Annotated in this window: 59 protein-coding genes, 1 tRNA gene, 1 pseudogene, 1 CRISPR repeat array and 1 riboswitch; of the genes and pseudogenes, 25 read left to right on the top strand and 36 right to left on the bottom strand. The window is 34.7% G+C overall.

Features of this window, described 5'->3' with window-relative positions; genetic code table 11:
• The 4 genes and pseudogenes from MVE07_RS01255 to MVE07_RS01240 all read left to right on the top strand — a co-directional run.
• Positions 1 to 245 (top strand): annotated as a pseudogene (locus MVE07_RS01255) (hydrogenase); the annotation flags it as partial.
• Positions 246 to 248: 3 nt separating this feature from the next.
• Positions 249 to 416 carry a hypothetical protein gene (locus MVE07_RS01250; protein ID WP_297452986.1) on the top strand — a complete coding sequence of 56 codons (168 nt, stop codon included), beginning with the start codon at positions 249 to 251 and terminating at the stop codon, positions 414 to 416.
• Entirely contained in the window at positions 413 to 1855 is a 1443-nt protein-coding gene (locus MVE07_RS01245; RefSeq protein WP_297452984.1) for a hydrogenase 4 subunit F, read from the top strand. Before MVE07_RS01250 ends, MVE07_RS01245 begins: the two co-directional genes overlap by 4 nt.
• 3 nt (positions 1856 to 1858) lie before the next feature.
• A complete protein-coding gene (locus MVE07_RS01240) occupies positions 1859 to 3436 on the top strand; it encodes an NADH-quinone oxidoreductase subunit C (RefSeq protein WP_297452982.1) in 1578 nt (525 codons plus the stop codon).
• 91 nt (positions 3437 to 3527) lie between these two features.
• On the opposite strand, the gene MVE07_RS01235 is transcribed toward MVE07_RS01240, so the two are convergent.
• Positions 3528 to 3911, bottom strand: coding sequence for a type II toxin-antitoxin system death-on-curing family toxin (locus tag MVE07_RS01235; protein ID WP_297452980.1), 384 nt, complete (start codon positions 3909 to 3911; stop codon positions 3528 to 3530).
• A complete protein-coding gene (locus tag MVE07_RS01230; RefSeq protein ID WP_297452979.1) occupies positions 3912 to 4103 on the bottom strand; it encodes a hypothetical protein in 192 nt (63 codons plus the stop codon).
• Between the two features lie 94 nt (positions 4104 to 4197).
• On the opposite strand from MVE07_RS01230, the gene MVE07_RS01225 reads away from it, so the two are divergent.
• Entirely contained in the window at positions 4198 to 4722 is a 525-nt protein-coding gene (locus MVE07_RS01225; protein ID WP_297452977.1) for an NADH-quinone oxidoreductase subunit B family protein, read from the top strand.
• A 20-nt stretch (positions 4723 to 4742) separates the two neighbouring features.
• Here MVE07_RS01225 and aroE read toward each other — a convergent pair whose 3' ends face one another.
• From aroE to MVE07_RS01190, 7 genes are read right to left on the bottom strand one after another with little or no spacing between them, the layout of a single operon-like run.
• Positions 4743 to 5591, bottom strand: a complete 849-nt coding sequence (aroE, locus tag MVE07_RS01220; RefSeq protein WP_297452975.1) for a shikimate dehydrogenase — start codon at positions 5589 to 5591, stop codon at positions 4743 to 4745.
• The gene (locus tag MVE07_RS01215; RefSeq protein WP_297452973.1) at positions 5588 to 5842 is read right to left on the bottom strand and encodes a NifU family protein; all 255 of its coding nucleotides are present in this window, start codon (positions 5840 to 5842) and stop codon (positions 5588 to 5590) included. The genes aroE and MVE07_RS01215 overlap by 4 nt, the downstream gene beginning before the upstream one ends.
• The gene (locus MVE07_RS01210; protein WP_297452971.1) at positions 5842 to 6096 is read right to left on the bottom strand and encodes a hypothetical protein; all 255 of its coding nucleotides are present in this window, start codon (positions 6094 to 6096) and stop codon (positions 5842 to 5844) included. Before MVE07_RS01210 ends, MVE07_RS01215 begins: the two co-directional genes overlap by 1 nt.
• Complete coding sequence (locus tag MVE07_RS01205) at positions 6096 to 6344, bottom strand: sulfurtransferase TusA family protein (protein ID WP_029522141.1); 249 nt, start codon at positions 6342 to 6344, stop codon at positions 6096 to 6098. The genes MVE07_RS01210 and MVE07_RS01205 overlap by 1 nt, the downstream gene beginning before the upstream one ends.
• Positions 6344 to 7402: a hypothetical protein gene (locus MVE07_RS01200; protein WP_297452968.1), complete on the bottom strand. Its 1059-nt coding sequence runs from the start codon at positions 7400 to 7402 to the stop codon at positions 6344 to 6346. Before MVE07_RS01200 ends, MVE07_RS01205 begins: the two co-directional genes overlap by 1 nt.
• The gene (locus MVE07_RS01195; RefSeq protein WP_297452966.1) at positions 7390 to 7638 is read right to left on the bottom strand and encodes a (2Fe-2S)-binding protein; all 249 of its coding nucleotides are present in this window, start codon (positions 7636 to 7638) and stop codon (positions 7390 to 7392) included. Before MVE07_RS01195 ends, MVE07_RS01200 begins: the two co-directional genes overlap by 13 nt.
• Positions 7639 to 7643: 5 nt before the next feature.
• Entirely contained in the window at positions 7644 to 8102 is a 459-nt protein-coding gene (locus MVE07_RS01190) for an iron-sulfur cluster assembly scaffold protein (RefSeq protein WP_029522138.1), read from the bottom strand.
• Between the two features lie 123 nt (positions 8103 to 8225).
• On the opposite strand from MVE07_RS01190, the gene MVE07_RS01185 reads away from it, so the two are divergent.
• Both MVE07_RS01185 and MVE07_RS01180 read left to right on the top strand, forming a co-directional pair.
• Positions 8226 to 8405 carry an HTH domain-containing protein gene (locus MVE07_RS01185; RefSeq protein WP_345781535.1) on the top strand — a complete coding sequence of 60 codons (180 nt, stop codon included), beginning with the start codon at positions 8226 to 8228 and terminating at the stop codon, positions 8403 to 8405.
• 115 nt (positions 8406 to 8520) lie between these two features.
• Complete coding sequence (locus tag MVE07_RS01180) at positions 8521 to 10227, top strand: chloride channel protein (protein WP_297452960.1); 1707 nt, start codon at positions 8521 to 8523, stop codon at positions 10225 to 10227.
• Positions 10228 to 10254: 27 nt separating this feature from the next.
• On the opposite strand, the gene MVE07_RS01175 is transcribed toward MVE07_RS01180, so the two are convergent.
• The 3 genes from MVE07_RS01175 to cas6 form a co-directional block, all read right to left on the bottom strand.
• On the bottom strand, positions 10255 to 11490 hold the full coding sequence (locus tag MVE07_RS01175; RefSeq protein WP_297452958.1) for a cysteine desulfurase family protein: 1236 nt from the start codon (positions 11488 to 11490) through the stop codon (positions 10255 to 10257).
• 19 nt (positions 11491 to 11509) lie between these two features.
• Positions 11510 to 12577 (bottom strand): Mrp/NBP35 family ATP-binding protein, encoded by a 1068-nt coding sequence (locus tag MVE07_RS01170; RefSeq protein ID WP_297452956.1) that lies wholly within the window; start codon positions 12575 to 12577, stop codon positions 11510 to 11512.
• Positions 12578 to 13293: 716 nt separating this feature from the next.
• Positions 13294 to 14160, bottom strand: a complete 867-nt coding sequence (gene cas6 / locus MVE07_RS01165) for a CRISPR system precrRNA processing endoribonuclease RAMP protein Cas6 (RefSeq protein WP_297452955.1) — start codon at positions 14158 to 14160, stop codon at positions 13294 to 13296.
• A gap of 66 nt (positions 14161 to 14226) precedes the next feature.
• On the opposite strand from cas6, the gene MVE07_RS01160 reads away from it, so the two are divergent.
• Together MVE07_RS01160 and MVE07_RS01155 are read left to right on the top strand one after the other, a co-directional pair.
• Positions 14227 to 14592, top strand: coding sequence for a gamma-glutamylcyclotransferase (locus tag MVE07_RS01160; RefSeq protein ID WP_297452953.1), 366 nt, complete (start codon positions 14227 to 14229; stop codon positions 14590 to 14592).
• 15 nt (positions 14593 to 14607) lie between these two features.
• The gene (locus MVE07_RS01155) at positions 14608 to 14988 is read left to right on the top strand and encodes an HIT family protein (protein ID WP_297452951.1); all 381 of its coding nucleotides are present in this window, start codon (positions 14608 to 14610) and stop codon (positions 14986 to 14988) included.
• Positions 14989 to 14991: 3 nt separating this feature from the next.
• Here MVE07_RS01155 and MVE07_RS01150 read toward each other — a convergent pair whose 3' ends face one another.
• The 14 genes from MVE07_RS01150 to MVE07_RS01085 all read right to left on the bottom strand — a co-directional run bounded on the left by MVE07_RS01150 (position 14992) and on the right by MVE07_RS01085 (position 25138).
• Positions 14992 to 15114 (bottom strand): hypothetical protein, encoded by a 123-nt coding sequence (locus MVE07_RS01150; protein WP_297452949.1) that lies wholly within the window; start codon positions 15112 to 15114, stop codon positions 14992 to 14994.
• On the bottom strand, positions 15107 to 15307 hold the full coding sequence (locus MVE07_RS01145; protein ID WP_297452947.1) for a hypothetical protein: 201 nt from the start codon (positions 15305 to 15307) through the stop codon (positions 15107 to 15109). The genes MVE07_RS01150 and MVE07_RS01145 overlap by 8 nt, the downstream gene beginning before the upstream one ends.
• Before the next feature lie 127 nt (positions 15308 to 15434).
• Positions 15435 to 15509: transfer RNA gene (locus MVE07_RS01140), tRNA-Cys, on the bottom strand.
• Positions 15510 to 15557: 48 nt separating this feature from the next.
• Positions 15558 to 15947: a hotdog domain-containing protein gene (locus MVE07_RS01135; protein WP_297452945.1), complete on the bottom strand. Its 390-nt coding sequence runs from the start codon at positions 15945 to 15947 to the stop codon at positions 15558 to 15560.
• Entirely contained in the window at positions 15919 to 17637 is a 1719-nt protein-coding gene (locus tag MVE07_RS01130; protein ID WP_297452943.1) for a penicillin-binding protein 2, read from the bottom strand. The genes MVE07_RS01135 and MVE07_RS01130 overlap by 29 nt, the downstream gene beginning before the upstream one ends.
• 8 nt (positions 17638 to 17645) lie before the next feature.
• Positions 17646 to 17948 carry a septum formation initiator family protein gene (locus MVE07_RS01125; RefSeq protein ID WP_297452941.1) on the bottom strand — a complete coding sequence of 101 codons (303 nt, stop codon included), beginning with the start codon at positions 17946 to 17948 and terminating at the stop codon, positions 17646 to 17648.
• A 2-nt stretch (positions 17949 to 17950) separates the two neighbouring features.
• Positions 17951 to 18832 carry a 16S rRNA (cytosine(1402)-N(4))-methyltransferase RsmH gene (gene rsmH / locus MVE07_RS01120; RefSeq protein ID WP_297452939.1) on the bottom strand — a complete coding sequence of 294 codons (882 nt, stop codon included), beginning with the start codon at positions 18830 to 18832 and terminating at the stop codon, positions 17951 to 17953.
• A 2-nt stretch (positions 18833 to 18834) separates the two neighbouring features.
• Complete coding sequence (locus tag MVE07_RS01115) at positions 18835 to 19611, bottom strand: MBL fold metallo-hydrolase (RefSeq protein WP_297452936.1); 777 nt, start codon at positions 19609 to 19611, stop codon at positions 18835 to 18837.
• Positions 19612 to 19623: 12 nt separating this feature from the next.
• The gene (locus MVE07_RS01110) at positions 19624 to 20100 is read right to left on the bottom strand and encodes a hypothetical protein (RefSeq protein ID WP_297452934.1); all 477 of its coding nucleotides are present in this window, start codon (positions 20098 to 20100) and stop codon (positions 19624 to 19626) included.
• A complete protein-coding gene (locus MVE07_RS01105) occupies positions 20101 to 21480 on the bottom strand; it encodes a SurA N-terminal domain-containing protein (RefSeq protein WP_297452932.1) in 1380 nt (459 codons plus the stop codon).
• A 22-nt stretch (positions 21481 to 21502) separates the two neighbouring features.
• Positions 21503 to 22174, bottom strand: a complete 672-nt coding sequence (locus MVE07_RS01100) for an ABC transporter ATP-binding protein (RefSeq protein ID WP_297452930.1) — start codon at positions 22172 to 22174, stop codon at positions 21503 to 21505.
• The gene (locus MVE07_RS01095; protein WP_297452928.1) at positions 22171 to 23403 is read right to left on the bottom strand and encodes an efflux RND transporter periplasmic adaptor subunit; all 1233 of its coding nucleotides are present in this window, start codon (positions 23401 to 23403) and stop codon (positions 22171 to 22173) included. The genes MVE07_RS01100 and MVE07_RS01095 overlap by 4 nt, the downstream gene beginning before the upstream one ends.
• Positions 23400 to 24662 (bottom strand): TolC family protein, encoded by a 1263-nt coding sequence (locus MVE07_RS01090; protein ID WP_297452927.1) that lies wholly within the window; start codon positions 24660 to 24662, stop codon positions 23400 to 23402. The genes MVE07_RS01095 and MVE07_RS01090 overlap by 4 nt, the downstream gene beginning before the upstream one ends.
• A gap of 2 nt (positions 24663 to 24664) precedes the next feature.
• On the bottom strand, positions 24665 to 25138 hold the full coding sequence (locus MVE07_RS01085) for a hypothetical protein (RefSeq protein ID WP_297452925.1): 474 nt from the start codon (positions 25136 to 25138) through the stop codon (positions 24665 to 24667).
• Between the two features lie 122 nt (positions 25139 to 25260).
• On the opposite strand from MVE07_RS01085, the gene ileS reads away from it, so the two are divergent.
• Together ileS and MVE07_RS01075 are read left to right on the top strand one after the other, a co-directional pair.
• Positions 25261 to 28104: an isoleucine--tRNA ligase gene (gene ileS, locus MVE07_RS01080; RefSeq protein WP_297452923.1), complete on the top strand. Its 2844-nt coding sequence runs from the start codon at positions 25261 to 25263 to the stop codon at positions 28102 to 28104.
• A complete protein-coding gene (locus MVE07_RS01075) occupies positions 28101 to 28388 on the top strand; it encodes an HU family DNA-binding protein (protein ID WP_297452921.1) in 288 nt (95 codons plus the stop codon). The genes ileS and MVE07_RS01075 overlap by 4 nt, the downstream gene beginning before the upstream one ends.
• On the opposite strand, the gene mnmG is transcribed toward MVE07_RS01075, so the two are convergent.
• Both mnmG and MVE07_RS01065 read right to left on the bottom strand, forming a co-directional pair.
• The gene (gene mnmG / locus MVE07_RS01070; protein ID WP_297452919.1) at positions 28385 to 30241 is read right to left on the bottom strand and encodes a tRNA uridine-5-carboxymethylaminomethyl(34) synthesis enzyme MnmG; all 1857 of its coding nucleotides are present in this window, start codon (positions 30239 to 30241) and stop codon (positions 28385 to 28387) included. The genes MVE07_RS01075 and mnmG overlap by 4 nt on opposite strands.
• Before the next feature lie 56 nt (positions 30242 to 30297).
• The gene (locus tag MVE07_RS01065; RefSeq protein WP_297452917.1) at positions 30298 to 30708 is read right to left on the bottom strand and encodes a DUF501 domain-containing protein; all 411 of its coding nucleotides are present in this window, start codon (positions 30706 to 30708) and stop codon (positions 30298 to 30300) included.
• 49 nt (positions 30709 to 30757) lie between these two features.
• On the opposite strand from MVE07_RS01065, the gene thpR reads away from it, so the two are divergent.
• The 7 genes from thpR to MVE07_RS01030 all read left to right on the top strand — a co-directional run bounded on the left by thpR (position 30758) and on the right by MVE07_RS01030 (position 38289).
• Positions 30758 to 31291 carry an RNA 2',3'-cyclic phosphodiesterase gene (gene thpR, locus MVE07_RS01060; RefSeq protein WP_297452915.1) on the top strand — a complete coding sequence of 178 codons (534 nt, stop codon included), beginning with the start codon at positions 30758 to 30760 and terminating at the stop codon, positions 31289 to 31291.
• A gap of 33 nt (positions 31292 to 31324) precedes the next feature.
• Positions 31325 to 31417, top strand: a riboswitch (TPP riboswitch).
• A 93-nt stretch (positions 31418 to 31510) separates the two neighbouring features.
• On the top strand, positions 31511 to 32869 hold the full coding sequence (gene thiC / locus MVE07_RS01055; protein WP_297452913.1) for a phosphomethylpyrimidine synthase ThiC: 1359 nt from the start codon (positions 31511 to 31513) through the stop codon (positions 32867 to 32869).
• 34 nt (positions 32870 to 32903) lie between these two features.
• Positions 32904 to 33887: an ATP-binding protein gene (locus MVE07_RS01050; protein ID WP_297452911.1), complete on the top strand. Its 984-nt coding sequence runs from the start codon at positions 32904 to 32906 to the stop codon at positions 33885 to 33887.
• Entirely contained in the window at positions 33884 to 35266 is a 1383-nt protein-coding gene (locus tag MVE07_RS01045; protein WP_297452910.1) for a sigma-54 dependent transcriptional regulator, read from the top strand. Before MVE07_RS01050 ends, MVE07_RS01045 begins: the two co-directional genes overlap by 4 nt.
• On the top strand, positions 35263 to 36435 hold the full coding sequence (locus tag MVE07_RS01040) for a tetratricopeptide repeat protein (protein ID WP_297452909.1): 1173 nt from the start codon (positions 35263 to 35265) through the stop codon (positions 36433 to 36435). The genes MVE07_RS01045 and MVE07_RS01040 overlap by 4 nt, the downstream gene beginning before the upstream one ends.
• Positions 36436 to 36443: 8 nt before the next feature.
• Positions 36444 to 37442, top strand: coding sequence for a glycosyltransferase family 2 protein (locus tag MVE07_RS01035; protein ID WP_297452907.1), 999 nt, complete (start codon positions 36444 to 36446; stop codon positions 37440 to 37442).
• A complete protein-coding gene (locus tag MVE07_RS01030) occupies positions 37423 to 38289 on the top strand; it encodes a lysylphosphatidylglycerol synthase transmembrane domain-containing protein (protein ID WP_297452905.1) in 867 nt (288 codons plus the stop codon). Before MVE07_RS01035 ends, MVE07_RS01030 begins: the two co-directional genes overlap by 20 nt.
• 27 nt (positions 38290 to 38316) lie before the next feature.
• Here MVE07_RS01030 and MVE07_RS01025 read toward each other — a convergent pair whose 3' ends face one another.
• From MVE07_RS01025 to MVE07_RS01015, 3 genes are all read right to left on the bottom strand, one after another.
• Entirely contained in the window at positions 38317 to 39363 is a 1047-nt protein-coding gene (locus MVE07_RS01025; RefSeq protein WP_297452903.1) for a hypothetical protein, read from the bottom strand.
• A 61-nt stretch (positions 39364 to 39424) separates the two neighbouring features.
• A complete protein-coding gene (locus tag MVE07_RS01020) occupies positions 39425 to 40585 on the bottom strand; it encodes a HAMP domain-containing sensor histidine kinase (protein ID WP_297452901.1) in 1161 nt (386 codons plus the stop codon).
• Positions 40582 to 41238 carry a response regulator transcription factor gene (locus MVE07_RS01015; RefSeq protein WP_297452899.1) on the bottom strand — a complete coding sequence of 219 codons (657 nt, stop codon included), beginning with the start codon at positions 41236 to 41238 and terminating at the stop codon, positions 40582 to 40584. Before MVE07_RS01015 ends, MVE07_RS01020 begins: the two co-directional genes overlap by 4 nt.
• A 79-nt stretch (positions 41239 to 41317) precedes the next feature.
• Between MVE07_RS01015 and MVE07_RS01010 the strand changes: the two genes are divergently transcribed.
• A complete protein-coding gene (locus tag MVE07_RS01010; protein ID WP_297452898.1) occupies positions 41318 to 42079 on the top strand; it encodes an alpha/beta hydrolase in 762 nt (253 codons plus the stop codon).
• On the opposite strand, the gene MVE07_RS01005 is transcribed toward MVE07_RS01010, so the two are convergent.
• Positions 42071 to 44083 carry an ATP-binding protein gene (locus MVE07_RS01005; RefSeq protein WP_297452896.1) on the bottom strand — a complete coding sequence of 671 codons (2013 nt, stop codon included), beginning with the start codon at positions 44081 to 44083 and terminating at the stop codon, positions 42071 to 42073. The genes MVE07_RS01010 and MVE07_RS01005 overlap by 9 nt on opposite strands.
• Complete coding sequence (locus MVE07_RS01000) at positions 44080 to 44853, bottom strand: citryl-CoA lyase (RefSeq protein WP_297452895.1); 774 nt, start codon at positions 44851 to 44853, stop codon at positions 44080 to 44082. The genes MVE07_RS01005 and MVE07_RS01000 overlap by 4 nt, the downstream gene beginning before the upstream one ends.
• 68 nt (positions 44854 to 44921) lie before the next feature.
• Between MVE07_RS01000 and MVE07_RS00995 the strand changes: the two genes are divergently transcribed.
• The 3 genes from MVE07_RS00995 to MVE07_RS00985 are packed head-to-tail and all read left to right on the top strand — an operon-like array spanning position 44922 to position 47380.
• Complete coding sequence (locus tag MVE07_RS00995) at positions 44922 to 45908, top strand: ABC transporter permease (protein ID WP_297452894.1); 987 nt, start codon at positions 44922 to 44924, stop codon at positions 45906 to 45908.
• Between the two features lie 15 nt (positions 45909 to 45923).
• Positions 45924 to 46325 (top strand): hypothetical protein, encoded by a 402-nt coding sequence (locus tag MVE07_RS00990; protein ID WP_297452892.1) that lies wholly within the window; start codon positions 45924 to 45926, stop codon positions 46323 to 46325.
• Positions 46322 to 47380, top strand: coding sequence for an ABC transporter permease (locus MVE07_RS00985; protein WP_297452890.1), 1059 nt, complete (start codon positions 46322 to 46324; stop codon positions 47378 to 47380). Before MVE07_RS00990 ends, MVE07_RS00985 begins: the two co-directional genes overlap by 4 nt.
• 66 nt (positions 47381 to 47446) lie before the next feature.
• Positions 47447 to 47815: direct repeats of the CRISPR family, unit length 30 nt; unit sequence GTTTCAATTCCTTATAGGCACGCTAAAAAC.
• 266 nt (positions 47816 to 48081) lie between these two features.
• On the opposite strand, the gene MVE07_RS00980 is transcribed toward MVE07_RS00985, so the two are convergent.
• Together MVE07_RS00980 and typA are read right to left on the bottom strand one after the other, a co-directional pair.
• Entirely contained in the window at positions 48082 to 48768 is a 687-nt protein-coding gene (locus MVE07_RS00980; RefSeq protein WP_297452888.1) for a DUF445 family protein, read from the bottom strand.
• Positions 48768 to 50573 carry a translational GTPase TypA gene (gene typA, locus MVE07_RS00975; protein WP_297452886.1) on the bottom strand — a complete coding sequence of 602 codons (1806 nt, stop codon included), beginning with the start codon at positions 50571 to 50573 and terminating at the stop codon, positions 48768 to 48770. The genes MVE07_RS00980 and typA overlap by 1 nt, the downstream gene beginning before the upstream one ends.
• Positions 50574 to 50654: 81 nt before the next feature.
• On the opposite strand from typA, the gene MVE07_RS00970 reads away from it, so the two are divergent.
• The 3 genes from MVE07_RS00970 to MVE07_RS00960 all read left to right on the top strand — a co-directional run bounded on the left by MVE07_RS00970 (position 50655) and on the right by MVE07_RS00960 (position 53398).
• Positions 50655 to 51008 (top strand): hypothetical protein, encoded by a 354-nt coding sequence (locus MVE07_RS00970; protein WP_297452884.1) that lies wholly within the window; start codon positions 50655 to 50657, stop codon positions 51006 to 51008.
• Complete coding sequence (gene uvrC / locus MVE07_RS00965; protein ID WP_297452988.1) at positions 50986 to 52728, top strand: excinuclease ABC subunit UvrC; 1743 nt, start codon at positions 50986 to 50988, stop codon at positions 52726 to 52728. The genes MVE07_RS00970 and uvrC overlap by 23 nt, the downstream gene beginning before the upstream one ends.
• A 67-nt stretch (positions 52729 to 52795) precedes the next feature.
• Positions 52796 to 53398: a Uma2 family endonuclease gene (locus MVE07_RS00960; protein WP_297452883.1), complete on the top strand. Its 603-nt coding sequence runs from the start codon at positions 52796 to 52798 to the stop codon at positions 53396 to 53398.
• 173 nt (positions 53399 to 53571) lie between these two features.
• On the opposite strand, the gene MVE07_RS00955 is transcribed toward MVE07_RS00960, so the two are convergent.
• Positions 53572 to 53994 (bottom strand): hemerythrin family protein, encoded by a 423-nt coding sequence (locus MVE07_RS00955; protein ID WP_297452881.1) that lies wholly within the window; start codon positions 53992 to 53994, stop codon positions 53572 to 53574.
• Positions 53995 to 54201: the final 207 nt, after the last annotated feature.

The raw sequence follows: 54201 nt of genomic DNA, 5'->3' as shown, positions 1-54201 counted from the left end.
TTATAGGAATTTTCATAATGATTTCAAGGAAGAAGGCGATCACTCAGATCTTAGGATTTTTAACCCTTGAAAATGGAATAATGCTTGCAGGAACTTCTATAACAAAAGGTATGCCTTTTATCGTTGAGATAGGAATTTTCTTTGATGTTTTTGTTGGAGCTTTAATGGCAGGAATAATGATTTACCAGATAAGAACAAGTTTTCAGGATATTGATACAGATAAACTAAGCAGTTTAAAGGAGTAGATGATGAGCGAAACAACAGAACTCTGGCTTGCAGTAGTTGTATTTGGTTTGATGTTTGGCCTTATCATTTTTCTTATGATTTACTGGTCTAAGAAGGGAACAATTGTAGATGAAAGAGATAAAAAGTGGTATCAGGATAAACAGAATAAAGAAAAAGGTGAGGCAGAATGAAAATAATTCTGCTACTTCAGCTTATCTGGGCTGTTTTTTCATATTTTTTGCCGCTAAGGTTTACTTATTACCTGCAGATTTTGGTTTCTTTTGTAAATTTAACAATATCATGGTTTTTAATTGGTAAAGTAATTCAAGACAAGCAGATTTTTGAACTTAATAATCTGCTTTTTTTAGATGCTTTAAACGGAGTTTTACTGCTTGTTATAACAGGCCTTTCATTTTTGACTTCTATTTATTCAATTGGCTATATGAAAAAGGAAGTTGAGCATGGTCTTCCTGAGAAAAAGGTTCGGGAATTTTACTTTTGGATGAATGCCTTTATTTTTGCAATGCTTCTGGTTTCATTGTCAAACAACTTTGGTATTTTATGGATTGCCATAGAAGGAACAACCCTTGCAACGGCTCTCCTTATCAGTTTTTACAGAAACAGGGAGGCTGTAGAGGCAGGCTGGAAGTATATCATCCTTTGTTCTGTAGGAATTGCCCTTGCTCTTTTTGGAATAATAATTCTGTATTTTAGCGTTTCAGGTAAGCTTGGATATGAGCTTGATGCTTTAAACTGGACAGAAATTATAAATATTGCATCTTTCATAAATCCATTTCTTTTAAAACTTGCATTTATATTTGTTTTAGTTGGCTTTGGAACAAAAATGGGACTTGCTCCACTTCATTTCTGGCTTCCTGATGCACACTCGCAAGCTCCTACACCTATTAGTGCTTTAATGTCTGGAGTTTTACTAAACTGTGCTTTTTACTCAATAATCAGAGTAGAAGCGATTTTAAACAAAGCAGGAGTTGGGGATTTTGGAGCCCAGCTTTTGGTAATATTTGGAATATTCACCGTTTTTGTGGCTTCCATATTCATAATCAAACAGATTGATTACAAAAGGCTTCTTGCTTATTCAACAATGGAGCATATGGGAATTATTGCCTTTGCCTTCGGAATAAACACAAAGCTTGCAATTTTTGCAGGTATTTTCCACCTTTTAAATCACGCTTTTGTAAAAGGACTTATGTTTTTCTCTGTAGGTTCTGTTTTAACAAATTTCCATACAAAAAACTTTTTTGAGATAAAAGGACTTTTTAAAACATTACCTATTACTGCTGGACTAATGCTTTTAGGTGTGCTGGCAATAACAGGTACTCCACCTTTTAATATCTTTGCCAGCGAGTTTTTAGTCTTTATGTCAGCTTTTAAAGAAGGCTATGTATGGCAGGCTATTATTCTTATAGCCCTATTAATCCTGATATTTGGCGGTTTCGTTTACCACTTTTCACAGATGTTAATGGGAGAGCCAAATAAGGAGAAAAAATCAGAAAACCCATGGATGATTATTCCAATGCTGATACTGGTTATTATCTGCGTTGTTCTTACTTTTTATATTCCAGAGAAGATAAACATTTTATTTAAAAATATTGACCAGATAGTGAGGTAGAAAATGACAAAGGAAGAAGTATGGGAGCTTTTAGAACCTATAAAAGACAAAATTGATGATATATACATGAACAGCGACAACGAAGTTGTAATTTCTTTTAAACCCCATAACCTTGCTCCTATCTCAATTTATATTTTCAGAGATTTAGACTGTGAGCTTGCTACCGTCGTATGCACAGATGAAAGAGAAAAAGATGACACATTCAAGATAAAGTATGTTTATTCATACCACAAAAAAAATATATTTTTCGTTCTCCAAATAGAAGTTAAAGAAAGATTTGTTTCCCTGTCAAACAACATTCCTGCTCTAAACTGGTATGAAAGGGAAATCCACGATATGTTTGGGCTTGTTCCACTTAATCACCCAGATTTAAGACCTTTGATGAAATATCCTGAAAATTTTCCTCAGGATGAGTATCCACTTAGAAAAGATTATCCATGGGACAAAAGGCCAAAGTTTATGAAATACGGAGAGTATGAGTATAAAAAAGTAAAAGGAGAAGGCGTATTTAACATACTTGTAGGGCCAATCCACGCAGGAATTATTGAGCCGGGACATTTTAGATTTCATCTTGCAGGAGAGCCTATACTACAACTTGAAATAAGGCATTTCTGGAAACATAGAGGAATAGAAAAACTTGCAGAAGGGAAAACGCCAGAAGAGGTTCTACAATACACAGATAAAATTTCAGGAGACCACAGTTTTGCCCATACCCTTGCATACGTTCAGGCTATTGAAAAACTATCAAACACCGAAATTCCAGAAAGGGCAAAACATCTCAGAGTTATCTTTGCTGAGCTTGAAAGAATAATGTGTAATCTAAATGATTTTGCATGGCTGTTTCAGGATGTTGGTTATACATTTGGAGCTCAGGGAGTATTCATTTTAAAAGAAGACCTGATGAGGCTCAATAAAGCTTTATCTGGAAGCAGATTTAATAAAGGTGTTCTTACCCTTGGCGGAGTAAATATAGACTTAGACAATGAAAAAATCGCAATGCTAAAACACAAACTAAATGAGATAGAAGAAAAATACAAAGAGTATGCAAATATACTCCACAATAATGCAAGTATCCTTGAAAGACTTGAAACAACAGGAAGGATAAAATATGAAACTGTTAAGGATTTATCCGCTGTTGGATACACTGCAAGAGCTTCAGGATTGTCCTCAGATATTAGAAAAGAACATCCTTATCTTGTATATGACAGGTTAAAGTTTGATAGTATTGTCCTTAAAGAAGGAGATGTTTATGCAAGGCTTAGAGTAAGACTATCTGATTTAGAAAACAGTATTTCAATAGTCCGTCAGTGTTTGGCAAACTTACCGGATGGAGAGATTAAAACAGATTTAGGAGAAATTAAGAAAAATAGCTGGACTCTTGGATATGCAGAGGGACAAAGAGGAGATATTATCCATTATGTTCAGACAGATGAAGAAGGGAAAATCTTTAGATGGAAAGTAAGAGACCCTTCTTTCCACAACTGGCAAACAATCCAGTTTGCAGTTTTAGGAAATATTATTGCAGACTTCCCATTGGTTAACAAAAGCCTTAATTTATCTTACGCAGGAAACGACCTTTAAGAAAAACTTTTAGCATATATATTTTTAACTATAGCAGATATTTTGGTAACTCCTTTTTGTGAGTTTAACAAAAGATTTAAAGCTAAAAATTTTAAGATTGAACTTTACTGGAATGCTTTCTTGTCCATTCAATGATCTGTTTGTAAGAAATTTTATGTGAGGCTATACTCATAATCAGGTTATATTTTTCTTCTTCTGTGGCAGTTAAAACATATCCATTTTCTTCTAAAAATAATCTAAAGAGGACATAGGCAACTCTTTTGTTTCCATCAACAAAGGGATAGTTTTTTATAATGGTTTCCAGTAATTTTGCAGCTTTCTCTATAGGAGTTTTATATAAATCTTCTTTACCAAAGGTTTGAAAAGGAACTTTTAAAGAACTTTCAAGAAGATTTTCATCCCTAATACCAAAGCTTCCACCTGTAGAACGGATTATTTCCTTATGAATTTCTTCTATCAGTTTAGGAGAAAACATTTAAGCAAGTTTCTTTAGTAAATTTTTTTCTTCTTCTATAATCTTTTTAGCTTTTTTCAAAAAAATATCTTCTTCTATAGCCTGTGATAATAACTCTACTGCTACTTCGTCAGGATTTTTTCCTTTTTCTTTACTTAAAATTTCAATTTCCCGATAAAGTTTATCGCTAATTTTCAAATTTAATGTTTTCATCACGCTTACCATTTTCAGTTAACAATTTTTTAAATTATAATAATAAAATAGAAGCAAAACTATATATTTACAATGTAAAAAATCAGGAGGAGAGATGTTTAATATACTAAAAATAAGGCTTAAAGAAGGAATAAAGTCGGAGGATATACAGGTAAGAGATGAAAATGTTGAGATTTTAGGTAAAAAGCTAAAGGAAAAGATTGATAAATATTTTCAAAGGAGTTTTGCGATAAGAGAGGTTGACAGCGGTTCCTGTAATGCCTGTGAGTATGAAATTTCCGCCTTATCAAATCCCTATTATGATGTGGAAAGATTTGGGATAAAATTTGTTGCCTCTCCTAAGCATGCAGATGCAATTATGATAACAGGTTGTATGACAAGAAATATGTATAAAGCAGTCTTAAGAGCTTATGAAAATGTGCCAGAGCCTAAATTTGTTATAGCAGTTGGAGATTGTGTTTTAGATGGCGGAGTTTTTAAAGGAAGTTATGCCACAATGGACGGTATTCAGGATAAACTTCCTGTTGATGTATGGATAAAAGGCTGTCCTCCTGAGCCTATAGATATTATTTCTGGAGTTTTAAAGCTACTGGAAGAAAAATTTCCTGATAAAGACTAAGACAATACACTGTCTTAGGTTTATTTGGATAAAATTTCCCTCATTACTTCGATTGGGGCTCTTTGGCCTGTCCATATCTCAAATGCCTTTGCCCCCTGATAAAGAAGCATAGGAAGTCCATCTTGATAAAGGCAACCTTTCTCTTCTGCTGCCTGAAGCAGTTTTGTTTTTTTGTAAATAATATCTACAATAATATGTCTTTTTTCTATTTTGGAGTAATCAAATAATGGTGGGTCTTCATCTTTTAGACCAATTGAGGTTGTATTTACGATAATATCTACTTCTTTTAGATGATTCTCTATCTGATTAAGAGGAATAACTTCTATGATTTCTTCAATAAATCTATTTAATTTTTTAAAATCAGATACAATTTCTTCTGCTTTTTTAACGGTTCTATTGGCAAGTATTATTTTTTGAACTCCAGATTTTATAAGTCCGTAAACAACAGCTCTTGAAGCTCCTCCTGCGCCAATCACAAGAAATTCTTTATCTGCAAAATCAGGGGTAAGCTCCTTAAGACCTTCTATAAATCCATAGGCATCTGTGTTAAATCCCTGCAAATATCCATCTATATTTTTAATCGTATTGCAGGCACCTATATATTCAACTTCTTCTGATATTTCATCCAGATATTTTATGACTTCTTCTTTGTGTGGAACGGTAACATTGATTCCTTTGATTGATAGGGCTTTTATGCCATTTATTGCTTTTTGAAGGTCTTCAGGTCTAACTTGAAAAGGAAGATAGACCGCATTTATACCGAGGGCTTGGAATGCGGCGGTTTGGAATTGGGGGGACTTTGAATGTCGGACAGGATAACCTATTATCCCGTAAACTTCTGTTTCCCCGTCTACTAAAACATTACTCATGTTTGTATTTCAAATTTATGTTGTCCAATATGAACCTTTTTAACCCATGGTAAGAAGTTCTTAATCGCTACTATAATAACATCCTTCATTGTTATATCAGGCACCGGACATGTAGAGCAGGCTCCAAGAAGTTCAAGATAAACAGTATCATCTTCTACTTTTACAAGTTTAATATCCCCCATATCCAATGCTAAAGCAGGTCTAATCATTTCTAAAACATTTTCTACTTCTTGCTCTCTTGTTTTAACCATCACTCTTTCTCCATACTGATTTTAGGAACTTCAACACCTAATTTTTCTTGAAGTTCCTGAAAAAATTTTTGTCTGTCTTCTTCGGGTATGTTTAAAACATTGAAAGCACCTTTTATGCTCAATCTTTTTAGTGCTATATCTTCTAATTTTTTTTCGTAAAAATACCCGAAATATTTTTTAACTATTTCTTCGCTCTCAGGAAATTCTTCAAGCAGATGGAAAACTTTCATATCTTCTGTTATTTTCATGTTCATCAGTCCTGAGTTTTCTTTACATAAAATACATATACGCCATCTTCTTCTTTATATCCTAAAAACTCATTTCCTGTTGTTTCACACCATGCAGGAACGTCCTGAATAGCTCCTTCATCATCTGCAAGAAGTTCAACAATCTGTCCTTTTTTAGCCTGTTTCATCACTTTTGCAAGTTCTGTTATAGGGATTGGGCAAAAAGTCCCTGTTGCATCATGGGTAATATCAGGTTTTATATTTTCTAAATCCATTATATCCTCCAGCTTTCTAATATTTCTTCTTGTAGTCTTTGACCTTCGGTAATGCCCTCTACCCCTGTAGGGGATGTCCATTTTATATTTATTTTACCATTTTCATCTGTTTTAGAGTATCTTGCTACCAAATTTGCTATATCTTTAATTTCTTCCTGAGTTAAATCCCTATTTTCTATTGTTTTTGCTATGGCAACTGCACCTTTTCCAATTGGCTCAAAGAACCAGTAATTTTTCTTCAATCCTCTTATGAAATTACCTTCTCCTTCATTACGGGAAACTACAACTTTTGTTCCTGTAGGAAGTCTGAAATGTCTTCCAATGGTAAGCAGATACAGGTCTTCTCTTGTTATTTTATTTTCTACTGATAAAGTTTCCATATATTTTCTGGCAAAGTTTTCATCTGTTAAGTAACAGCAACCACCTGCAGGCTGTTCAAATTCATCTATTCCAAGTTCTTTTGCCAGTTGAAACTGCCTTTTTCTGCTTCTTCCTACAATTCCTTCCAGTTTTTCCCTATCAACCCAGCCTTTTATTTCAGGTATTGTAGGAGGTAGAACTTTTGCAGAAAGAGGCTTCAGGACAAGACCTTCTACTCCAGCTTCCCTTTCTATGATTTTCATAGCTTTAAGGTGCTGGCTCATTGGTCTTTGATTTAGAACTTCCCCTGAGATTATAAAATCAGCATCAAACTCATCCATTAATTCCTTTGCTTTTTTATACATAAAGGCTCTACAGTCTATGCAAGGGTTTACATTTGCCCCATATCCGTATTTTGGATTAGTAACAATATCAAAATATTCTTCTGAAATATCAACAATTTCCAGCTTGAAGCCGTATTTTGCAGCATATTTTAAGGCCGGATTCATATAATGTGAGCCGTCTGGCTTTTTCTCGCCTCTTCTTCTTTTTGTTTCCGTGATACAAAAGCCTGTATAGAAATGAACTGCAACTACATCTATCCCTTGATTTTGAATTAGTTTTATAGCTAATGTGCTATCAAGACCTCCTGAATATAAAGCTATTGCTCTTCTTTTTTCCTTCATTATTCTGGACATATACCTTTTTCTTTAGCTTGTTGTAATATCTCTGTTAAATGAACTTCTCTTTCTCCATCTGGGTCATCTTCAGGGGATTTACACAGACCACAGGCAGTGCCTGCATCTGTAGCATCCATAATATCATCAAGGGTGCAGGCTCCATTCTGGATAGCCTGCAGTATTTCCCCTAAAGAGACATCATTGCAGAAGCATATTGTTGTATCTTTATCCATTGAGAAAATGTCTTTCTCCATGGCCATTACCCTATATGTTCTAAGTCAATACCTTCTTCTTCCTCTTCTTCTATACAATCAGGAATTTTGTTAGCTTCTTCAACTCTACCTTGTTTCAGAAGGTAGTCCTTGATAGCAACGTGGAGTGTTTCAAGTCCGAGGTTTGTGCAGTGTATTTTTTGTGAAGGAAGTCCCCCAAGCTCTTCAAAAATTTCTTTGTAAGTCAGGTTAAGTGCATAGTCTATAGGCTTACCTTTTACCATTTCTGTAAGAACAGAAGAAACTGCTATAGCAGAACCACATCCAAATGTTTTGAATTTAACATCTTCTATAACATCATTTTCTTTGTTTACTTTTATTGTAAAAAGCATTGCATCTCCACAAGATGGGTTACCACACTGTCCATATCCATCAGGATTAGGTATTTCTCCCAAGTTCCTTGGATTCATGAAGTGATCCATTACCTTTTCTGTATATTCAAACATCGTTATACCTCCGATTTTTATTCTGCTTTCAATTTATTATTTATAATGTATACCCTCAATGAGTTAAATCATATATCTTCCTTTACGAAAATTAATTATAAAGCTTTTTAGAGGAGGTTTGAAATGTCTATGGAAGAAAAAGTTTTAGAGGCCTTAGAAAAAGCCGGTAAACCATTGAAAAGTGGGGAAATAGCAGAAATTACCGGTTTAGATAAGAAGGAAGTCGACAAAGTTATTAAGAAATTAAAAAAGGAAGGTAAAATTCAATCTCCAAAAAGATGTTATTATGCCCCTGCTGTCTAAAGTTTTTATTTGTAAATGCTTTTCCATAGTTTTATAATTATTTCTGTATAAAGGCAGCGGGGCAGGTGTTTTGTTAAAGACTATTCTGGGATATAGATTCAATTATCTAAACTTAATGATTCCCGTCATTATAGGACTCCTCGCTGGTATTTTTGCAATCTTATTCCTTAAAGCTATCTATTTTTTCACAGATACATTTTTAGTTAAATTTGTAGGTTATATACCTCCTTTACCTCTGGGGGAAGGGGGAGAAGAAAATTACACATTTATAATGAAACATCCTTATTTATTACCTATTTCCACAGCTATTGGTGGTATTATTGTTGGTATTCTGGTTCATTTGTTTTCTCCCGAATCTGCCGGAGTTGGAACAGATGCAGCTATAAGGGCATTTCATAAAAGAATTCCTCTCGGGCTAAAAACGTCTATCTGGAAGCTCATTACTTCTGCAATAACAATTGGTAGTGGTATGGTATCTGGGAAAGAAGGTCCTATTGCTCTTATTGGTGCTGGTATTGGCTCTTTTGTAGGTAGATTGTTCAAACTATCAGACAGGGAAAGAAATATTGCCCTTGCTGTCGGACTTGGTGCCGGAATTGCAGGTGTTTTTAAAGCTCCTTTCGCAGGTGCAATTATTAGTTCTGAAGTATTTTATAAAAAAGATTTTGAGGTTGATGCTTTAATTCCCAGTTTTATCGCTTCATTTGTTGCTTTTATTGTTGTTGGTTCTATTTTTGGATTTTCTCCTTTATTTCTTGTTAGACTGCCGGAGTTTGATGGTTTTAGCATATTTGACTTTTTATCTTATCTGATTTTAGGAATTTCTACTGCAATTATAGCCAGAATAATGATTTTTGCACTGGATGAGGCTAAGCGTTTTTTTGATAGACTTGAGGTTCATCCTGCGTTGAAACCTGGAATAGGCGGATTTATGGTTGGGATTATAGGAATGACAATCCCTGTTGCTATTGGAACAGGATATGGCTGGCTTCAGCTTATTATGCTGGATAGGCTTGAGTATCTTCCGGAATGGAAGATTTTTATAGGAATATTTCTTGTTATTATTGCCTTTGCTTTTACATTAGGTTCAGGTGGTTCCGGAGGTGTGTTTGGTCCCTCCCTTGTTATAGGTGGTTTAACAGGAGCTTCTGTTTATAATATTTTGCATTCATTAGGAGTTCCCGATAGCTCATCTTTTAATATAACAGCTATGACTGTTGTTGGTATGGTTTCTACATTTGCAGCGGCTGCTAAAGCCCCTTTATCTACTATTATCCTGGTTGCCGAGATAACAGGTGGATATCAACTACTTGTTCCTGCAACTGTGGCTGTTGCCATATCTCACTTTTTATCAGGGGAAAAGAGTATTTTCAAAAGTCAGGTTGACACCAAACTGGATTCAGCCGCCCATCAAGATGAGATTAAATATCTAATCTTAAACAGATATCTTGTTAAAGATATTATGAAAAAAGAGGTTATCACTATAAGCCCTGAAAGCACGGTTTTATATGCCAGTAAATTTATGCAGGAATATAGAATTTCTGCTCTTCCTGTTGTGGATAAAGAGGGAAAAGTTATTGGCTTAGTAACAAGTAATGACCTGATTAAAGCCTGTAATATAAAGCAGGAACAAACCCTTATCTATGAAATAATGAATGATAATCCTATATGTATAACAGATGAGTTAACATTATTTGAAACCTTGAGTATATTTGTTGAAAATAATATTAGTGTTGCTCCGGTAGTTAACAACTCAGAAGAAAAGATTTTGATAGGTATTATTTCTGATTATGATATAGGTAAAGTCCTTACAGGTAAATAAAAAAGCTCCCAAAAGGGAGCCAATAATTTATTTTACGTTTTTAAATTTGTCTGCTTTTTTGGCAAATTCATCCCAGTTTTCAGGTCCAAATGGTGATATTTCTCTAAGTCTTTGAACTGCTGCAGGATATTTATCAAGTATGTAATCAATGTCTTCCTCTGTATTTTCCCTACCAAGAGAGAAAACAATTGAACCGTTGGACATCTCTTTATCAACACCTATTGCAGCAAGAACATGTGATTGTTTAAGTGCATAGGAAACACATGCAGAACCGGAAGCTGTATAAATTTTATGGTAATCAAGCATAAGAAGCATAGCTTCACCTTCAATATACATAACAATTAATGAAAGATGGTTAGGAAGTCTTTTTTCCGGATGCCCTGTGAACTGGATGTAAGGTATTTTTTCTTCAATTCCTTTTTTGAGTTTATCTCTTAATGCTTTGAGTCTATTTACCCTGTCATCCATTTCTTTGATGGCCAGTTCTGCTGCTGCACCCATTCCAACAATCAATGGCACCGGTTCTGTTCCTGCTCTTCTTCCACCTTCTTGAATACCGCCTTCAATTAAAGGTTTTAGACGAACTCCTTTTTTAACATAAAGACCACCTACACCTTTTGGTGCGTAGAAATAGTGTCCTGTAAATGAGGCCATATCAAGTCCCCATTCCTCTACATTAACAGGTGTATGACCTACAGCTGCAGCAATATCAGAGTGGAAAACAACTCTTGGGTTTTTCTCTTTTGCTGCTGCAACCAGTGCAGGCATATCTTGGATTGTTCCTATTTCCCTGTTTGCATAACCAATAGAAACAAGAATTGTATCTTCTCTAACTGCTTCAGCAACTTTCTCAGGGGTTATAATACCGTATTCGTCTGGCATTATGTATGTAACTTCGTATCCTTCTTTTTCCAGAGTTTTGCATGAGTGAAGGATAGAGTGGTGTTCTATTGCAGAAACAACAATATGTTTTCCTCTTCTTGTAATACCTGGAGCTTTTGCAAATCCTTTTATAGCAAGGTTATTTGCCTCTATTGCTCCGGATGTATAAACAATTTCTTCAGGATTTCCCACATTTAAAAGTTCTGCAACCTGTTCTCTGGCTCTATTTATAGCCTTTTTAGCTTGAACTCCTAATTTATGCAGAGATGTTGGGTTTCCAAAATGCTCTGTAAAGTAAGGCTTCATAGCCTCTACTATTTCTTCCGGCACAGGTGTTGTTGCCAGATGGTCAGCGTAAACGATGCCTCTTTTTTCTATCATATCTAAATCCTCCTTTTTATTACTCACTTAGTTTTCTTATTACATTTTGTGCTATTTCCATAAATGCTTTTGCTGAGTCGCTGTCTTCCTTTGCTAAAACAATAGGTATTCCAAGGTCTGCAAACTCAGCTACTTTTGGTTCTATAGGAATTTTTCCAAGTAGCTCCGTATTATATTGTTTTGCTATTTCTTCTGTTTTTGATTTTCCAAATATTTCATAAGCTTTTCCACTATCCGGGCAAACAAAATAGCTCATATTTTCAACTATCCCCAGAACCGGTATTTGAACTTCGTTGAACATCTGTATTCCTTTTTTGACGTCTATGAGGGCTACATCTTGAGGGGTTGTTACTATAACTGCTCCATCTATTTCTGCGGTTTGCCCAAGTGTAATTTGAACATCACCGGTTCCTGGAGGTAAATCTATAATGAGGAAATCAAGACCTTCTCCCCAGTTTATATCAAATAGGAATTGGGATAATGCTTTAAAAAGAACAGGGCCTCTCCATATTACAGGAGTGTCTTCTGAAGGTAACAGAAGACCTATTGACATCATTTTTATCCCATGGGCTTCTGGAGGAATAAGTTTGTTATCAGGTGTTGCTGTCACCTGTTTATCTTTAGCTCCAAGCATTGTTGGTCCTGAAGGACCATACATATCAGCATCAAGATATCCTACTTCATAACCCATTTTCTTAAGTGCTGCTGCAAGGTTAACTGCTACAGTAGATTTTCCTACTCCACCTTTACCTGAAGCAACAGCTATAACTTTTTTGACTCCGGGGATTCTTCTCCTATTTTCAAATGGATTTTCCTGTGGAGGTGGTTGTGGCGGTTGTTGCTGCTGTGGTTTTGGTGGTTCTGAAGTAAATTCAACTTCTACTTGCTCTGCTCCTATAGATTTTAATACTGTTTCTGCTTTTTCTCTGAGATACTCGTGATATTTTTCACTTGGTGAAAAAAGTTTTATGTAAACATTATTTCCATCTATTCTTATATCTCTTAAAAGGTCTGCCAGTGAAAAGCTAACGCCAATTTCCTCAAGATTTGCATTTTTGAGGGTGTCCATTACTCCCTGAAGTGCCATTTAGTCCTCCTGATTAACAAAATTTTATTCAAGTATAGAATAAAATCCTTATTATTTTAAGCTATGATAACCATCATAACGGCTTCTTTAGATAAGTTGGGATTTTTTATAGACGATTTCAAGATTAAAGGGAAGAAGATAAGATAGAAATTTGGATTATAAAATTTTCCAATAAATTAGGGCTTAGAAAATAGAATCTGGCGAAGAAAGTTCTAAGGTTGGAAATATTCTGAGGGTTAAATATCTAAATCAATATTCAGTTTTAAAAATACCAAGCCATTTAACTATTTGACTACCACAATACCCTTAAACCGGCAGATCAGTTCCAGGAAATCTTTGAAGCTATTGAAAAGGTTACTAAACCGTCGCAATACCCTCAAATCAGCGGGTCAGTTCCAGAGCTTAGATTTTTGCGATTAAGCTGTTAATTTTATATTTTCAAATGAGTCTAAATTTCCCCTTAAAATTTACTTATTAGCTTTTATTATCAATGTTTTCCCCAAATTGTGAAATTTCTACAGATTTTCAGTTGCATAAAATTTATGCAGTTCGCTAATCATTGAGTTCCAATTATTATCTAAAATTTGAGTCCATCTTGCTAAAATTTACACCCTGATTTTGTAGAGATTTTTATATGATTTAGATCATATTCTCCTGTAATGTAGCCAGATACTTACTTATAACTTACCATGATTATAAATCTATGTGCAACTTTATTACTCTGTTCTAACTACACCAAGACCAAAACTTGTTGATTTTCCCAGATTTATATTTTCCAGCATTAGCAAGTATGGATATATCTCATTAATATCACCTTTTAGCTTGAAACTTCCTTCAAAGGCCGGAACAATCATCTTTTTCTTTTTTCTGTTTGACCATCTTTTCAGGGGAGAAGGCTTCATATTTTGGTCTGAGATTTCAAGTTTGGATTTGTTTATAAATATTTTGTCAGTTTTGCTGCCGTAATTCTGGGCTACATTTGAAACTCGGCTGACAACAGCTTTTATTAAATAATCCTTGCTAAACTCATTGGCTTTTATATATTTGCCACCGAATTTTAGAGAGGTAGGAAAAAGCCTTATATTTATCTCTTCTTTCCCCGTTCTTATATCAAAAAAATCACGGGCGTTAAATCTGGGAACAACAGATTTTAAAGGTTCATAGCTGCCTGCAAACGGATGGTAATAATATACCCCTGTTTGTTTGATAAATCTTTCTTTTCCCAAATTTATTACCGTATTCAAAGACTGGATAATAAATTCCCAATAATTTGAAGCAAATCCAAGAAGTGTTATATCAATGTTTAGCTTATCTCCTTCCTTTAATTGTTTGGAATTATATTCAGGTTGAAGAACATATTTTGATGGCATATTTAGGTAAAACTCTGTTTCAAAAATTACGGTATAAGGGCAGGTTTTGTTAAACTCGCATACTTTGCAATCTTCCCGGGGTTTTATACATACTATTTTCTTTAATCTTTTCCCCAAAACTCCCCTAATTGAAGAACCTAAAAAATAGGGCTGTTTAAAATCTGTAAGGGCAGTATATTCAAGTCTTATCCGTGAAAATTCAAACTCTACCATTAAAATTTCCTAAAAAACAAAATTTTAATAGAATTTAGTTTATTACATTAGTAGAGGCGATGAAAATTGGGTAAAAAATTTTACGTTTTTGTTTATGGCACTTTGAGAAAGGGCTATTGGAATCATAGATTATTGGAAAATAGTAAATTCTTAGGAGAGGCAAGGACAAAAGAAAAATATAGTCTTTACGCAGACGGGATACCTTATGTGGTTAAAATTCCAAGAACACATATAAAAGGGGAGGTTTATGAAGTAGATGAAGAAACTCTAAGATGCTTAGACCAGCTTGAAGAACATCCGGATGTTTATTATCGGGAAGAGATAGAAGTGCTATTAAATGGTAAACCTATCAAAGCATGGATTTATTTTTATCCTTATCCTGAAGGAGAATTTATACCATCTGGGGATTACAAAGATTATGGAAAAATATAAAAGGAGAGATGGAAAATGAATACTAAATGTCCCTTTTGCAATATACCTGAGGAAAATATAATTCTAAAAAATGACTTGTGTTATGCAATATACGACAAATACCCTGTAACAAAAGGGCATATGTTAATTATTCCTTATAGGCATTTTGATAATTATTTTGATGGAACAAAAGAAGAGAAAATTGCTTTTGTTGATTTAATAGACAAAGCAAAGGAGCTTTTAGACCAGAAATTTAGCCCTGATGGATATAATATCGGAGTAAATATAGGTAAAACTGCCGGTCAGACAATTTTTCATGTTCATATTCATCTAATTCCAAGATACAAGGGAGATACTGAAAATCCTGTAGGTGGTGTTAGAGGGGTAATTCCGGATAAGCAAAAGTATCGTTTTTAAGAGTTATCCCTCTTTTTCTTTATGACCAAATGTTTTATTTAAAATGGTTAGGACTATAACATTTATTCCAGCTCCTAAAATAATTCCCAAAAAAATAATTAAATAATAAGTTAATTCTTCATTCATACTTTTGGCCTCCAATGGCAATAAAAATGTTACCAATAACAGAGACAAGTATATAAGCAAATATAAAATACATTGCTATGCTGGTTTTAAATTCCCCTCTAATTATAGGTTGAGGTATAGCAAAAACTATAATCGCAACTCCTATATTTAACAAATGCTTACCATATTCTTTTAGACTTTCCTTTATATCCATTATTAACATCTTAAATTTTGCTTAGCTGTAATAAATATGGCAATGCCTTTTCCTTTTGACAAGTAATATAACAAAAACTGGCAAATAAAGATTTAAAAATTGAGTGATAATAGATGATTGTATAATTTGGAGGCGGAGGCGGGAATCGAACCCGCGCATAAGGGATTTGCAGTCCCCTGCCTTACCACTTGGCTACTCCGCCTTGTGAGGAGAATATATTATAGCACAGTTTGTTTTTTCTGCCAGAGGTCTAATCAAGCACATGTTTTGGGGTTATTACGCAATAAAACTTGCCTGTGAAGATGATTTCGTTTTCTTCGTTTTTTCCTTGAACTTCTACTGTTCTTTTATTTTCATTTTTTTCAACAACTATTCCTTCAAATACGATATGTTCTCCTACAACAGCAGGTTTTAAAAATTTTACCTCTGCCTTTGCAAGAACAACATTTGGATGATTTACAGCAAGCATTGAGCAGTAATCGGCAGCAGAAAAAATAAAACCTCCATGGACAAGACCTTTTTCATCGGCTTTCATCTCTTCGGTAAGTTCTAAAATCACAGAGGCAAACTTGTCAGTCTCAACAGCTAATGGCACTCCTGAATATTTAGGATTAATTTCCCTGTGGGTTCTTATTTCCATGCTCCACCTCTTTATCAGGTTTTTGTTTGTAATAAAACATTATTCTATCAACTAAAAATTTTAAAACAGGAGCTGAAACGCTACCACCGCCTATGAACTCCCATTTTTTTATTTTTTTCGGTTCGTTTGCGAATATAACCACAGTGAATTTTGGGTTTTCTGCAGGGAAATAACCTGCAAACCATGTATAAAATTTTTTATTTGAAAGGGCTTTTATTGCAGGGTCGTATTTCTGAGCTGTTCCGGTTTTTCCTGCAATTGTAAAATATTTGGATTTTCCCCTTTTAGCTGTTCCCCTTTCTACTACTTGAACAAGTATTTTTTGGAGTTTCTGGACTGTCTCATCTGATAAAACTTTTCCCATTTTTTCAGGGTTAATTTTTTCAGATTTACCGGAGGAAGAATCAATTATTTCTTTAACAAAATGTGGTTTTACAAGATATCCTCCGTTTGCTATTGCTGAGTAAGCTACTGCTATCTGAACGAGAGTAGCTGTCCAGTTCTGGCCTATCGACGCATAAGCCACATCTACTTTCCTTTTAAAAGGTCTGATTAAACCGGATGCTTCCCCGGGAAATGTTTTTGTTGATTTTCCAAAACCAAGTTTTCTAAACCGTTCGTAAAGTTTATCAGGGTCAAGACGGAGTGCGATATTTATAATACCTCCGTTTGATGAATGGACTATTATATCTTCAGGAGTAAGATTTTTATAGGACTTGTGGTCTCTAATTCTAACCCCGTCAACAATAACTTTTCCTTCTCCACAATAATATTTTTTTGAAAAATCTATCTTGTTTTCATCTATAGCTTCTGCGAGGACAAATGGCTTTGCCAATGAACCGACCTCATAGGCATTTTGGAATGATATATTTTTATGGTTTTTATATTTCCAGTATTTATTCGGATTGTAATTTGGATACGTTGCATTGGCTATAATCTCACCAGTGTTAGAGTCCATAATTAGTATTGCTGCTTCTTTAGGTTTTCTTTCCTTTACAAGTTTTTTTAAAGCTTCTTCTGCGATATACTGAATATTACTGTCTATAGTTAGTTTTATATCTTTTATATTTTTATCATTCTTTTCCTTTTCTATAGTTATTGGATTTCCAAGGGCATCTTTCATAAGAACTATACTTGCAAAACCTCCTCCCAGTATGCTGTCGTATTTAAGCTCAAGTCCGGCTGTCCCTTGACCAGTGTATCTGTTTACGAACCCTATACTTGAACCTGCTATGCTACCTAAGGGATAGTATCTTTTTGAACTTTCAACAACTCCAAGATTCCATTCTTGTAGAGATTTTCTTAAAGCAAGAATTCTGTCCTTATATAAACTGTCTATATTTCTGGCTAAAACCACATAATTTTTTTTGCCGTTTAATTTTCTCAGGATTTGTTGATAAGGAATTCTCAGGATTTTAGAAAGTTCTTTTGCAACCTTTTCTTTGTTTTTTATGTATTTTTTTATTGCGAATACATCAATGGTTGGAACACTAATACCAAGAATTCTTCCATTCTGGTCGTAAATTGTTCCCCTTGGAAGAATAATTTTCTCTTCGGCATAGTATTGCTTTTTGATATATTCCAGAAATTCCTGTTGTTTTAGAACCTGAAAGTAGAATAACCTTCCGATGACTGCAAAAAAACCTAAGGTTATAAGAAAGGCAGCTATATAAACCTTATTTTTGTTCATTCATATCTCTATTTTGTATCTATAAAATGCACTTTTGAATAATCTACAGTATCCATTTTGAGTTTTTGTTTTGCAATTTTGCTGATTCTTTCAGGTGAAGAAAGTTTACTTATTGTTTTTTGAAGCATTAACTTATCTGCTGCAAGCTGGTTTTTCATTTTTGTAAGTTCAACAATTTGTTTATCAATACTGAAGTAATACTGGTTATAAAGAACCATAGCACCGGCTATTAGCAATATAAATCCCCAGAAATATGTATATTTTTTTACATAACTTAAATCTTTTTTTAGCTCTATTACTAACTCCCTCATAATTAGACCCTTTTTGCAACCCTTAGTTTTGCACTACGTGAGGGAGGATTTTCTTTGAGTTCCTCCTCTCCCGGTGTAATAGGTTTTTTCGTCAGTATTTCTACTTTCTTTAACTTTTTGGCTTCTCTAAAAATATTTTTTACAATTCTATCCTCAAGAGAATGAAATGATATTACTGCAATTATTCCGCCTTTTTGAGTTCTGTCTATTGCTTTTGTAACTCCTTCTTTGATTTCGTTTAGCTCGTTGTTTACTTCTATCCTGATTGCCTGAAATGTTTTTGTGGCAGGATGTATTCTTTTTCTACGAAGGGGAGGAGGATATGTTTTGTATATGATATCTGCCAGTTCTTTTGTGGTTTCTATTGGTTTTTTCTTTCTGTATTCAACTATATTTTTTGCAATTTTTCTGGCAAATTTTTCCTCTCCATACTCAAAAATTATCTTTTCAAGTAAATCCTTTGGGTATTGATTAATAACCTGATAAGCTGTGAGATGCTGGGATGTATCCATTCTCATATCAAGGGGTTCTTCTCTCTGAAAAGAAAAACCTCTTTCAGTTTTTAATTGGAACATAGAGACTCCAAGGTCAAATAAAAAACCACTGACTTCAGGAATACCAAGCTGGTCAAGGACTTTGTCCAAATCTTTAAATGAACTTTTAATAAGGGTGTATCTACCTTTGAATTGGGATAATTTTTCATCTGCTTTTTTTAAGGCATACTCATCTTTGTCCAGACCGATTATATGAATATCCGGAAGAGATTTTAGGAGTAAAAAGGAATGACCCCCTCCTCCTACTGTTGCGTCAACTATATATTTTCCTTTTATATCTTTAAAAAAATTTAATATTTCTCTATGTAAAACCGGATAATGTTCAACCAATTTTATCCTTCAAAATGTTCCTGTGGAATTTGGTAAACATCTTCCATAATATCTATACCGCATTCAAGATTTTCAAGCCAGTCAAAAAACTTATTTACCATATCTTTGCCTTTCATTATTGCACCATGCTGGGGTGCTATTATCTCAATATCAAGCTGTCTTGCCATTTTTACCCATGTTTTAAGAACTTTTGATGTTGGAATATACCTTTTATGGAAGCCTTCCATATATTTAACATGTTCCTCAAAACTTGGTGCATAAATATAATCCTGTCCAAGTGATGCTCCAAGGTCTCCGGAATATAAGATTTTAGAAGTTGGATCATATATCTGAAGGTTTCCAGGTGCATGCATAAAGTGGGCAGGGAGTATATAAAGTTCTGAATTTCCAAGTTTTATTATGGTTCCTCTGTCCCCAATACCTTTTATTCTGTGAATGACAAGCCTGTCTACTCCAAAGTGTGGAATAAATCTTGTCCAGAGGTTTGGGCAAAGTGCAGTTGCTTTGGTTGTCATAAGCCATCCATTTATAGCTGCAACTATGTCAGGGTCTTGATGTGAAAGAAATATATATTTAAGGTTATCAACACCTATAAGACCTCCTATTTCTGATAAAAGATGTTTGAAAACTTTGTGTCCACCGGGGTCTAAAACAATGCCCTGACCACTATCAACTATAAAATGAACATTTGCCTGAACCATTTCACCATGACCATAGTCTTCAAGAAGAATATTCTGGTGTGAACCGTTATCAAACAACTTCCTCTCTTCTGGAACCATAACCTCACCTCGCTACTTTTTTTCCCCGCCAGTCCGCTCCCGCTGTGCCATCAGTTTTAGGATTATTTTATTATCAAGCTTATGGATACCATCAAAAATAGTCAGTTCCACGGAAGGCTTTCGTCTGCTTTTCTTAAAAATAAATGGAACTATTTCCGGATATGATTTTAATTTCTCAAAACATTCCCTTTTAGTAAAAGCCTTACACAACAATGATAATATTATACCAGTTAATATAAGGTCTATATTAATTTCAGGGTAGTTATCATACATACATAAAGATAGAGATAAAACAGAAGCAGTTTTTTCAAGGAGACCTCCCTGATATTTTCTTCCTGTCTTGTCAGGGAGTTTTTCTACTTTTTTGCGGATTTCAGAGTCAAATAAAAACTGCTCCACAAGCTTGCGATAAGCAGGCTTCCTTATCTCACGGAAGCCTAGTTCTATTTGATTCCATAAAAAATCGTAAGCATACGGAGTTTGCTGCATTTATTGAATTATCCTTTTATTGATTTTTATTATTGACTCTTCTTGCAGCTTGTCTATGAACATTCTGACAATTGTTTGATATTTGGTATTGGTTAAGATTGGTTTCATCAGTTTAAGCATATCTTCTTTTGCTTTATCTTCAGGCTGAGAAATCTTTTCAACTTTTATTACAACAATTCCCTTAGAGGTTTTAAATGGTTCTAAAATCTGGCCGGGTTTGGCTTTTGTTAAAAGAGAAATCTTATTTAATGGAATTCCGTATTCCATTGCTATGCTCTGGGCAGGCTGGTTTTTGATTTCTTTAATTTCTGCTTGATATTTTTTTGTTAGTGTTTTCAGGTCTTTGATATTCTTTATCTCTTTAGAAACAGCTTTATATAGTTCTTCTGTTTTTTTTGCAAGCTTTTTATTTTTTATGCTTGTGATGACTTTTTCCTTAACTTTTTCAAGTGGAATTGGTTTTGAAACTTCTTTTTCAAGTTTGATTAGATAGTAAGCCTTGTCGGTTGATACAAGTAGTATTGGTTTTTGCTTAGAAAGTTTGTCAAGCTCTTCTTTTACTTTTTCAGGAAGGTTCACATTTTTGTTATAAATTTCTCCTGAAAAGATTTTTTGAATTCCTTCTTCCTGGAATGGTTGCTGGTTATTTTTCAGACTTAGAAATAATTTTTGGGCTTTTTTATCTGCATCTTTGATAGTTTTGTCAATTTTATAAACTGATATTAATTTTCCTTTTTTACCGGCAAATTCTTTCAGGTTTTGTTTGTAGTATTCTTCTATTTCCTGTTGGGTAGGGTTTGCTATTTTGGGTGTTATTATGGCTACTTTTCCTGAAATTCTGGATAGTTGTTTTTTTACAAATGTGTTTAGTTCGTCCTCTGATATATAAAAACCAACTCTATGAATAGCAAGAAGATGTCTAATAGAAAGTTCTTTTTTCAGGATTTGTTCGAACATTTGGGGAGAAAGATTTATATTTGACAAAAATGCAAAATATTTTTCTTTTGAGAATTTTCCTTTTTCCTGAAAAGCTGGGATATCAAGTAGATACTGCTTTACCTCTTCGTCTGTTGCTTCAATACCTTCTTTCTGGGCTTCCTGATAGAGAAGTTCCTGGTCAATGGCATTTTTCAGAGCTTCTATTCTAAGGGCTTTTTTATCCGGCTCTATTCCTTGTGCTTCAGCCTGTCTTGTAAGAAAATTAAGGTAATAGTAATACTCAGCAACGGAAATGGTTTTCCCGTTAATTTCAGCAACTCCCTGAATATTTCCTGACAATTTATAAACTATCAGTGCAACGAAGGCAGTTCCTACAAATGCAAATGTTGTTATGAAAAGAACTATTTTCATAAATTTTGATTTTCCTATGTTTGTAAACATTCATCTCCCCTTTAAAAATTTTTCAGCTAATTATTTTACCATCAGAAATTCTGACTATTCTCCGGGCATAAGAGGCAACATTAGGGTCGTGGGTTATCAGGACTATCGTTTTTCCTGAATTGTTTAACTCAACAAAAATTTTCATTATTTCCTTGGCGGTTTTGCTGTCCAGTGCCCCTGTTGGTTCATCCGCAAGTATCAGCTCTGGATTGTTTATCAATGCTCTACCGATGGCCACCCTTTGTTGTTGTCCTCCTGATAGCTGGTTTGGTTTGTGGTTTTTTTTGTCTTTTAGTCCTATTTTTTCCAGTATTTTTTCAGCTTCCTTTTCTTTTTCTTTGAAGTTGTATTTTGAGTATATAACCGGAACCAGTATGTTTTCATAGGCGGTCAGGTATGGTATGAGAAAAAACTGCTGGAATACAAATCCAATGTATCTGTTTCTAATCTCAGATAGATGGTCATCGTCAAGGGTTGATACATCTTTTCCCATCAGATAGTATTTGCCAGAGGTTGGGGTGTCAAGGCATCCCATTATGTTCATAAGGGTTGTTTTTCCTGAACCTGATGCACCCATTATAGCAACAAATTCACCTTCGTATATTGTTAGATTTATATCCTTCAAGGCATGGGTTTTTATGCCTGCTGTCTCGTATATTTTGTTTACGTTTTCCAGTCTAATTACTTCTTTCATTTGAAGACCTTTGTTTTAACAGGTGCTGAGAATTTGACAGCTATTTCTTCGCCTTCTTTTAATCCTTCTATTACTTCTGTATAGTTTTCTCCTATCCAACCTGTTTTTACGTATCTTTTTACAGGTTTTCCATTTTGTATTACATAGACATACTGCCTGCCTTTTTCGTATCTTATAGCTGAGTTAGGGATAATTAAGGCGTTGTCTTTTTCTCCGGCTATTATTTTTGTATAAACTGTCATTTCAGGTCTTAGATAAATTGCATACTCTTTTTTTACAGGAACTATTGCAAGGTAATAAACGATATTCTGTTTTACAATTGGCTCAGGATAAATCTGTGTTATCTTCCCATGGAAAAATTTATCTGGGTAAGCATCAACATAATAAATGACTTTCTGACCAGGTTGAACCTTTCCTATATCTGTTTCATCTACAAAAATCTGTATTTCCAGTTTATCTGGTTTGAGTATCGTAACCAGTTCCCCTGCCTGCAAACCTGCAACAAGGGTTTCTCCTTCACGGGCTACAACTTTTGAGACTATTCCATCTATTGGAGAATATATTTCTGTATAGGATAATCTGATTTTTGCCTTTTCCAGCTGCTTTTGAGTAACTTTTATATTTTCCTGTGCTATTTCCTTCTCGTTTTTATATTCAAGTTTGAGCTTTTCCAGTGTGGCTTTTGCCAGCTCAAGCTGGGCTTTTTTTGCTTTTAGTTCTTTCTGGGCTTTTTCATAGCTTTCCTGTGTGGTAAATCCCTGTTTTAAAAGCTGTTTTTCCCTTAAGAAGTTCCATTTTGCATAATCATATTCAGCCTGAGCGACAGATAGCTTTTTCTCTGCCTCTTTTATTCTGGCAGGATATACCTGAAGTATTTTTTGAAGATTTTTCTTAGCCTCTTCAAGCTGATAAGTTAGCCTTTCAACATCTTTTTTATATTCCCGCTGGTCTATGATGGCAATTAACTGGCCTTTTTTTACATAATCTCCTACATCAACAAACATCTTTTGAATTTCACCTGTTGCACGGGTGCCTATTTTCAGGTATGCGTTGACTCTGGTTTTTACAATTGCTGTGGCATTAATTATGTTCTGTATTTTGCCTCTTTTTACCTTTGCTGTTTCATAGACTTTTATCTGCTGTTGTTGTTCTTTTTGCTTATTGTAATAATAAACACCTGCAATAACAGGAATAAGAACTATCAGGGCAATAATTAGGAATTTTTTCATTGGGATTGTTCCTCCTTGGACAAGTCAACAACCCCTATCTCCCGCTCCAGTGTTGCTTTTGTCCGTGCAATATCAAGTAGTGAGTTTACGAATTTTTCGTGGGCACTGGCCAGAGAACTTTCAGCTGTAAGCAGGGATATAATATCTCCTTTTCCTGCCTTGTATTCACCGATTGCCTGTTTGTAGTTATGGTCGGCTTCTTCAAGAAGCGTTCTGGCTACATCAATATTTCTGTATGCAGACTTTAAGTCCATATAATACTGATATAGCTTCAGGGTTATTATTCTTTTTAGTTCCCTGAGTTTTTCCTTTGCAGCAAGCTCATTTTCCTTTGCTGAAAGATAAGCATGGTATCTTTTTAATCCTTCAAATATAGTCCAGCTAAGACCAAAGTTAAAAACGTTGTAGTAATCTGTTCCTGATGAGGATGAGTGGTCTTTGTTCAATGAATAGGATACTGAAACTGTAGGTGTAAAGCTGAGGATTTCTTCTTTTGTGGAATATTTTGCCCTTTTGATATCATGATAGTATTGCTTAAAGACAGGTCTTTTCTTAAAGGCAAGTTTTTTGATAAACTCAAAATCGGGAACATCATAAATTTCAAATCTTTTTAGTATTGAGTAATCAAGTTTGAGTTTTGTATCCAGAGGGTAGCCGATTAAGCTGTTAAGGCTGGCAAGGGCTTTTTTGTATTCAAATTCTGCACTGATTAGGGAGTATCTAATATCTTCAAGTCTTACTTTTGCCTGAAGATAATCTGCCTTTGTTACAAGTCCCAGTTCCAGTTTTTTCTGTGCAAGTTCAAGGTCTTTTTGTGCCGCCTTTAGCTGAATCTGGCGAATTTTGTATATCTGATTTTTTGCAACGGCTTCGTAATACGCTTTTTTAACGTCGTAGATAATGTCCAGCAGGTCTTCGCTGTAGCTTTTTTGCTTTGATAGTAAAGATTCTTTGCTTTTTAAAAGTTCTAATATATTTGTTCCTGAGTTATAAAGTGTCCAAGAAAATTTTATAGAACGGTTTCTGCTGAAACTATCCCCTCCTGAACCATCTCTAAATTTTGTATAACTGAAATTAAGATTTACCGTAGGGAAAAAATTTCCCCAGCTGTATTTGTAATCAAATTCTGAAGCTTTTAGATAGTGATACTGTTCCTTTAAATAGGGATGATTATTGAGTGCCAGTTTTATTGCATCATCAAGGGTCAGACCAAAAACTGTTGAATACAAAAATAAAAACAGAAGATACAGGTATCTCATGGTTACATAATATCCTGTCCTGATAAGTCAAGTAGTTTTTTAAATTGCTCTTTTGTCATTGCACTCTGGAGTGTTCTAATTTCTTTGATATTATAAACGGTAAGCTCGGCTTTTAGTTTTGCTATATCAATAACCAGTTTTTTTATTTTTTCAGGACTTCCGCCATTTAGAATCATATTTTCAAGCTGCTGTTCCTCTTTTTGAATTTTTTTTGCTATATCTACCATTTTTTTGTAATACTTTTTATAAAACTGGTTTATGATTTTAAGCTGCTCATCTGTAAGCCCCAGCTCATCTCTATAGTCACGGATTACAGGTAGGAAATTAAATCTTTTTATAAGAAAATATTTGTCCATCCAGCTGTCATCATTTATTTCATCAATTATTAAAGAGTTTTCTGTGGATTCTGCCTGTGGCTGAGAGTAAGCCACCGAAAAAAATAAAATTGCAGGAAGTATAAAAAGCAGTTTTTTCAATTTTTCACCTCTTTTTCAAAGGATTTAATTATTAAATTATACTTCATTAATTTGGCTTATTCGTAATTCCCTTAACATGATAAAATAATTATTCTTGAATACTTTTGCTGGAGGTTTAAGTCTTGGACTGGAAGAACACCCTTAACTTACCAAAAACTTCATTTCCTATGAAAGGAAATTTACCAAATAGAGAACCTGAATTTATTAAAAAATGGGATGAGATTAATTTATATAAAAAGCTTAGGGAAGAAAGAAAAGGTAGAGATAAATATATTCTCCATGATGGACCACCTTATGCTAATGGTAATATCCATCTCGGGCATGCACTTAACAAGGTTTTAAAAGATATTCTTGTTAAATATCAATCAATGCTTGGTAAAGATGCTCCTTTTGTTCCAGGATGGGACTGCCATGGTCTTCCTATTGAACAGCAGGTTGAAAAACAGCTGAAAAAAGAGAAAAAAAGGAAGGAAGACCTTTCAAAAGCAGAATTTAGAAGGTTATGCAGGGAATACGCAGCAAAATATGTTGAGATACAGAAAGAAGAGTTCAAAAGACTTGGGATAATCGGAAACTGGGAAAAGCCATATCTTACAATGAGACCTTCCTATCAGGCTCAGGAAATTAGAGAGCTTGGAAAGATATTCAAAAGGGGAATAGCATATAGAGGGAAAAAGCCTGTTTACTGGTGTATATATGACAAAACAGCTGAGGCTGAGGCTGAGGTTGAATATGCAGATAAAAAGGACCCTTCTGTTTATGTTGCCTTTGAGCTTGTGGAACCTCCGTTTGATATTCAGAAAAAAACTTACGCTGTAATATGGACAACAACTCCATGGACACTTCCTGCTAACCTTGGGGTTATGGTTAATCCTGAATTTGATTATGTTTTCCTTGATGCAGGAGAAAAGGTTTTCATAGTGGCAAAGGAGCTACTGGAAAGCTTTAAGGAAAAAACAGGAATAGAAGGAAATGTTATAAAAGAGGTAAAAGGTAGAGAACTTGAGTTTTTAGAGTATAAACATCCATTTATAGATAGGGTTTCTAAGATATACCTTTCTGAGTTTGTCGAGCTTGGGACAGGAACAGGCCTTGTTCACATGGCTCCTGGGCATGGTCAGGAAGACTATGTGATAGGACAGAGATACGGAGTTGAGCCTTTTGCTCCTGTTGATGATGAAGGAAGATTTACAAAGGAAGCCCCTGAGTTTATTCAGGGATTAAGGGTTTTTGATGCCAATGAGCCTATCATAGAAAAGCTCAAAGAGGTTGGAGCACTACTCCATCATGAAACAATAAAACACTCATATCCACACTGCTGGAGATGTAAAAATCCTGTTATTTTCAGAGCTACACCCCAGTGGTTTATCGCTATGGATGCCGTTTTAGAGAATGGAAACACTCTTAGAGGAGAGGCTATTAAAGAGATAGAAAGGGTTAAATGGATACCTCACTGGGGAGAAAACAGAATTAAATCAATGGTAGAAAACAGACCAGACTGGTGTATCTCAAGACAGAGAAGCTGGGGAGTGCCAATAGCTGTTTTCTACTGTGAAAATTGTGATTATATAGTGGAAGAAGAAGAAGTTTTTGAGCATGTGGCAAAGCTTGTTGAAAACTACGAATACGGTGCTGATATATGGTTTGAAAAAGATGCAAAGGAGCTGCTCCCAGAAGGTTATAAATGTCCAAAATGTGGAGGCACAGAGTTTAGAAAGGAAGAAGACATCCTTGATGTGTGGTTTGACTCAGGGGTATCCCATGCATCTGTTCTGAAAACAGGTTTCTGGGAAGAGCTTAGATGGCCTGCTGATATGTATCTTGAAGGTTCAGACCAGCATAGAGGCTGGTTCCAGTCTTCGCTCCTTGAAGGTGTGGCATCTTACGACAGAGCCCCTTATGACAGTGTCCTAACCCATGGATTTATCCTTGATGAAAAAGGCCGCAAGATGTCAAAATCCCTTGGAAACGTAATTGCCCCTGAAAAAGTTATAAAAATGTACGGGGCTGATATTATAAGGCTGTGGGTTGTTTCTGAGGATTATACAGAAGATATAAAAATCGGAATGAACCTTCTTAAGGCTATAGCAGACGACTACAGAAAAATCAGAAATACATTCAGATACTTCCTTGGAAACCTTTATGATTTTAATCCTGAAACGGATACGGTCAAATACGAAGACATGCTTGAGATAGACAGATGGATGCTGTCTAAACTCCAGAGATTAATTGATATAGCCCATAGCTCTTACCAAAACCACAGATTTCACAGAATATACCATGAGATAAAGAAATTTATGATTGTAGACCTGTCAGCTATATATCTGGATATTCTAAAGGACAGGCTATATGTATATGCACCGGATACCATTGAGAGAAAATCTGCACAGACAACACTTTATATAATGCTTACATCACTTGCTAAACTGCTTGCGCCAATCCTTTCATTTACTATGGAAGAAGTCTGGAACCATGTTAGAGAGTTTGATAAAACAGCAAAAGAAAGTATTCATCTTGAGGAAATGCCTCTTGTCAACGAAAGCTTAATAAATCAGGAGCTTGAAAATATCTATACAGACCTGTTAAAAATCAGGGATGATGTGCTGAAAGCCCTTGAAGAAGCCCGTAAGCAAGATATTATCAGACATCCTTATGAGGCCAAGGTAATTCTCAAACTTCCTGAACATTACAAAAAACTAATTGAAGAAAGAATAGACTGGATTAAATTTTTCTTTACTGTGTCTCAAGTTGAGTTATCAGAAAAACCGGAAGGTAATGTTGTAATTGAAGGGGAAAGTGTTAAAGATGCTGTTGTAGCTGTTAAACAGGCTGAAGGAGAAAAATGTCCAAGATGCTGGATTTATGACGTTTCCGTAGGAAAAAATGGACAACCTGTGTGTGATAGATGTCTCCAGCAGCTGCAAATAATGAAAATTGATATTAATCAGATAGAGGAGGATAAATGAAAAAGTCAGACCTGATAGAGATTATTGCAGAGGAATTTCCACATCTTGACAGAAAGGATGTATTCCAGATTGTAAATGGGATTTTTGAGGCTATGATTGAAGGCCTTCAAAATGGAGAAAAAATAGAAATCAGAGGTCTTGGAACATTTAAAGTTAAAGAAAGGCCTGAAAAAATGGCAAGAAACCCAAGAACAGGTGAAAGGATTCTTGTCCCTGCCAGAAGAACAGTTCATTTTAAAACAGGAAAACTGCTAAAAAGCAGACTCAATGGAAAAGGGGCTTAATGCCCCTTTTTTATTTTTTCAAGATGTATCATAATTGCTGTTATCGCAGCAGGAGTTATTCCCTCAAGTCTTGCAGCATGGCCAAGGGTCATTGGTTTTGCTTTAGATAGTTTTTGAATAATTTCTTTTCTTAGCCCTGGAATTTCCTCATAGTTTATATCTTCTGGAATTTTTATATTTTCCAGATGTCTCATCTTTTCATTCATTCTTTTTTCCCTTTCAAAGTAGCCTGAGTATTTAACGTTTATGTCTATCTCTTCCTTTATGTAATCCCTCTCTGGAGTTGGAATTCCATACTCTTTTAGCTTATCAACGTCCATTTCCGGTCTTTTTAAAAGTTCAAAGGCCGTTACTGTTTTATCTCCGATTTTTGTTTTTTCTTCCTTGTATCTATCAAGCCACTGTTTTATTTCCTCTTCTGTTTCTTTTACATATCTATATTGCTCCTCTGTTAGCATTCCAAGGTTATAAGCTTTTTCATAAAGCCTGAGAATAGGGTTATCCTGTCTAAGATGAAGTCTGTATTCTGAACGGGATGTAAACAGTCTGTAAGGTTCTATAACCCCTTTTGTTGTAAGGTCATCTATCATAACACCGATATAAGCTTCATCTCTTCTTATGTAAAATGGTTCTTTTCCTAAAGCCCTTAAAGCTGCGTTTATTCCGGCAACAAGTCCCTGTCCTGCAGCTTCTTCGTATCCAGTGGTTCCGTTGAAGTTTCCTGCATGGTAGAGGCCTTGTATTCTTTTTGTTTCAAGGGTTGGATAAAGTTCTGTTGGAGGGACAATGTCGTATTCAATGGCATAAGCAGGTTTTAGAAGAACTACATTTTCAAGTCCCGGGATTGAACAATACATCTCCCATTGAATTTCCTCTGGCAAAGATGTCGAAAGTCCATTTGGATAAATGCTTATGCCGTCTCTTGTTTCAGGCTCAAGCCATACTGTATGTCTTTCTTTGTTGGCGAACTTCACAATTTTGTCTTCTATGGAAGGGCAGTATCTTGGTCCAATCCCTGTTATTGCACCACCGTAAAGGGCTGTTCTGTGGAGATTTTCCCTTATTATTCTGTGGGTTTCTGGGGTTGTATGTGTTATGTAGCAGGGAACCTGGTCTTTTTGACCTTCTCTGAACCAGTATGAGCCATAAGGCTCTGTCCAGAATGAAAACTTTGGTGGCGGCTCATCTCCTGGAGCTTCCTCAAGCCCTGAAAAATCAATTGTCCTTTTATCAAGCCTTGCTGGAGTTCCTGTTTTAAACCTTTGGAGTGGAAATCCTGCCCTTCTGTAAAACTCAGGCAGTTTTGTTGCAGGTTTTTCTCCCATTCTACCAGCAGGTATCTGTTTATCTCCAATATGAATAACACCGTCTAAGAATGTTCCTGTTGTTACAACAACGGATTTTGTTCTTATCCTGAATTTTCCATCTACCTCAACCCCTTCCACCTCATTTGAATGGGGTTTTAGGAATATATCTGTTGCTTCACCTTCTATAACAGTTAGATTTTCAGTGTTCTGGGTTTTATTTACCATATACTTTCTGTATTCTTCTTTATCTGCCTGTGCCCTTGGTGAACGGACTGCAGGACCTTTTCTTGTGTTTAGGGTTTTATACTGAAGGCCTGTTGCATCTATGGCCTTTCCCATCTCACCGCCGAAGGCATCTATCTCACGGACAACGATACCTTTTGCTATTCCACCTATTGCCGGATTACAAGGCATAAGGCCTATTTTTTCTTTGTCCAGTGTTATAAGGGCTGTTTTCACCCCTAATTTTGCAGCTGCCAAAGCAGCTTCTATACCTGCATGTCCTCCACCTATAACAACAACATCAAATTCTGTGTCGTAAACCATTCATTTCCCTCAGATTTTTATTTAAAGCTTAAATAATATAAGAATACAACGACTGATTACAACCTTTCTATCACAAATTCACCTATAGGATTTCTGAATTTTTCATCCCCAAGATGATATGCCGTCCAAAGATGCAGACATTTAACCTTAAATGGCTTTTTATTGTAATCCTGAATACCACCTATACCTGTTGAAAGTAACTTGTGAACTACATATTCAGGATAATTTTTATTTGAGATAAGCCTTTCCCTTTCGTGAATTTCTTTAAGGTGAAGTTTTACAAAAAAGTTAAATAACTCCTCATCCTGAGAGACTTTATTTTCCCAAAATTGTATAAATCCCTTTTCTTCTAGTCTGGAGATGGCCGAATGTAGTTTTTTGTCTAAAATCCAGAATCTTGTAGGCTGAGGTATATAAATTCCTTTTTCTTCATCAAAAACAACTGGAAATTGTTTTGCTACTTTCATATCTTTAAAATTATAAGTAATTAAATAGAAATTCAATGCAGGTGGATTTTTGAAAAGAATATTTATTGGCTCATTTGTAAAAATACCTGATTTGAAATATGAAAAAATAAAAAAGGACTTCGGCGGAATAATCGCAGGAAGATGGGTTCCAGAAAAAAACTTCCATATTACATACACATTTATCGGAAACTCCTCAGATAAAGAAATCAGTAATATCAAGCAGGTCTTATCTCCGGTTTTGAATAAAGAGATAGAGGTTGATATTCAGTTTTCAGGTCTTGGGGCGTTCCCAAACATATATAATCCACGGGTTTTCTTTGTAAAAATAAAAGATACAAATGGAGAATTATCTCGCCTAAACTCATTTATTTCTGGAAAGCTTGCAGTTTTGGGATATAAATCAGATAAAAATTTTGTGCCGCATATTACTTTAAAAAGAATAAAGCATGTTAAAAAACAGCAGTTTTTAAACGCAATAAAAAGGTATTCTGATATAGATTTTGGCAGTCAGGCTTATATTGAAGTAAATATTATTGAGAGTATTCTAACACCTGAAGGCGCCATTTATAAAAAACTGGATTAAATTAGACCAAAAGTATATATTAATAGAAACTGAATAAGGCCACAGGGGTGACTATAAAGGTCTGAGAAAATACCCTTTGAACCTGATACGGTTGATACCGTCGTAGGGAGTGGTGATTTTTTTCTCAAAAGCACCCTCTATATGACCATTTTCATTTTTTAGACTATCTTTTGAATGTATATAAATGGAGCAAAACTTGGAAAATCAGGAGGTTTAGATATGAGTAAATACAGAGTTAAAAGAAGCACAACCTATGGTAAAACCCAGATGGATTATGCAAGGGAGGGAGTCATAACTCCGGAAATGGAGTATGTAGCTCAAAGGGAACAGCTTCCTGCAGAGTTAATCAGAGATGAAGTTGCAAGGGGAAGAATGGTAATCCCTGCTAATATAAACCATTACAGCCTTGAGCCTATGGCTATTGGTATCGCTGCTAAATGCAAAGTAAATGCAAATATTGGAAACTCTGCTGTTGTTTCTGATGTAGAAGGAGAGCTGGAAAAGCTTAGAGTTGCCCTTAAATACGGAGCTGACACTGTAATGGATTTATCAACAGGTGGAAATATAGATGAAATTAGGGAAGCAATTATTGCTAACTCTCCTGTTCCAGTTGGAACAGTTCCTATATATCAGGCATTGCAAGAAGTTCGTTCAATAGAAAACCTTACAGAACAGGATATCCTTGATATGATTGAGCATCAGGCTCAACAGGGTGTTGATTATATGACAATTCATGCAGGAGTTTTAAGGGAGTTTTTACCACTGGTTAACCACAGGCTTATGGGAATTGTTTCCCGTGGTGGTTCAATAATGGCAGAATGGATGACTGTTCATGGAAAACAAAATCCACTTTATACAAACTTTGATAAGATTTGTGAAATATTCAAAAAGTACGATGTAACATTCTCCCTTGGAGATGGACTTAGACCTGGATGTATAAATGATGCTTCTGATGAGGCACAATTTGCAGAACTTAAAGTTTTAGGTGAACTTACTAAAAAGGCGTGGGAGCATGGTGTTCAGGTTATGATAGAAGGTCCTGGTCACGTTCCAATGGACCAGATTGAGATGAATATTAAAAAAGAGATGGAGCTTTGCCATGAAGCACCATTCTACGTGTTGGGACCATTGGTAACAGATATTGCTCCGGGATATGACCATATTGCATCTGCTATCGGTGCAGCTATGGCAGGATGGTATGGTGCGTCAATGCTCTGTTATGTAACACCTAAAGAGCACCTTGGTCTTCCAAATGCAGAAGACGTTAAACAGGGACTTATAGCTTATAAAATAGCAGCACACGCAGCTGACCTTGCAAGACATAGACCCGGTGCAAAAGAGTGGGACGACGCAATGTCCAAAGCAAGATATGAGTTTGACTGGGAAAAGCAGTTTGAGCTGGCAATAGATCCTGAAACAGCAAGAAAATACCATGATGAAACACTTCCACAGGAAGGATTTAAATCAGCTAAGTTCTGCTCAATGTGCGGACCATCTTTCTGTGCTTACAGAATTTCCCAGAATGTTCAGGAGGCTGTTAAAGGAGAAGAACAGCAATTTTTAAACATAAATAAATAAAACCTCAGGGGGAGCTTTCCCCCTTTTTGAAAAAATGGAATATTTTGAAAAGATATTAGAGAGTATAGAAGACCCATTAATTGTTGTTTCTAAAGAAGGAGATATCATCTACGCAAACCAGGCAGGTCATTTTCTAAAATCCCAGATAGGAAAATCTAAGCTCAATCAATTATTCGCTGAACTGCTATCTATGGAAGCAATTAAAACAGGCCGTTCCGTAAAAGGAATTTTTAAAGAGATTAACAATAACAAATTTTTGATAGATGTCTTTCCTTTTGAAGACAAAGGAATAACACTGCTTGTAAGGGATATAACAAGATTTGTTGAACTTGAAGAAGTAGCTAGAAAAGAAGGACTGATAATAACCATTTCAAAACTTCTTTCTTCTATATTCCATGATATGAAAGGTCCCGTTGGAGGAATAAAAGGTGCTGCCCAGCTGCTTAAAGAGGACATAAACGATAAAGAACTGGTAGAGGACATACTATACGAAGTCAAAAGAATAGAAAGCCTGATTAATGAAATCACAAATATAACCAAACCTATCCCCCTTAGAAAAAGGGAGATAAATATTCACAAAGTAATTGATGAGGCTATAAAATCTCTGGAAAAACAATATCCGGAAGTTCAATTTGAAAGGCTGTATGACCCAAGTATCCCTGACCTTTATGTTGACCCTGATTATATGCTTAGGGTGTTTATAAACATAATAAAAAATGGTATTGAAGCTACAGATAAAAAAGGAACAATCAGAATATCAACAGGAATATCTTGGGACAAGGTTTACTCACCTGCAGGAAACAAAATTTTTATCAGAATAAAAGATAGTGGTTCTGGTGTCCCAGAAGATATGATAGATAAACTCTTTTTACCGTTTGTCTCAACCAAAAAAACAGGAATGGGTATCGGATTATCATCCTCTTACAAAATAGTAAAAGACCATGGAGGTGTTTTAAGATATATAGGTGATTCAACATTTGAAATACTGCTTCCTATTTCAGATAGAGGTAAAAAATGAAGGCTTTTATTTTTGATGATGAAAGGACAATAAGAAATGTTCTGAAGAAGGTTCTACAAAAAGAAGGAATTGAAACAAAAGCATTCGAAACAGGCGGAAAGGCAATCCAGTTTATTCAGGAGGAAAACCCTGATATTGTTTTCCTTGATATTTCTCTTCCAGATGCAAATGGTATAGATATTCTCAAATCAATTGTTTCCCTTGAAAATAGACCATATGTTGTAATGATTTCCGGTCATGATGAGTATAACTATCTAATTGAGGCAATGAAACTTGGTGCCTATGACTATATACCAAAGCCATTTGATATAGAAAAAATAAGAAAAGTAGTTCAAGAGATAAAAAAGATTACTCCCAAAGAAACTGCCACACAACAGCCTGAAATAGATATAGTCGGTAAAAGTCCACAAATGCAGGAAGTCTTTAAGCTAATAGGAAGAGCAAGTGCAAGTAATCAGCCTGTTTTAATAACAGGGGAAAGCGGAACAGGTAAAGAAGTTGTAGCACAGCTTATACACAGACACAGTGGCAGGGCAGAAGCACCTTTTATAGCGATTAACTGTGCAGCAATACCTGCAGGGCTTATAGAAAGCGAGCTTTTTGGATACGAAAAAGGAGCATTTACAGGAGCAGACAGAAAAAAAACAGGAAAATTTGAAGCGGCCAATGGAGGAACGCTATTTTTAGATGAGATTAGCGAATTGCCCCTTGAAGCACAGGGGAAATTGCTTAGAGCACTGCAAGAAATGGAAATAACTCCGGTAGGCTCAAACAAAAATATAAAGGTTGATGTAAGGGTAATAGCTGCAACCAATAAAGACCTTGTAAAAATGGTTGCTTCCGGAAAATTTAGGGAAGACCTGTTCTACAGGCTGTCTGTTATAGAAATAAACCTTCCACCTTTAAGGGAAAGGAAAGAGGACATTCCTGAACTTGTTGAATTATTTACAAAACAGGCACTAAAAACCCATAAACTTAAAAAAGGTGGCTTTACAGAAGATGCTATTGAAACGCTTATGAGCTATGATTTTCCCGGAAATATAAGAGAATTAAAAAATCTGGTTAATAAACTGATAGTTATTTACAGGGAAAGGCCTATTACTGCTGATATAGTCAGAAAATATATATATCCACAGGAAACAACTACTACAGACTGGCAGGAAGGAATACGAAAAGAAGTAAAACAGATGTTGGAGAATGAGAAAAAAAATATCTACATTAAATTAATAGAAAAGGCAGAAACTATAATAATTGAGGAAGTTTTAAAATATACTAATGGAAATATCTCAGAAGCTGCAAAATATCTTGGAATTCACAGAAATACAATTCACAAAAAAATTGAAGAATTAAACATAAACAAGGGGAAGGTGAGAAAATGAGAAAAATATTATTTTTATTAGTTTTAGTATCAGGATTTGCTTTATTTTCCTGTGCCCCTAAAACTTCAACAGTTTCAGAAACACCTCAGATTAAAAATGCCACATATTACTATAAACTTGGAATTTCATATCTGGAAGCAGGAAATAATGCACAGGCTATTTACTATTTAAGAAAAGCTTACCAGATTTCTCCTAATGACCCTGACATACTCAACGCACTGGGTATTGCTTACAGCAACGTAGGGGAGTTTCAAAAAGCAGAGCAATTTCTAAAAAAGGCACTGGAAGTAGCACCTGATAGAGCAGAAACATATACAAATCTGGGAACTATTCTTGCAAGGGAAAAGAAATATAACGAGGCAATCAGCTACTTCCACAAAGCTATAGAAAATCCAAACTACATGAAAAAAGACCTTGCTTACTACAACATAGCAATGATTTATAAAGAAATAGGGGATAAGAAAAAAGAGGAAGAAAATCTAAAAAAAGCCATTGCCTATAATGCATATATATTACCTGCATATATCGCCCTTGGAAATTTATATATACAGGAGAAAAGATACAAAGATGCACTAAACGTATTTTTAGCAGCAGTAAATAAAGGAGCATCTGATGCCCAAATATATCTTGGACTTGGGAAGGCTTACTATTACTTAAATTATCCGGAAAAAGCAAGGATTTATTTAATCAAAGCTAAAAAACTTGCTGAAAATAATGAGCTTCTCAAACTGGAAATAGATAAATACCTGAACCTTATAGACCAAAAAACGGTTAAAAGAAGAAATATATTTAATATCAACCAAGAGGGTAATATAACCCCTTCAGTCGAAGCACACCCAAATACAGAGAATACAAATCCATATACAGAAAGACAAACCATAGCGAAATACACTCCTGAAACTCAAGAAAAGCCTCAAATAGTAAAACCAAAAATCAGATTTTATGTTCTTGTCGGTAGATACTCAAACAAAAAAGCAGCTATATCCATTGCAGAAAGACTTAAAGCAAAAGGTTACAATCCGGAGATAAAAAGGGATATAATAGATGGTAAAGCTATTTATTCTGTTATAATAGGATACTTCAAAGAGTATAGAGAAGCCTCAAGATTTTACAGAAAAAACTTAAGACCTCTTGGGATAAGAGGAATTGTTAAATTTACAAGGAAATAAGGAGTGAAATGGAAAAGGTAGAGTTATCAGTTGTTATTCCGATTTATAATGAAGAAGAAAACCTTCCTATTTTATATGACAAATTAAAAAAAGTTCTTGATAGTCTTGGCAAAAGCTACGAGATCATTTTTGTAAATGACGGTTCTACAGACAGGTCATGGGAAATTATAAAAGAGTTATCAGAAAAAGATCCTCATGTTGTAGGGGTTAATTTCAGGAGAAACTTTGGTCAGACTGCAGCGATGTCTGCAGGTTTTGAAACAGCCCGCGGAGATATTATCATCACAATGGATGGTGATCTTCAAAACGACCCTGAGGATATTCCAAAACTTTTAGAGGTGCTTGATCAGGGATATGATATTGTAAGTGGCTGGAGAAAAGACAGAAAAGATGCATTTATTAGTAGAACTCTCCCCTCAAGGATAGCAAACTGGCTCATATCCAAAGTCACAGGTGTTCATCTCCACGACTATGGCTGTTCCCTTAAGGCTTATAGAGCTGAGGTTGCCAAAAATCTGGACTTTTATGGGGAAATGCACAGATTTCTGCCAGCCTTATCAAAAGCTATCGGTGCAAAGGTAACAGAAATACCTGTTAAACACCACCCGAGAATATACGGAAAATCAAAGTATGGTATATCCAGAACATTTAAGGTTTTATTAGACCTTATACTTGTTAAATTTTTGCTGGATTACAGAACAAAACCATTAAGAATCTTAGGTGGATGGGGTGCTGTTCTACTTCTAATTGGTGCTGTTATTCTGCTTTATCTTGTAGGACTAAAGCTGTTTACAGGTGCAGATATTGGGAATAGACCACTCCTTATATTTGGAACGTTGTTTTTCCTTTCCGGAATACAGCTTATCTCAACAGGTATAGTCGCTGAGCTTATTACAAGAACATACTACGAATCACAAGGCAAACGGCCTTATATAATCAAGGAAATAATCCGAGATAAAAAGCTTGAAGTGGTAAACAGAGGGCTTGTTGAAGAAAAAAGCCATTAAGATATTCGAACTATTTGTTTCTATAGCCATATCTGCAGGTTTTATATACCTGTTTTACAGGGTAATAGGTTTTGATAAGTTTGTGCAGTTTTTTAAAGAGATAAATCCTGTAAATATTATCATCGCCTTTGCTCTTTATGTTGGTTCATATTTGACAAGGACATTTAGATGGAAGCTTACACTCTCAATAAACCAGTTTAAAAAACTCTTTAAGATTACTGCTTTTAACACGGTATTTAATATCTTTATGCCATTCAGGACAGGTGAATTATCATTTTTTTATATGCTTAAAAAAGAAAATATTCCTATATCTGAGAGTGCTGTTAGTTTCGTTTCTATAAGGATATTTGATGCACTTTCTCTTTTTGCTGTATTCGGGATGTCCTTTTTTCTTTTTAAGGGAATGCCTTTGCTTGCAATTCTTACGATTGTATCGATGCCCTTAGCTGCATTTGTGCTTAAGTATTTCGTTTCATTTATAAAACATGAAAAAATAAAAGCATTTCATGACACGAAACTAACTCCAAAAAATATAATAGTGCTATATGTTCTTTCTGTTCTAACATTTATTCTTAAATTTACAGCCTTCTATCTTGTTTTACCTTCAGGGGTAGATTTGTCCTTTGTTGAGGCATTTTTTGCAGCTTCTGCAGGGGATTTGACAACTATACTTCCAATTCATGGAATAGCAGGAATAGGAACTTACGAAGGGGGTTATGCAGGGCTTTTAATATTGTTTGGTATAGATAAAGAAACAGCTTTACTGTCTTCTGTGTTTGTCCATCTATTTATGCTGATGGGTGCGGCAGTAGTTGCTGCATTTTGTTATTTATTTTTGAGGGATTAAAAGCCCTCTTTATGAGGGCTTTCAGGTTTATTTTCCTCCACCAAATGCCTGATTGAGCTTCTCTTTTACAAGCTCTGTTGTTATTCTTGCAACATCTTCTTTTATACTTTCTTTTATTTTTTCCTTAAGATCTGCTTCAATACTTTCAAAAAGTTTTGCTTTTATTTCCTCTTTCATCTGGTCAATGGACTGGGTCATTTCTTTTTCAAGCCTATCAAAGAAGTCCTTTTGAATTTCTTCTTTAATCTTGTCTAAATCAAGTTCTGACCTGATTTCATCAATAAATTTTTCAACGGCTGTTTCCAAAACAATTTTCTTTACTTCTTCAGGGGATAATTCAATGGTCATTTTTATATTATTTTGATTTACATTTGAAGCCTTAGGCTGATTGGAGCTAACAATTGCTTCTTCAGGAGCTTTGTTTCCATTACCTGTAATTGCTTCTTCTATGGATGGAACGGCAGCTTCAAGGGGTGAAGTTTCTTCTGTTTCTCCTTGTGGTGTAAGCTCTTCAAGTAAAGAATCCATATCAGAAACTTCTTCTTCAAGCTCAAGCTCAAATTCTTCTCCTGTATCTTCTGAAGCAGAAACGGTTTCACCTAAAAGGGCTTCAAGGTCTTGGGGTGGAACATATGATTCTTCTTTTTCTTCTGTAATTTCAGGTTGTTTTTCTTGAACAGGTGTGGTTTGTTCGGTCTCTGGTTTTGTAAAGGGTTCTTTTGGAGTTTTTGATTTTAACTCTTCTATAAGGGTGCCTAATTCTGTCTCTTTGTCATAAAATTTAATACCTTCAAACTTTTTAAGACTTTCATCATTTACTGAACCTTTTTCTATAAGAGCTCTTATATCAATTCCTTTTACCTGTGGTCTGGATATAAAAAATTCAAGGGCATTTAGTGCTATTTCTCCTCCAGAAGCATCATATATGACAATATCCGGGTTTTCTGCTCTTCCTTCTTTTAATTCGTTCACCAAGCTAAGAGAGTCCATATATCCCTTTACTTCTGCTCCTGATAGCTCTGCAGCCACTTTTGCCACAAGCTCACTATCAAAACTAACAACGGCTATTTTCATAATCCCCTCCTGTATAAATTTCTAATAATTATAAACATTTTTGGCTCTGTATAAAATTTTTTTAGAACCTTACTATAAATTCGTTGTGAACACCTTCTACTTTAACTTTTATTTTCAGTTTATAAAAGTCTGCAATTTCTTTTACTATTGCAAGACCAAGTCCAGAACCCTCAGATGTTCTGGCTTCATCTTCCCTGTAAAATCTCTCAAATATTTTGTCTAAATTCTCTTTTTTGATTAATTTACCGGTATTTTTTATTGAAACCTGTTTTTTCTTTATTGTTATTATTATTTCTCCGTTTTCACAATTATATTTAATGGCATTTTCAAGAAGATTAGAAAACAATTTTTCCATATCTGCTTGATTTGCTTCTATTGTAATCTGGTCTTCTTCCTTGAATATCACACCTATATTTTTTTCTTCTATTTTTGGAGAAAGAAGGTGAAGCTGCTTTTTAATGAGTTCATTTATATTTACAGGCTTTTTTTCTTTCTCTCCTATCTGGCTTATAAATAGCAGGTCAGATACAATACTTTTCATATATTCAACTGTTTTTGCTATATTTTCAATGTTTTTTTCAACATTTTTAAAGTTTTTTTGTTTTATTAAATATAGATTAGATGAAATTACTGTCAGCGGTGTTCTAAGGTCGTGGGATACGTTTTGTGTGAATCTTTCCTGTTTTTCTACTGTTTCTTTGATTGGAGACAATATTTTTTTGGATATTAAAAAGGAAAAAACGAGAATAACAGTTGATAAAACAAAAGTTACATAAATTAATATGAGTTTGAGCTTGTCTATACTTGCCAATATTCTACTTAGATTTTTTCCGACATAGATATAATAAAGATTTCCGTTTTTCTTTATGGAAGTTCCAAAAACAACGTCATAGCCTATAACCCGAAAACCTGAAAAGAAATTTTTTATCTCGCATAATTTATGTTTGTAAAAAACCATTTTTGCATCATAGTTATAAACGCACAAATATGTGTCTTCCGGAATATTAACATTTTTTACTATAGAGAAATCCCTGAGAGGATTTTCAACTACTTTAGATACTTCAAAGGCAGTGCTTTTGAGCTCATCTGATATTTCATACAGGATTTGTTCTTTATAAAAGTAGTAGATACTACCTGCGAAGGCTGCGAGAATAAAGGTTGATATTGCTGAAATAAGAAGGGTTATTTTTAATCTTGCTTTAAGAAACTGGTCAAGTTTCATTCTATTTTATATCCTACACCGGAAATGTTCTGGATGATATCTTTGTCCTGAAGTATTTTTCTCAGGAGTTTTATGTTTGCCCTGACAGTTTCTTTAGACGGATAATCTGTTATATCCCAGCATTTATTCATAAGACTTTCATAAGTAACGATTTTTCCTCTATTTCTAATCAGTTGTTCAAGAATACAGAAAAGCTTAGGGGTTATAACAAGGCTTTTTCCATCCCTGTAAACTTCTCTTTTTTCAAGGTCTATCTTTATATCACCCAGCTGGACTATCTTATTTTTCTCAGTGGATACTCTTCTTATTAATGCCCTTACCCTTGCAAGAAGCTCCTCTATCTCAAATGGTTTTACCAGATAATCATCTGCACCTATATCAAGGCCTTTCACTTTGTCCTGTAATGTGTCTTTTGCAGTTAACATCAGAACAGGGGTATTATTACCTTTCTCCCTTAAAATTTGACAAACCTTATATCCATCAATTTTAGGTAGCATTATGTCTAGAATTATAAGATCATACTCGTATAGATTGGCAAACTCTAAAGCTTGTTCACCATCTAAAACAGAATCTACAATATAATCATTTAATTCCAATATCTCTTTAAGCGTATTGTTAAGTTCCTGATTATCTTCAACCACCAGTATTTTCATACTAAAAAATTTATTCCTTAAATAGTGAAAAGGAAGTGAAAAAACATATAATAAATAAAAAACTACAAGGAGGGTTAAAATGAGAGCTTTTATACCTGAGGCAGTTCTTTTTTTACATGCATTTCCATTAAATAAAAATATGTATAAATACCAGTTTGAAGCACTTGAAAAAGAGGGAATTCCTTATATTGCCGTTGATTATCCAGGTTTTGGGGAAGAAAGGAATTTTCCTGCCGAATACACAGTAGAAACCCTTACAGATGCCATTCTGTCAAAAGTAAAAGATTTAGGGGTTAAAAAGGTTATTCCTGTGGGAGATAGCATGGGTGGATATATTATGTTTGACCTATGGAGAAGATATCCGGATATTGTTAAGGGATTTGTTTTTGTCTCCACAAGAGCTGAAGCCGATACAGAAGAAGCCAAAAAGGCAAGATATGCAACCGTAGAAAAAGTGGAAAAAGAAGGAAAGGATTTTCTTATAGAGTTTATGCTTGATACCCAAACATCACCAGCTACTAAGGCAGATAAAAACAAAATGGAAGAACTAAAATGCATAATGAATCAGGCTACAGAAGAGGGAATTATAAAGGCTCTTAAAGCCCTTGCCATAAGACCGGATAATACAGGATTGCTATCAAGCATAAATGTTCCAACAATTGTTGTGGCAGGAAAAGATGATGAAAAAGTTACTCCCCCTGAAATAGTAAAAAAGATTGCAGATGGCATTCCTAATGCAAAATTTTATGAACTTGCTAATAGTGCACATCTGCCACCATTTGAAAATCCTGAAGAGTTCAATAAACTTCTTGTATCTTTTGTTAAGGAAATATCAGGATAAAGGTAGTTCTACTCTAAAAACAGCCCCTTCCTCTGAAGGAAGGGCTTTTATATTTCCACCATGGTTTTCTATGATTTCCTTTGTTATGGCAAGGCCAAGGCCTGAACCTTTTGATTTCTTGGAATAATAAGGAATAAAAATCTTTTCAAGCTCTGACTGGGGAATTCCTTTTCCGTTATCCTTAAAGGTAATAATAATCTTGCCGTCTTCTTTCTCTGCTTTAATTTTTAAGACTCCAATTTCTTTATCTATACTTTCATAGCTATTTTGAACCAGATTTAAAAATGCCTGTCTAAGCAGTTTTTTATCCGCTTTTAAGGATATATCATCAGAAATATCTACTTCTATTTTGAATTTTTCCGATTGATAACTATCTGCTATTTCTTTGATTAGCTGTTTTAGATTAATTTCGTTTTTAGTTATCTGTCTCCCTGAGGCCGCGAACTGACCAAACTCTTTAACCAGCTTTGATAAATGGTCAACTTCTGTGAATATAACATTAACAGCTTTTTCCAAAATTTCTGGGAATTTTGGGTTGCCGTTATGATACTGTCTTTTTATCCTTTCTGCAGAAAGTCTAATAGGTGTAAGTGGATTTTTTATTTCATGGGCTATTCTCTGGGCTATCTCCTTCCACGCAAGGACTTTTTCTGCAGCTACAACATCTGTTATATCGTCAAAGACAAGGACGTATCCCTTGTTTGATAATTTTGTTATTCTGGCTATTATTATCTTTCCATCAACATTTATGGTCTGTTCCTTTTCAATATTTTTTATATCTAAGCCTATACTTTTCATAAACTCTTCTATGTCCTTTCCTTTTATCTGTGAAGGATCTATGCCTAATATCTCTGCTGCTGCTTTGTTTATTTTTTCTATCCTGCCGTATTTGTCAGAATAAATAACACCTGTTCTGGCGTTTTCCAGTATAGCTTCAAGGTATTCTTTATTTTCCTTCAGTTCTTTATTACTTCTTTCAAGCTGGAGGTAGAGAGCTTTTAATTCTTTTACCATATGATTGAATTCGTCTATCAGGATACCTATTTCATCAGGAGCTTTAATATCAACCTTTACATTGAGGTTTCCCTGTGCCAGTTTTTTGGAAGCATCAACAAGCCTTTCAAGGGGATAAGTCAGATTTCTAACAACATACTGGGCAAACCACAGGGCAGCAAAGATAACAAACATGGTAATGGTGAGCATAGTTACGATATAGCTAACTCTGATAGGGTTTTTGTAATACCTGAATTTTGAATAAATGTCTGATATGTAGTTTATTTCCTGTTTATATCTGGACAATAAAGGTGGCAGACGATACTCAATTATTATGTATTTATCTTTTTGATATTTTCTTATATACCTGAGAAAATACTGGCCATTTTCTTCAAAGATGTATTTCTTCAGCTTAAAATCAAAATCTTCAACCAGTTTTTTAGGTTTGCCATAAATCATTATAGGTTTCTTGTTTTTATCAAGGATTATCATTGAGTTTATCTTGAATTTTTTAAATGCTTCGTAAGGGGTTATTTTTTTTGTGTCTATCATATAGACAACTTCATCAAGTAGCTGGGAATATGTTTTGATATCTTCATCTATTATTTTTTGGGTAAGGTCTAATGCTTTTTCTACTTTACCACTAAACCACAGGTTTGTTGCATTTGATATAAGGCTTATAGATGCAACCGAAAGTATCATTGCAGGGATGATGACCATTGAGATTAAAATAAATGAGAGTTTCCGCCTGAGCTTGCCTGTTGTTTCCCTCTTTTCAAAAAATAGTTTTATCAGATGCCTGAGGGATATAGCCAGAATAGCGAGGAAAAATACAACATCAATATTTATTATGATTAGGAAAATATACGGGTTAAAGACATCCTTTACTTTGGAAATCTCTTTAAAGATATAAAGGTTTCCAACAATAAAAACAAAAACTGTAACAGAGATTATAAAAATATTACGGCGTCTTCTTTGAAAGTCTGAGTAAGTTTTGTCAAAATCTGTCATCTTTTATATTTATCCGGAAGTTCTCTTGGTTTTTCTCCTAAATATTCAACCTCTTTTTCTTCATCAAGTCTTTTTGAAAATGGTTTTTCCATTGTTAGCTCTTCATAAACATGGGCAACTATTCCCGGAACTCTACCTATAATAAAAAATCCCTTCCCCAGTCTCCAGTCAAATCCCATCTCTGATACTATTGCTGCTATTGCTCCGTCAACATTCATTACCAATTTTTTACCTTTGATTTTTTCTATGGCTTTTTCTACTTCCTCTGCAAACTGACAGTATTTTCCGTAAAATCCTGTTTCCTTTGCTATTTCAAATAATGTCTGTGTTCTTGGGTCTGCTTCTTTGTAGTATCTATGACCATATCCGGGAATTCTTTTTCCCTGCGAAAAATATTCTTTTACAGTTTCTTCAGGGTCTTTGTCTATATTTTCCTGTAAAAATCTCATAGCACCTTCCAGTGCACCACCATGGGCTTCCCCAAAGGCAAGAATACCGGCACCAACCCCAACATGCAAAGAATTTCCTCCGCTTATAACAGCACGGGCTGCAATAATAGAAGGGGGAGCGATTGAATGTTCAATTGTTGCAACAAATATGGCATCTAACATTCTTTTTTCTTTTTCATCAGGAAGTTCTCCTTTAAGAACAAGATATATAGCTTCTGTAAAGGTTAGATTTTTTACCAGTTCCCTCAGATTATATCCCCTTACATAAGCCTCTTTATCAAAATGCCAGCTTATTGCCGTTCTCCATTTTTTCTTTTCCAATTTCTCCTCCTTTATACATACAATTTCTGTTAAATTATATTAAATAACAATTTTTTATCGGGGGAAGCTTGTTTTTATATATAGTTAAAAGACTTATTCAGATGATACCCCTCGTTATAGGGATTACATTTATCTCATTTATTATTATCCAGATGGCTCCCGGTGATTATTTAGACCAGCTCAGGATGAACCCCCAGATTTCAAAGGAAACTTTAAGAGAGCTTGAGAGGGCATACGGTTTAGACCAGCCTATTTTAGTGCAATATTTTAAATGGCTTATTAATGCTTTAAAATTTGATTTAGGGTATTCATTTTCATATCATCTGCCTGTTATTGAGCTTATTAAAGAACGGGTAGGAAATACTCTATTTTTATCTATAACATCAGCTTTAATGGCGTGGCTACTTGCTGTGCCGATGGGAATATGGGCTGCATTAAATCCAAACAGATGGATTGATAAGTTTATACAACTGTTTTCATTTACATTTATGTCTATTCCTAACTTTTTTCTGGCATTTTTACTTTTGTTTGTTGCGGTTAAAACCGGATTGTTTCCGACAGGTGGGGCAACCTCACCGGATTATGATCAACTAAGCCTGACAGGAAAAATCATAGACCGATTATGGCATGTATCTCTGCCTGCCTTTGTTCTGGCAGTTGGCTCTCTGGCAGGAATAGTTAGACTTGTTAGAAGTGCTATGATTGAGGCTTTACATTCTGAATATGTTATGTTTGCCAGAGCAAAGGGATTGCCGGAAAAACAAGTAATATTCAGGCACGCCCTTAGAAATGCATTAAATCCATTTATTACTCTTCTTGGTTTTGAAATTGCTAATTTGCTATCTGGGGCAGCACTTATTGAGATTATTGTTAATTGGCCGGGAATGGGAATGCTTATGCTTGATGCAGTTTTATCACAGGATTTATATCTAGTTATGGGTGGATTGTATATTGGTGCTATTATGTTGATTATTGGTAATCTGATAGCTGATATACTACTTGCCAAACTTGACCCAAGGGTAAGACAAAGGGAAATTGAAGGTGTTTTGAAATAACTTGGGGGTTTTATTATGGCTATTGAAATTGAGTTTAAGGATTTTCAAAAATTTGTTGAATTTATGATTGGCTGTAATCACAGATTTAGCTGCCCGGAGAATTTTGCCATTGCATTTATCAGACCTGAGTTTAAGGAAGAATATGAAAAATTAAAAGAAGTTGTCAAAGAAGCTTTAAGGAATACTGATATTTTTGCTGAAATAGACAATAATCTGTTTGTAATTCTTACAGGAACAGATAAAAAAGGGGCTGATTTTATTAGCAAAGCGATATATGAGTTTTTTAATAAAAGTGTTGTTGAGGTTTATATAGATTTTCCAGAGGATGGAAAATCGGTAGAAGAGCTGCTTAAAAATCTTGAAACAGCAGTTGAAAATAAATACGGATTTTTAATAGGTAAGTATTTTAGAAAATGAGAGAAATTCTATACTACATAAAGAAAAATAAACTGGCTTATGTTTCCCTATATGTGCTGGGAATACTATATTTTCTGGCAATATTTGCTGATTTTATAGCTCCATATCCTTATGATATACAGCATCGGGATACACCTTACCATCCACCTACGCAGATACATTTCTTTGATAAAGATGGAAATTTTCATTTAAGACCGTTTGTTTATAAATATAAATTGGTTGACCCGGTATTTAAAAAATACAAAATTGATTATTCCAAAAAATACCCGATTTACTTTTTTGTAGAAGGTGAAAAGCATTATTTACTTGGATTTATTCCTACAAATATTCACTTGTTTGGTGTAAAGCAGGGAAAAATATTTCTTCTCGGAGCTGACAATTTAGGCAGAGATATATTTTCACGGCTTTTATACGGCGCCAGAATTTCTCTATCTATTGGGATCGTGGGGGTTCTACTTTCCTTTTCTATAGGTGCAATTGTAGGAGGTATTTCCGGTTATTTTGGGGGTAGAGTTGATAATATTCTGATGAGATTATCTGAAATTATAATGTCTTTCCCGGGATTTTATCTAATGCTGGCTTTAAGGGCAATTTTCCCTATTACTCTGTCTTCTGTGCAGGTATATTTCTTGATTGTTGTTATCCTTTCATTTATTGGTTGGGCTGGTCTGGCACGGGTAATCAGAGGAATGGTTTTATCTATAAGAGAACAAGAGTTTGTCCTTGCTGCCAAAAGTTATGGTGCATCTTCACTCAGAATAATAACCCGCCATATAATTCCTAATACTTTTTCTTACCTGTTAATTGCTGCCACTTTGTCAATTCCCGGATATATTCTTGGTGAAAGTGCCCTTTCGTTGCTTGGTCTTGGTATTCAGGAACCTTATGCAAGCTGGGGAAATATGCTTGCAGCTGCACGGAGTATATCAGCCATATCAAACTATCCATGGATACTTGCTCCGGGAATAGCAATATTCATTACAATTCTGGCTTTTAACCTGCTGGGAGATGCTTTGAGAGATGCATTAGACCCTAAATTGAGAAAAAATTTATAAAGGTTTAGATAAACAAATAATTCTATGTTTTTCTAAAACCATAAAAGTAATAGCTTGGCTACCAAAAATTCAATTTCTTACAGGAATTCTAAAAACAGATAGAAGAAATATTGCCTGAATATACCAAAGATAGTTTCAATTCCTTATAGGCACGCTAAAAACAAGAGGTGGCAAGAGCAGAAGGGTATGATGAGGACGCAAGTTTCAATTCCTTATAGGCACGCTAAAAACTTTTCAAGACACAACAACCTGGGAAAAAATGAGAGGTAGAGTTTCAATTCCTTATAGGCACGCTAAAAACCATTATGATTCTTTTTATGATGAATATAAAGAGAAGCCGTTTCAATTCCTTATAGGCACGCTAAAAACAATAATCCTTTAGCTTATGTGTTGCCCAGTGATGATGTTTCAATTCCTTATAGGCACGCTAAAAACCCCTTGAAATTGGTTTCATATTCTGTTGTCAAATAGCCGTTGATATATCTTATTGAGATTAAATATACGAAAAATTATAGTCCTTGTCAAATTGATTTAATTTTCAGTCGACCTCCAATCCCGTAAAAATCCCTGGGGATCGACAAACCTTTGGTATACAAAGCCGAGATTTAAATTTTAGCTAAATTTCCTGTGAGATTTTGTCTCAATTAAAGGTCAAAAATCTGCGATCGACAGACTCAAATTTTTAAATTTTTTCTTAAAGGTTAGTGTAACAAGTATAAAATACTCTGCAACAATCCAATTAAAAATCCCAGAACGGCTCCTGTATAGGTGATATGTTTTAATTGTTTCTCAGAAAATCCTATGACAATTTCTTCCAAAGTTTGAATATCCATCTCCATGAGTGTATCAACAACCATTTTTTCAATATTAAGTTGGGATAGAATTTGTGGCAATTCTTCCTCTATATTTTTCTCTATGTTATCAGAGGCTTTTTCAAGGAGTTTATCTTTGAGTTTTTCCTTTAGATTCTCTGAAAGTTTTTCAATAGCTTTTTCAAGGGCTGTGGCTACAATAGTTGTTTTAATATTAAATTTTCCAATGGATATACCGCTTTTAACTGATTTTACTAAGTCCTCCAATATCTCATCTATTAGCTGGTCAAGGACAATTTCTACTCTTTTTTGTAATCTTTCTTTATAACCACTTTCTTCAAAAAGTTTATGGAGTTTTTCTGTGGTAAAAAGATGCTCTTCTATTGTTTTTGCAAGGGATATAGCTATCTCTTTTCTTCTTTTGGGAATAAGTCCCGGGGTGAAAGGGATTTTTACCCCGAATATTCTCTTTTCCTCAAAAGGACGGAATAACATTTTTATAGCAAGATAGTTTGTTATATATCCTATGAAAGCTCCCAAAACCGAGGGTATTAAAAACTGAACTATTTCGCCCATTATGGTTTTCTAAGCTGTTTTTTTCTAATTCTTATTGCATCCGGAGTAACTTCTATAAGTTCATCATCTGTTATCCATTCCATAGCCTTTTCAAAGTCCATTACTTTATGGGGCACAACTTTTATATTTTCATCATTTGCAGCTGCACGGACATTTGTAAGTTTTTTCTCCCTTGTGATATTTACCCAAAGGTCATTATCCCTGTTATGCTCTCCTATTACCATTCCTTCATAAACTTCTGTTCCCGGTGGAATAAAAAATATTCCCCTATCCTGCAATGAATATATAGCATATGGGGTAGCAACTCCTTTTCTATCAGCAACAAGGGCACCATTTTGTCTAATTCTTATATCACCAGACCAGGGTTGCCAGCTGTCAAATATAGTGTTTATTATTCCTTCCCCTTTTGTATCTGTTTTGAACTCTGACCTATAACCGATTAATCCTCTTGAAGGAATAAGAAACTCCAGTCTAACTCTGCCACTGCCGTGGTTTATCATATTTATCATTTTTCCTTTTCTTGCGCCTAACTTTTCCGTAACTGTTCCGATAAACTCTTCAGGAATATCAATTAAAACCCTTTCTACCGGCTCAAGTTTAACCCCGTTTTCCTCTTTTATGATTACTTCCGGTTTTGATACCTGAAACTCATATCCTTCTCTACGCATCATTTCAGCAAGAATTGCCAGCTGAAGTTCGCCTCTGCCTTTGACCAGAAATGCCTCCGGATTATCTGTATCTTCAACTCTAAGGGCAACATTTGTAAGGGTTTCTTTGTATAACCTTTCCCTTAAATGTCTTGAGGTTAAGAATTTCCCGCTTCTACCTGCAAATGGAGAGTCATTTACAGAAAAAACCATAGATATTGTAGGTTCTTCTACTGTGATAGGTGGTAATGCCTCTGGATTTTCAGCATCGGCTATTGTATCTCCTATCTGGATATCATCAATTCCGGCAATAGCAATAATATCTCCTGCTTTTGCTTCTCTTGTTTCCACCCTTTTTAAACCTTCATAGGTATATATATTACGGACTATTCCCTTTACTATTCTGCCGTCAGGTTTAACTACCGAAACTTGCTGATTAACTTTTACACTACCATTAAATACTCTGCCTATTGCCAGTCTTCCGACGTAGTTATCATAATCAAGAGATGTAATTAAAAACTGAAAACCTTTATCAGGGTCGTATTCTGGAGGGGGCATATAGTTTATTATTTCCTCAAATAAAGGTCTTAAATCTTTACTGTCATCATCAAGCTCTTTTTTAGCAATTCCGTCTTTTCCTATCGCATAAATAATTGGGAAATCCAATTGTTCTTCTGTGGCATCAAGATCTATGAACAGGTCGTATATCTCATCAATAACCTGATTTATACGGCTGTCAGGTCTGTCAATCTTGTTTATCACAACAAGTGGTGTTAATCCTGCTTCAAGGGCTTTTTGCAGAACAAATCTTGTTTGGGGCATTGGACCTTCTGCTGCATCAACGAGAAGAATAACCCCGTCAACCATTTTTAATGTTCTTTCAACCTCGCCACCAAAATCAGCGTGTCCCGGTGTGTCAACGATATTTATTTTGATACCCTTGTAGTAAATAGCCGTATTTTTGGCCATTATTGTGATGCCCCTTTCCCTTTCCAGATCAATATTATCCATTATTCTTTCTTCTACTTCCTCATTTTCCCTGAATGTTCCGCTTTGCTTTAGAAGGGCATCAACAAGGGTAGTCTTCCCATGGTCAACATGGGCAATGATAGCAATATTCCGAACATCATTTCTAACTGCTTTTTGTGTCTGTTTCAATTATCTCTCCTTCAAAATTTGATATAAAGTAAAAACCAATATATATTATAAACTTTGGCAAAATATGCAAAGGGAGGTAATATGATAACAAAAATTGGTAGTCAAGCTCCTTACTTTGAGTTTTTAGACGGAATAAAGGGCAAAAATCTATACGACCTGAAACAAAAATATCATATTGTTATATATAAAGCTGATGATGACAAGCTTGAACAGTATGAAGATGAGTTTGAAAAAGCAAATGTAAAGCTAATTGATTATGTCCAGATAACCACAAAAGATTTTGCAAAACATTTTGGCCTTGATGAAAATAAGGATTTCTTTATTCTAATTGACCAATATGGCGTGGTTCAATATGTAAGCGATAAAGTCCCTTCATTTGAGGAAATAATGAACCTTATATCCTTTGCAGAAGATGAAGGATGCTGTGCCCTCTGATAACTTTCAAATACTAAAAAAATACATAGATAAAGCCCCTGAGGAACCGGGGGTTTATCTGTTTAAAGATAATTCAGGAAAGCATATCTATATAGGCAAGGCAAAAAATCTAAAATCCCGTCTAAAAGGACACTGGCAGAATTTAAAATTAGACCCGAAAGAAAAAAGGATTTTTGAGGAAAGCTCAAGAATAGAATGGATTATCACAAAATCCGATTATGAAGCTTTCGTCCTTGAAAATGAACTTATAAAACAGTATAAACCTAAATACAATGTCCGTCTTAAATCCGGCTCCGGTTATCCTATGCTGGTCATTACCGATGATGAGTATCCAACGGTATTAATCAGCAGAAAATACGGCGAGATTAAAGGGGAATATTTTGGGCCCTTCTTACCTGCCAGAACTGCACGGGCTATGAAGGATTTAATTCATAAATTATTTAAACTTAGAACCTGTGACCCTTTACCAAAAAGGAATATTGTCTGTTTTGATTATCATCTTGGGCTTTGTTCTGCTCCTTGTGTAAATAAAATCTCAAAAAAGGATTACAACTTTGATGTAAAAGCTGCTAAAGCATTTTTATCCGGAAATGTGAAAAAAGTTATCTACCAGCTTTATGACAGGATTGAGGAATATACATCAAAAATGATGTTTGAAAAAGCTGCGATTGTTCGTGACCAGATTACAGCAATGGAAAATCTGGTGCAAAAACAGGAAGTTTTAGGACTTCCTTTTGAAGAGGCAGACCTTTTTTATTTTGCAGGAAATAAAGTTTTGCTGGTAATAATCAGGGGACACAGAATAGTAGGAAAAAATTTTATAGATATCACCCGACAAGGCTTAGAAGATAGCTTTTACGATGCAGTTATTACAGGCTACTACTCACGGGGAAATTTTATTCCGGAAATAGTAATCTCAAACCAGCCTTTATCAGAAAAGGAAAATATACAAAAATGGCTATCTAACAAGAAAGGCAAACAAGTCCAGATTGAGTATCAGATTCCGGAGCAGATAATAAGTTTTATAGAAAGGAATTTTTCATTTATTGATTTAACAGATATTAAGAAAAAATTTGCTGAAGTTTTTGGCTTCCAACTCCCTGAAAGGATTGAAGGATTTGATATATCAACCTTGCAGGGAGAGTTTACAGTCGGTTCTTGCGTAGTCTGGGAAAATGGAGAGATGAATAAAAAAGAATACAGAAGATTCAGGGTAAAGACCGTCAAAGGTGTTGATGATTATGCATCTTTAAGGGAAGTTTTATATAGAAGATTTAAAAGATACAAAGAGTTTGAAAAACTTCCTCTTGTGCTTATTGACGGAGGAAAAGGACAGCTTAAACAAGGGCTAATCGTAAAAGATGCTCTGGGGCTGGAAAATCTCCGTGTGTTTTCAATAGCCAAAAAAGAAGAGATTATCTATACAGATGACGGTAAGGAAGTTCGTCTGTTTGACCATAAGGAACTGCTTAAATTATTTACAACTATAAGAGATGAAGCCCATAGATTTGCAATTTCTTATAATAGGAAACTTCGGGAAAAAGAAGGACTTAAAGAAGTTTTGGACAATATAAAAGGAATAGGCAAAAAAAGAAAAGAAATTTTATACAGAACCTATAAAACCATAGACAGAATTGCCATGGCAAAAGTTGAAGAACTGGAAAAATTAGGCATCCCCAGAAAAGTAGCCCGGAATATTAAAGATTATTTATCAAAATAAGTTATCCTTGTATTATCTGAACAAAAGATTAGAATTAACTATAGAACCTTTTACAGAGGTGAATTTTATGGAAGCTGTAATGAACAAAAAAACAAAGACAAGAAAAAGAATTCCTAAGTATCTCATATACGAGATGAGAAAAGGCTCACCTATTTATTACCGGGATTATGACAAAGTAATATCAGGGGAGAAAACAACGGAGGAAATTATGGGGAGTAGTGAATTACAGGCACTTTTAGTAATGATTATTTCTAATTATATTTACAATTCTCTGAAGAAAAAATATTTTGTTTTTGGTCATGAAATTGGCTACAAATTTGCTCCACGTAGCTGGTATAACCTTGATATAGCAATAATAGAAAAAGAAAAACTCAAAAAAATATCAGATAAATATCTAACCATTCCTCCAAAGGTTATTATAGAAATTGATACTAAGGCAGACCTTAGAAAATTTGAAAATCCACAGGATTACTTCCATAGGAAAACTCAGGATTTACTCGATAGCGGAGTTGAAAAGGTGATATGGATTTTTACACAGGATAAGAAAGTCTGGGTTGCAGAAAGAGGCAAAAGATGGATTATAACAGACTGGGACGACACAATTGATGTTATAGATAATTTAAAACTTAATATTGAAAATCTTCTAAAGGAGGAAGGAATAAAGTTCTAAAATTCCTTCTAAATCTTAAAAATGTTTATAAACTTGCTATTTCTAAAAATTTATGAACTATAAAGCGAGAAATTTACAAAAGAATTTATAATTAATTCATTTCTAAAATTCCAAATCATAAAATCTTATAACTTTTAGAAATCCGTTAAATTAAAAACAAAAATTTTATCTGGCTATTCCCTTATAAAATGGGATAAAAAGTGTGCTGTAACAGTATCCATGGTCTGAATATGGTTTATAAGCCACGGGAGAAACTGATTTTCAAGGTAGCTTTTTATGATTTCTGGATTTTTGTTTTTCTCCCAGTTTTTCTGCAAGTTTTGAAGTTGTCCTAAAACCATATCATGCTCGCCTCTATGCATTGGATAAGCAAAGAAGTTATACTGTTCCATCATCTCTTGCTCAGAAGAAAAATGATACTTTACGTCTTCCAGAAATTCATTAAAAGCCCTATCTATATCTTCAATAGATACCTCACCTTTTTCATACTCCTGAAGAAGTTGATAAAGTTCATTCATAATTTCTATCTCTTTTTCATGAACTTTATTCATTCTTTCAAGTGCTACCCTTGGTAGCTGTTCTATTGGAATAAGCATATTTTCCTCCAAAGCTTAAATAATAATTATTTTTAATAAAAAGACAATTTTAGATTTTTATCAATGACTTAAATCAAGGATTAATTTGTGCTTATTTAATGAATAAGTTCTCAATTTTGTCTAAAAAACCCTTTTTTTCTTTCTTTTGTTTTGACATTTCATATTCCATTTTTGCTTCTTCTACTATTTTATTTACCAGTTCTTCTA

Origin of the sequence: Persephonella sp., from assembly GCF_027023985.1 — a bacterium.
Classification (GTDB): Bacteria; Aquificota; Aquificia; order Aquificales; family Hydrogenothermaceae; genus Persephonella_A.
This window is presented reverse-complemented; position numbering and strand designations above follow the sequence as displayed.

Coding starts and splice junctions, on each gene's coding strand:
- MVE07_RS01025 (WP_297452903.1), bottom strand. CDS start 39,363: ATGAAAATAGCCGTTGTTAGTTTTGATAGTGAGCTTGTGGCAAAAGTG.
- aroE (WP_297452975.1), bottom strand. CDS start 5,591: ATGAGTAATGTTTTAGTAGACGGGGAAACAGAAGTTTACGGGATAATA.
- MVE07_RS01190 (WP_029522138.1), bottom strand. CDS start 8,102: ATGTTTGAATATACAGAAAAGGTAATGGATCACTTCATGAATCCAAGG.
- MVE07_RS00960 (WP_297452883.1), top strand. CDS start 52,796: ATGGAAGCTGTAATGAACAAAAAAACAAAGACAAGAAAAAGAATTCCT.
- MVE07_RS01185 (WP_345781535.1), top strand. CDS start 8,226: ATGTCTATGGAAGAAAAAGTTTTAGAGGCCTTAGAAAAAGCCGGTAAA.
- MVE07_RS01045 (WP_297452910.1), top strand. CDS start 33,884: ATGAAGGCTTTTATTTTTGATGATGAAAGGACAATAAGAAATGTTCTG.
- MVE07_RS01105 (WP_297452932.1), bottom strand. CDS start 21,480: ATGTTTACAAACATAGGAAAATCAAAATTTATGAAAATAGTTCTTTTC.
- MVE07_RS01230 (WP_297452979.1), bottom strand. CDS start 4,103: ATGAAAACATTAAATTTGAAAATTAGCGATAAACTTTATCGGGAAATT.
- MVE07_RS01040 (WP_297452909.1), top strand. CDS start 35,263: ATGAGAAAAATATTATTTTTATTAGTTTTAGTATCAGGATTTGCTTTA.
- MVE07_RS01005 (WP_297452896.1), bottom strand. CDS start 44,083: ATGACAGATTTTGACAAAACTTACTCAGACTTTCAAAGAAGACGCCGT.
- MVE07_RS01065 (WP_297452917.1), bottom strand. CDS start 30,708: ATGAAAGTAGCAAAACAATTTCCAGTTGTTTTTGATGAAGAAAAAGGA.
- MVE07_RS01020 (WP_297452901.1), bottom strand. CDS start 40,585: ATGAAACTTGACCAGTTTCTTAAAGCAAGATTAAAAATAACCCTTCTT.
- thiC (WP_297452913.1), top strand. CDS start 31,511: ATGAGTAAATACAGAGTTAAAAGAAGCACAACCTATGGTAAAACCCAG.
- MVE07_RS01075 (WP_297452921.1), top strand. CDS start 28,101: ATGAAAAAGTCAGACCTGATAGAGATTATTGCAGAGGAATTTCCACAT.
- MVE07_RS01205 (WP_029522141.1), bottom strand. CDS start 6,344: ATGGATTTAGAAAATATAAAACCTGATATTACCCATGATGCAACAGGG.
- MVE07_RS01175 (WP_297452958.1), bottom strand. CDS start 11,490: ATGATAGAAAAAAGAGGCATCGTTTACGCTGACCATCTGGCAACAACA.
- MVE07_RS01135 (WP_297452945.1), bottom strand. CDS start 15,947: ATGGAAATAAGAACCCACAGGGAAATTAATCCTAAATATTCAGGAGTG.
- uvrC (WP_297452988.1), top strand. CDS start 50,986: ATGAAGGATGCTGTGCCCTCTGATAACTTTCAAATACTAAAAAAATAC.
- MVE07_RS00985 (WP_297452890.1), top strand. CDS start 46,322: ATGAGAGAAATTCTATACTACATAAAGAAAAATAAACTGGCTTATGTT.
- MVE07_RS01195 (WP_297452966.1), bottom strand. CDS start 7,638: ATGGAGAAAGACATTTTCTCAATGGATAAAGATACAACAATATGCTTC.
- MVE07_RS00955 (WP_297452881.1), bottom strand. CDS start 53,994: ATGCTTATTCCAATAGAACAGCTACCAAGGGTAGCACTTGAAAGAATG.
- MVE07_RS01145 (WP_297452947.1), bottom strand. CDS start 15,307: ATGGATATAAAGGAAAGTCTAAAAGAATATGGTAAGCATTTGTTAAAT.
- MVE07_RS01225 (WP_297452977.1), top strand. CDS start 4,198: ATGTTTAATATACTAAAAATAAGGCTTAAAGAAGGAATAAAGTCGGAG.
- MVE07_RS01110 (WP_297452934.1), bottom strand. CDS start 20,100: ATGCAGCAAACTCCGTATGCTTACGATTTTTTATGGAATCAAATAGAA.
- MVE07_RS00970 (WP_297452884.1), top strand. CDS start 50,655: ATGATAACAAAAATTGGTAGTCAAGCTCCTTACTTTGAGTTTTTAGAC.
- MVE07_RS01235 (WP_297452980.1), bottom strand. CDS start 3,911: ATGTTTTCTCCTAAACTGATAGAAGAAATTCATAAGGAAATAATCCGT.
- MVE07_RS00990 (WP_297452892.1), top strand. CDS start 45,924: ATGGCTATTGAAATTGAGTTTAAGGATTTTCAAAAATTTGTTGAATTT.
- MVE07_RS01155 (WP_297452951.1), top strand. CDS start 14,608: ATGAATACTAAATGTCCCTTTTGCAATATACCTGAGGAAAATATAATT.
- MVE07_RS01180 (WP_297452960.1), top strand. CDS start 8,521: ATGATTCCCGTCATTATAGGACTCCTCGCTGGTATTTTTGCAATCTTA.
- MVE07_RS01125 (WP_297452941.1), bottom strand. CDS start 17,948: ATGAGGGAGTTAGTAATAGAGCTAAAAAAAGATTTAAGTTATGTAAAA.
- MVE07_RS01035 (WP_297452907.1), top strand. CDS start 36,444: ATGGAAAAGGTAGAGTTATCAGTTGTTATTCCGATTTATAATGAAGAA.
- MVE07_RS01150 (WP_297452949.1), bottom strand. CDS start 15,114: ATGAATGAAGAATTAACTTATTATTTAATTATTTTTTTGGGAATTATT.
- MVE07_RS00980 (WP_297452888.1), bottom strand. CDS start 48,768: ATGGGCGAAATAGTTCAGTTTTTAATACCCTCGGTTTTGGGAGCTTTC.
- MVE07_RS01095 (WP_297452928.1), bottom strand. CDS start 23,403: ATGAAAAAATTCCTAATTATTGCCCTGATAGTTCTTATTCCTGTTATT.
- cas6 (WP_297452955.1), bottom strand. CDS start 14,160: ATGGTAGAGTTTGAATTTTCACGGATAAGACTTGAATATACTGCCCTT.
- MVE07_RS01215 (WP_297452973.1), bottom strand. CDS start 5,842: ATGGTTAAAACAAGAGAGCAAGAAGTAGAAAATGTTTTAGAAATGATT.
- MVE07_RS01240 (WP_297452982.1), top strand. CDS start 1,859: ATGACAAAGGAAGAAGTATGGGAGCTTTTAGAACCTATAAAAGACAAA.
- MVE07_RS01170 (WP_297452956.1), bottom strand. CDS start 12,577: ATGGCACTTCAGGGAGTAATGGACACCCTCAAAAATGCAAATCTTGAG.
- mnmG (WP_297452919.1), bottom strand. CDS start 30,241: ATGGTTTACGACACAGAATTTGATGTTGTTGTTATAGGTGGAGGACAT.
- MVE07_RS01015 (WP_297452899.1), bottom strand. CDS start 41,238: ATGAAAATACTGGTGGTTGAAGATAATCAGGAACTTAACAATACGCTT.
- MVE07_RS01130 (WP_297452943.1), bottom strand. CDS start 17,637: ATGAACAAAAATAAGGTTTATATAGCTGCCTTTCTTATAACCTTAGGT.
- MVE07_RS01010 (WP_297452898.1), top strand. CDS start 41,318: ATGAGAGCTTTTATACCTGAGGCAGTTCTTTTTTTACATGCATTTCCA.
- MVE07_RS01090 (WP_297452927.1), bottom strand. CDS start 24,662: ATGAGATACCTGTATCTTCTGTTTTTATTTTTGTATTCAACAGTTTTT.
- MVE07_RS01245 (WP_297452984.1), top strand. CDS start 413: ATGAAAATAATTCTGCTACTTCAGCTTATCTGGGCTGTTTTTTCATAT.
- MVE07_RS01050 (WP_297452911.1), top strand. CDS start 32,904: ATGGAATATTTTGAAAAGATATTAGAGAGTATAGAAGACCCATTAATT.
- MVE07_RS01115 (WP_297452936.1), bottom strand. CDS start 19,611: ATGGTTCCAGAAGAGAGGAAGTTGTTTGATAACGGTTCACACCAGAAT.
- MVE07_RS01250 (WP_297452986.1), top strand. CDS start 249: ATGAGCGAAACAACAGAACTCTGGCTTGCAGTAGTTGTATTTGGTTTG.
- MVE07_RS01100 (WP_297452930.1), bottom strand. CDS start 22,174: ATGAAAGAAGTAATTAGACTGGAAAACGTAAACAAAATATACGAGACA.
- MVE07_RS01200 (WP_297452968.1), bottom strand. CDS start 7,402: ATGTCCAGAATAATGAAGGAAAAAAGAAGAGCAATAGCTTTATATTCA.
- MVE07_RS01210 (WP_297452971.1), bottom strand. CDS start 6,096: ATGAACATGAAAATAACAGAAGATATGAAAGTTTTCCATCTGCTTGAA.